Genomic DNA, 54,705 nt, shown 5'->3' with positions numbered 1-54,705 from the left:
GATGAACCATGTCACAAGCCAAGGCTTTGCCGATGCGAGCTTGTTGGATTTCCTCACTTGGGTGCCTGATGCGGATGCCTGCCTTGAAGCGCTGAACAGCCATTTTCCGAAGGCCGGTTAATTCAAAAAGACCCTCCCGCAAATGTGCGGGAGGGTCTGATATACCACGACGTTTAAGACTGTGTTCAGGATTGAGCCAGTTCTGCCTTCACCATCTTCTCAATCTCATCAAGGGGATGGTTTGTCAGCGTTTTAGGAATTTCACCAATCACCTTATCCGACACCTCCTTGTGAAGCTGGCTGCGCAACTCCCCTAACGTGTTTGGGTCTGCGACGATCACAATGCGCTCGAACTCACCTTTGTGTGCACGCTTGTACAGCATGTCTGCCAGATCAGCGGCAAACCTCTCTTTGGCAAGCTCATGCCAGTCCGTGTCATCCATGGCGCTTTTATGCCCCGATGAGCCATCGCTTTTGCGCCCCCGCTCGTTTGCGGCTTGGTCACGGGTTGGCGGATTGTCCTGCGTCTCTTTCTTTACCACCGTGAGATACGGATCCGTGCCATCTGTCTCGTTTTTCAAAAACAATGCTTTTTCACTATCTGTAACAAGCACCCATGTTCCCTTGGTCAATCTGGTCATCATGTTTCCTAGTAAAGAAACGCGCCGCGATGGAGGGAAGTTCCAACGCAAAAGCCCCGCAGCGGAAAACTGCGGGGCTTTGATAGATATGGCGTTAGACGCCCTTAGATCACATGCGGGATGCGACGTTTTCCCAGTTAACCAGATTGTTCAGGAAGTTTGACAGATAGTCAGGGCGCGCATTGCGGAAATCGATGTAATAGGAGTGCTCCCATACATCGCAACCCAACAGTGCGGTCTGACCAAAGCAAACGGGGTTCACGCCGTTTTCGGTTTTTGTCACTTTCAGGCTACCGTCAGTGTCTTTTACCAACCATGCCCAGCCGGAGCCGAATTGGCCTGCGCCTGCTGCTTTGAAATCGTCTTTGAATTTATCAACGGAACCAAAGCTCTCGATCAGCGCTTTTTCCAACTCACCGGGCATGACGGATGCGCCAGGGCCCATCATTTCCCAGAACTGGTTGTGGTTCCACAGTTGGGAGATGTTGTTAAAGATACCATTTTGCGCAACGGCTGTCGCGTCATAGGTGCCCTTGATGATCTCTTCGAGGGATTTGCCAGCCCACTCTGTGCCTTCAATCGCTTTGTTACCATTCACAACATAAGCATTGTGGTGCTTGTCGTGGTGGAATTCCAGCGTCTCTGCGCTCATGCCTTTGGCGGCCAAAGCGTCGTGTGCATACGGAAGATCAGGAAGTTCAAAAGCCATGGGGATACCCTTTTTGTTGCATCATTTGGTTGCCATATACCTGTTACGACCACGGCCTGCCGTCAAGGGTACAATACAAAAACCGTCGGATTTCCGCACATCAGGCGTTAAATTTCATATCCCTGAGGTGACGCTTTGATCGCATCAAAATGTCGTTCCATCATCCTACTTATGCGCTCTGGAAAGCACGGCGGCAGCTCCTCTAACCGATGAATACCAAATTCATCCTTCATGGGAGCGAGGTCTTGAATCTCACCGACGCGGAGCAGCAAGACAATACCTGACGCAGGTTTGGGCGCACCTTGGAAACGGTGCGCAGTTTTCAGCCCAACCCAATCGTCACTGTAATAGTCAACTTTACGCAGGCAGGTTGCCCCTAAAACATTGTTAAAAGTCACATTTGTATAATAAATGACCAGCTTGCCGCCCGCTTCATAGTAGCGTCCCAACAGCTCATTATAAACCGAGGTACCATCCGTGCGGGTAACTTGCGCATAACGGCGATACGACCCACCGATCTCCCTTTCGCACAGCTCTACACCTGCAATCAGAACCTGTTCCTTGCTTTCGGGCAGAGCAGCCACTTCCAAATATCCGCCTGCCTTCATGTAACGGGGTAGATGATCCACATGCCGTTCAAATAGTGTGTCCAGACGGGTGTCCTCTCCCGTTTCCATGAAGACCTTTTCGCCAACCAATTCACTGACACTTACGTTCAGGGCTTCTGCGATCCTGCACGCCACCCCAATGGAGGGCATGTTGCTACCATTCATGTATTTATTAAACTGCTGCCTGTTCACGCCCGCCCTGCGGCAGACTTCCGAAATTGAACTGCGCTGTTCTACCAAAGCAACAAGTGTGGAACGAAACCGCTCGGCGATCTCTCTCGGAGACAGTGCTTTTTCAGCCATAAAAACCCACACATCCTGTTAATCGGATGCAACCTTATAAACAAAATCAAAGTGAACCAACCATCCACGCGTTGGAGCAATTATTAAATCAATACGTACGAAAATACGAGAAATTTCGCTAAATCGCGCCGCTTGACGCAAATATGCGTCGCACGCAAACCAACCTGCGAATGGAGTGGTTGGCAAAAACCGTGTTTATACCACCAATGTCAGCAAGTTCTAAAGATACCCCCAACCAACCGAAGCAGGAGGCAAAACATGAAAACCACTATAAATACACCGCCCCATTACACATGTATGCCCGAAAGTGAATTTCGTGGGGCGATCAGTGTGTTAGAAAGCACAGTTTATGATCTTGCCGTCACCCTCGATATTGAAAGCACCACACAGTTACTCAACTGTATTGTCTACATCCAAGACAAGGTCAAAGAAGGCTACCGATTGCAAGATCGCCGAAAGCCAATTCTGCCTACCAAGATGGCGTCATGACCTGCTTCCAAAAATGGGATAACAGGAACGCACGCCTTGCCCGTAAACATCACCGTATCACAACACGCGGATAGCCCCTAACCTGCCCCTGTTTCAGCGTTGAAAAACGCCAACCTCAGAACCGGATTGCGCAGCAATGCTGAGCACATCAAAAACATATTGCGCCACCGAACGGAAGCAAACCACGTGGAACACATCCTCCTTGTGCAGCCAGAAAGCAGCGGGGACTTGGGCAATGCGCGTACGGCGGAACATGCCCGTCGTGAAGGCAGCAGGCGACAGATCGACTGGCGCGAGCTTGGCCAATACCCCACGCGCATGGGGACCCCGAATTTCAAACATGGCACGCGCGTCCGAGACATTGACCGCAAGCGCATGGTATTTAGCCAGCTTCTCTTGCAGATCAGCCAGCTTGGCGTGCGCGTCTTCATAGGCGCATAGGATCAACAACTCATCAGGTGACATCCACGCCATACCGCCCTGCCCTTGGGTCTGGCATTGGCGCGGGTCAGGCAGGTTCACACCCGCCGCAGCCACAGCCGCCTTTTGCAGTGGCTTGGCAGATAAATCACCGCGCAAGGTGATCATACCCACCGCACCCATCTCACGTATCTGCGCAATTCCAGTTTCAAAACTGGCGTTTTTCAAAGCGGATATGGCCTCAGACATTTTGCTTCTCCCCTTCTTTATCGTAAAACACCGGATCTACGATCCGCGCATTGTAGGTTTTGCCATCCGTTCCCGGGAACTCCAGCACCTCGCCCATACGCTCAGGCCCATGCAAGACCAGCCCCATGGCGATGCCTTTGCCCAGTGTCGGCGAATGATAGCTGGAAGTGACCCGCCCAATCATGTTGCGCTGGCCGTTGGCGTTATTCCCCTCACCCACAGCATAGGCGCCATCGGGCAACACGCTGCCGTCGGTTGTTTCCAGCCCGACCAGCTTCCAACGGTTTGGATCGGCCATATGACTGCGCAGATGGGCACGTTTTCCCAGATAGTCATCTTTCTTTTTGGACAGCGCCCAGTGCAGGTTTAAATCCTGCGGGATGACAGTGCCGTCGGTCTCGTCGCCGATCATGATAAAGCCCTTTTCGGCGCGCAGAATATGCAGACATTCGGTGCCATAAGGCATCACCCCCAATTCGACACCAACCACCATCAGCGCATCCCAAAAGGCCTGACCTTGCCCCGCATCGACGGCGATCTCATAAGACAATTCACCAGAGAAAGAGATGCGATAGACGCGGACCTTGAAGCCGCCGATCTCACCGTCAGCCCATTCCATAAAGCCAAGCGCCTCTTTGCTGACATCCATGCCGCCCAAACGCTCTAGTGCGGTGCGCGCATTGGGGCCGACCACAGCGATCTGGGTATATTGTTCGGTCACGTTGGCGACAAACACCTTCATGTCCCACCACTCGGTTTGCAGCCATTCTTCCATGTGAGCATGGATGCTTTCAGCCCCGCCCGTGGTAGTGTGGCACAGCCACGTGTCCTCATCGATGCGGGCAACAACACCGTCGTCGATCAAAAAGCCGTTGTCATTGCACATCAACCCATAGCGGCATTTGCCGATCTTCAGCGTGCTCATCATATTGGTATACAGCAGGTCAAGGAATTTGCCTGCATCAGGCCCTTTGACGATCAGCTTGCCCAGCGTCGAAGCATCCAGCAGCCCCAGCTTTTCGCGGGTGTTGGTGACTTCGCGCATCACTGCATCATGGGTGCTTTCGCCTCCGCGCACATAGGCATAGGGGCGTCGCCATTGGCCTACCGGTTCCCACTTGGCGCCATTGGCTTCATGCCATTCATGCAGTGCAGTCCGGCGCAGCGGCTGGAACGCAGCATCACGTGCCTCGCCGGCAATCGCACCCATTGAAATCGGGTGATACGGTGGGCGGAAGGTCGTTGTTCCGACTGATGGAATCTCCTCACCCAACGCATTAGCTAAGGTTGCAAGTCCGTTGATATTACTTAACTTACCCTGATCAGTGGCCATGCCCAAAGTGGTGTACCTCTTGGCATGTTCAACCGAGACAAATCCTTCTTGTGCGGCCAACCTCACGTCGGAAACCTTCACATCATTTTGATAATCCAGCCACGCTTTTTCACGCAACTTTACGCTTGCGCCCTGCGGCATCAGCCAGACAGGCGCCATCGGTGCTTCTTCACGCCGCTCGCCTTGTGACGCCGTAGCATCGCGGGGCAGTTTTTTGCCCAGACAACGCAGAGTGCCGTCAGCAGCAGCAAAAGCCTCATTCAGCAGATCATCCAGCGCGAACACGCCAGAGGCCGCGCCTGCGGTGGAAACAAACTGCATCCCATCCGCCCCCAAAGGCGCTCGGTCTGGATCAGGGCTAAAGCAAGCGTTGAGCGTGTCCCACTTGAGCTTGCCCCCGCAATGGGACCACAGGTGCACCACAGGCGACCAACCGCCCGACATCGCCACCGCATCGCAGCTGATTTCCTCCAGCACCGCACCTTCGCCCGCTTGCGAGCACACAGCGACCCCTGTCACCCGCTTGCCGCCCAGAACCGAGGAGACAGCGTGGCCCATCAACACACGGATACCCAAAGCTTTGGCCTGCGCCATCACTTCACTGTCTTGAGGCAGCACACGGGCATCCAGAATAGCAGGAACATCCAGCCCTGCATGCTTAAGCGCAATCGCCGTCAGATAGGCGTCATCGTTGTTGGTGACCACCACAGTGCGGTCTCCGACCGAAACGCCAAAATTCACAACATAGTCGCGCACGGCAGCGGCAAGCATGACACCGGGGATGTCATTTCCCGCAAAGCTCAAAGGGCGCTCAATCGCGCCAGTCGCAGTAATTACATGGCCAGCGCGGATACGCCACAGACGGTGACGCGGGCCAGATTTAGATGAGGTATGATCCGTAAGCTGCTCATACCCCAGAACATAACCGTGATCATAGACGCCAGACCCCATGGTGCGGGTACGCAGAGTCACATTCTCCATCGCCGCTAGCTCTGCAATGGTGGCATCAATCCACTCTTGCGCGGACATGTCGTTGATATCCCCCCCATCAACGGGAGTACGTCCGCCCCAATGGGCGGTTTGCTCCAGCACAATCACACGCGCCCCAGACAAAGCCGCTGTGCGCGCCGCCTCAAGCCCCGCAACACCGCCACCGACAACCAGTACGTCGCAAAAGGCGTAGAAGTGTTCATAGGTATCAACATCCCGCGTCTTGGGCGCGCGGCCAAGGCCAGCGGAATGGCGGATGATCGGTTCATACACATGCTTCCACAAAGGACGTGGATGGATGAACATTTTGTAATAAAATCCAGCAGGTAGGAAGCGACTTAAATGTTGATTGATTGCCCCTACATCGAATTCAAGACTGGGCCAGTGGTTCTGGCTCTGGGCCGTCAGCCCCTCAAACAACTCGGTTGTGGTGACGCGGGCGTTGGGTTCAAAACGCCCCTCTTCGCCAAGGTTCACAAGACCGTTTGGTTCCTCAGGACCCGCCGCCACAATGCCACGAGGACGGTGGTATTTAAACGAGCGGCCGACAAGCATCTGGTCATTTGCCAGTAAGGCAGACGCAAGCGTGTCGCCCTCATACCCGTCCATATGTTTACCGTTAAAACGGAAAGTCACGGTTTTGGATGTGTTGACCAGACGGCCACCTGTTGCGAGACGTGTGCTCATAATGTGGGCTCCATCGCAGGGTGTGAGAACGAGAAAGATTTAACGGCGAAATAAGCAATCAACATCACGCGCGGTCCCGCCATCCAGGGCGTTTTGCGTCAATTTCAGCCAATAGGTCTTCTGGCGGCGCAAGTGTTTGCGCACTGTAGGTGCCAAACACTTCGAGAGTGGCTGTATCACGTGCCATATGAAACCACTTGCCGCACCCATTCTGGTGCCGCCAGCGTTCAAAATGTACCCCTTTGGGGTTTTTACGCATGAAAAGATACGTTTCCATCTGCTCATCACTTGCGTCCATCGCATGGCGGGTGATGTGCGCTTCGCCATGGGCGTGGAATTCGGTTTCTTCTGCGGTGACACCACAGCAAGGGCAGGATACGATCAGCATGGGCGGACTCCGGTAGAAAGAAACGCAAAAGGGCCACCGTTGAATGCAACGGCGGCCTTTAGGCGAAATATTTGGGCTAATTTACTCTGAAACAGCGCCTTCAATCGCCTGCGCGGCATCGTCAGCAACCTCGCCACCACCTTCGATTGAAATATTGACGTCATTTGCACCTGCGTCGGGGTCTGTAAATTCACCAGCAAAGATGAAGTAAACGATGCCTGCGACCACAACAAGGAGGACTCCAACGATGATCCCCATACCCGCACCGCCGCCGCTGGTGTTGGTTGTATGCGTTGTGTGTTCGCGTTCTTTGATAGTTTCTGGGCGCTCTTCCATGATGTCATACCTTGTTCAATGTCTGTTAAAGATTGAACATTTACGGCACGTTGTTTGTTCCAGAAGAAATTCTCTTGCGTGCTGAACAGGCGGGAACCAGCTGAGGTGCTCTGCATCAATGCGCCACCCCTGCCGCGACGCTTTCATCAATGAAACGCCCTTCACTAAAGCGCTCCAACCCGAATGCATCTGTCAGAGGTGAATGGCCTTTTGCCATCAACTCGGCCATCCCCCAGCCAGAGCCCGGGATCGCTTTAAAGCCGCCTGTGCCCCATCCACTGTTGATAAAGATGCCTTCAACGGGTGTTTTAGACAATATCGGAGAACGGTCGCCTGTCATATCTACGATGCCGCCCCATTGGCGCAGCATCTTGAGGCGCGAGACCATAGGGAAGGTTTCGATCAGGGCGCGTACGGTTTCCTCGATGTGCTGGAAAGCGCCGCGTTGGGTGAAATTGTTATAGCCATCGGTGCCACCGCCAATGACCATTTCGCCTTTGTCCGACTGGCTCATATAGCCGTGCACCGTGTTGGCCATCACAACCACATCCATGCAGGGCTTGATCGGCTCAGAGACCAAGGCCTGAAGCGCAACGGATTCGAGCGGCAGACGAAAACCCGCCATTTCCGCCAATTGACCAGAATGACCTGCGACCACGATGCCCAGTTTATCACATGCGATATCGCCGCGACTGGTGCTGACCCCTGTGACCTTGCCGCCCTCCGAGCGGATGCCCGTCACCTCGCATTGCTGGATCACATCCATCCCCATATCCGAGCAGGCCCGCGCATAGCCCCACGCCACAGCATCATGGCGGGCCGTGCCGCCACGGGCTTGCCACAACCCACCCAGCACCGGATAACGCGGTCCATCCAGATTGATGATAGGAAGCAGCTCTTTGACGCGGGCGGGGCTAACGAATTCAGTTTTCACTCCTTGTAACATGTTCGCATGGGCTGTTCGCTTGTAACCACGCACTTCATGTTCGGTTTGTGCAAGCATGATCACACCACGCGGGGAAAACATCACATTATAGTTGATATCCTGAGACATGGTTTCATAGAGAGAACGGGATTTTTCAAAGATCGCAGCCGATGGATCCTGTAAATAGTTGGACCTGATGATGGTTGTGTTGCGGCCTGTGTTGCCGCCGCCCAGCCATCCCTTTTCCAAAATCGCCACATTGGTGATGCCAAAGTTCTTACCCAAGTAATATGCTGTCGCCAGCCCATGCCCACCTGCCCCGATGATGATCGCATCATATCGTTTCTTCGGCGCAGCATCGCGCCATGCACGGGTCCAGCCAGTGTGGTGGCGCATCGCTTCGCGGGCTACTGCAAATACTGAGTATTTTTTCATCGCGGGTATCCTTGATGTAGAAAGAGGAGGATTCGGGCAATGTAACCCGCCTTGGTTCTTCATGACGGAGCAGCCAAAAACATCGCTGCCCTGCACGGCATTCCATATCAAATTTACGACATGAGCCACAAGCAGTTGCTTTTTGCAGGCGTCTATTCGTCGCGGAGCGTCATTGTGCCCTTTTTTGTCGCTCTGCTACGTAATAGACGGGAAGTAGGTAGAGGGAGTTCCGGTAGATGCTTAGTTTCTGGATCGTCGCAGTTGTGATTTCGTTGACTGTGGCTGCTATTTTGATCCGTGCAGTAGTGCGCGGTAACAGCTTGGAAGCTGAATCGCGCGCAGCCTCTGATGTTGCCGTTTATCGTGCGCAACTGGCCGAGGTTGACCGAGATGTGGCGCGGGGCGTCATTGACAAGGCAGATGCAGAACGGGTGCATGCCGAAGTGGCCAGACGTTTGATTGCCGCTGACACAGCGCAGTCGGCGGAGAACCCCAAAAGCAACAAGGCCCCTACCGCAGTGGCCATCATCATCATCGTCTTTGCAGTGATCGTCAGCGGGTTAAGTTACTGGAAGCTCGGCGTACCGGGTTTTGGCGATATGGCGCTAAAAGACCGGATCGCCTTTGCCGAAGAAGTTCGTAAATCACGGCCAAATCAGGCGCGCGCCGAAGCCTCCCTGCCCACCTTTGTTGAACCGATTGAAATGGACCCGCGTTATAAAGAACTGCTGACCCAATTGCGCGGCACTGTTGCGCAGCGACCTGATGACATTCAGGGGCATATTCTATTGGTCCAACAAGAGCGGCGCATCGGCAATTATCTGGCTGCAAAAGACGCGCAGATACGCCTGATCAACCTCAAAGGTGATCCGGTGAGCGGACAGGATTTGGCTGATCTGGGTGAATTACAAGTGATGGCGGCGGGGGGCTATGTCTCTCCCGAGGCGGAAACCAGTTTGCGCGGCGCCCTGAACCTTGATCCGCAAAACGGTGCCGCGCGCTATTATCTGGGCCTTATGTTGGTACAAACTGGCAGGCCGGATCAGGCGTTTCGCATTTGGGACAGCTTGTTGCGCGCAGGCCCCGAGGATGCAGCATGGATACCGCCGATTTTGGAACAGATCGAGGGCTTGGCCCAATTGGCGGGTGTGCGCTATTCCATCCCTGAAATTGGCGGCGCAGGCATGCCCGGCCCTACCGCAGAAGATGTCGAGAATGCCCAAAGCATGAGCCCCGCCGAGCGCATGGAAATGATCGGCGGCATGGTTGCAGGCCTGTCAGAGCGTTTGGCCACGCGAGGCGGCCCCCCCAGTGATTGGGCGCGGTTGATATCCTCGCTAGGGGTGTTGGGCGAACAGCAACGTGCAATGGCCATACACGCAAACGCCATCGAAGTGTTCAGCGACAATAAAGACGCGCTGGACCTGATTAATGAGGCAGGCCGCAAAGCGGGAGTAATCGATTGATACATGAACGGATTGAAGATTTCGCAGCTGCCCTGCCCTCAATGCGGGCGCTGATTGGGCTGGACCTTGGGGAAAAGACCATTGGCGTGGCCGTGACGGATAGTTTTCAGTCTGTTGCAACGCCGCTGGAGACAGTTAAGCGCAAGAAATTCGGATTGGATGCTGCGCGCTTAGGCGAAATCATCGCAGGCCGTAACATCGGTGGTTTGATCCTTGGGCTGCCCTTTAACATGGATGGCTCGGAAGGGCCGCGCTGCCAGTCCACCCGTGCCTTTGCGCGCAATTTTGACAGGCTACACCCAGACCTACCCATTGGCTATTGGGATGAACGCCTGTCTACGGTCGCGGCAGAACGCGCCCTGCTAGAGGCCGATACATCACGCAAACGTCGGGCCGAAGTCATTGATCATGTCGCTGCCAGCTATATCTTGCAGGGTGTATTGGACAGGCTGCGGGTGATCCGCGCACAATAGGAGGCGCAGGCCATGAGTGACGAGATCTGGAAACGCGCCGAGCTGGAAAGCCCCTGCATAAAAATCTGTGTGATCCATCCCGAAAGCCGTTTATGTACGGGCTGCCTGCGGTCGATGGATGAAATTGGCGCGTGGTCGCGCATGGCGCCCGAAGCGCGCAAGGCGGTCATGGACGAGTTGCCCTCACGTGCGGGCGCACTCAGCAAACGCCGCGGCGGGCGTGCCGCAAGGTTGGCGCGCAAACCTTAGGCTTTAGTTTTCGCGCTGTGCCGAAGTCGTGCTGTACATCGCAACCGCTGCACGGCGGGTCATCTGGCGCGTCAGCACAATCACGTTGTGCGGTTGCGCTTCGTTTGCGGCAACCAGCATGTCGCCCCGCATGAAATCGCGACTCGGTATATTCAACGCGGGGTATTGCCCTGCGCCGCCTTGGCTTGTGTTGTGATAGGCCACAAGGCCCAATGGTCCTGTCATAACCTGTTTCATTTCCTACCCTTTTACTCAAAACTTACCCCTCTTGTGGGGGTATCTCACGAGCCTACATCCCATTTGGGTTTGGCAACAATGTGTCAACATAAAGAATATTGTGTTCAAAATTGAAACTGTTCCCCCAATGCCATAGGTCAGGCAGTGCCAGAGGGTTCAGCCCATCAACGCTTTGCGTAGCATATTAAGGGCAACCAGCACCAAAAACACCGCAAACACACGTTTAAGCGGCTTTGGGTCCATTGCGTGCGCCAGCTTTGCACCAATTGGGGCTGTGATTAATGTCATAGCAATAACCAATATAAATGCTGGTATATTCACCGCTCCGATCGTGAATGGCGGCCGCATAGCAGGGTCAAGCGCCACAAACAGGAATGCAATGACAGAAGGCACCGCAATCAGCAGGCCAAAACCAGCCGCCGTTGCAACAGCACGGTGGATTGGACGGCCATGTAGCGTCATCAGCGGCACGCCAAAGCTGCCACCGCCAATGCCCATCAGCACTGACAGAAAGCCCACCATCGGAGAAAATGCAGCACGCGCTATGCCAGTTGGCATCGCCTGCCCCAAGCGCCAATCCGCACGGCCAAACGCCATATAGAGGCCAATGGTCAAAGCCAGCACGCCGAAGATCGCCTGCAACGTCGTTGAACGCAATCCAGACACCACAAGCACACCAACCACAGCCCCGATCATGATGCCCGGAGCCCATGTCCGCAAGATATCCCAATCCACAGCGCCTTTTTTGTTGTGCGACATGACCGACCGGATGGATGTTACAATGATCGTCGCCAAAGAAGTCGCCAGACACATCTGCATCAGTTGATCGCCGTCATAACCCAACGTCTGGAACGCGTAGAAGAATCCCGGGACCAGCACAATACCACCGCCCACGCCCAGCAATCCCGCCAGAACACCAGCAAAGGCCCCGATCACAAGCAACAACACCGACATCTGGATTAGCAAAACTGTCTCGGGCATATTCATATTCCTGTGAGTCTGGTCTGTTTGCAGTTTTGCTACACTGTGCGGGGCTGGCTTGCCAGTATACTTTGCTCCACCGTCTGCTCCAACGCTTCGCGGACAAGCGCAGTCCCTGCCCCCGCACGATGTGCCCCATCAGACAGCACGCGCCGCCAAATCCGCGCCCCTGGACGACCTGCAAACAACCCCAACATATGCCGCGTAACAGAAGACAGTTTGCCGCCCTCCTCCAGATGCGCCTCAATATAGGGCATCATGGCTTCGACAACGGTCTGTGCGCTGGTGTCTGCGCCCGTCCCGAAAATCCGACGGTCGGCCTGACACAGGATCTCGGCAGGTTGGTGATAAGCCGCACGCCCGATCATCACACCATCCAGCCCACCTGCCAGCGCGGCCTCGGCGGCCTCCAGTGTCGTAATCCCCCCGTTCAGCGAGATGTGCAAATTCGGGAACAGCTCTTTCATGCGGTGCACCAGCGGGTAATCCAACGGTGGCACATCGCGGTTCTCTTTGGGGCTTAATCCATTCAACCAAGCTTTGCGCGCATGCACGGTCACGCGTTCAATACCTGCTCCGACAATGCGGCTGAGAAATTCGGGCAATACCTCTTCGGGGTTTTGATCATCCACACCGATACGACACTTCACCGTGACTTCTACATCCACCGCACGGCGCATCGCCGTCACACAGCGCGCCACCAAGGCGGCATCCTTCATCAGCACAGCACCAAAGGCACCGGATTGAACACGGTCAGACGGGCACCCCACATTGAGATTAATTTCATCATATCCCGCCTGCGCCCCCAACCGCGCCGCCTCGGCCAGTTCGGCAGGATCAGACCCACCCAACTGAAGAGCAACGGGATGCTCGGACGGATGATGATCCAGCAGATGCAAAGCCTGCCCGCGCACCAATGCAGGTGACGTCACCATTTCAGTATAAAGCAGCGTGTGCTGGCTCATCAACCGATGCAAGTAACGGCAATGGCGATCCGTCCAGTGCATCATAGGTGCAACGGATAGGCGAGACGCCCTGTAAACATCTGTTCTAGAACAACTATTCTTCATATCGCCGCCTTGCTCGTCTTGCCTATTCCTGCCCTTTTTCGCTTGTTTTTGCTCTTTTTCTATTGTCTGAACAATAGGTGTTGTTCAAATCGATGGAAAATGTTGTTCAGGTATGCCCCAAATTGTAGAACGAAAACGCAAAAGCGGATCTGTGGCTTATGTCGCACAAATAAACATCAGAAGAAATGGAAAATGGGCGCATCGCGAATCCCGAACATTTGACAGCCGCGCCTCAGCATCCGCGTGGTACAAAAAGCGGATGAAGGAAATCCGCGCAGCCGGGGAAGACCTCAGCGCGATCAAAAGCAAGGGAAGAACCCTGAGCACCGCCATAGATCGCTACATCACCGAAAGCGTCAAAGAGATCGGGCGCACCAAAGCACAAGTTCTCAGGTCGATTCGCGAATACGATATCGCGGCCATGAGCTGCAATGAAATCCAAAGCCATGATATAGTGCAATTTGCCAAAGACTTGAGCACCACCCGCACGCCATCAACTGTTGGGAATTACCTATCGCACTTGGCTGCCATTTTCGCGATCGCCAGACCCGCTTGGGGCATCCCCCTTGACCAACAAGCCATGAAAGATGCCTTTGTCGTCTGCAATCGTCTGGGCATCAGCGGAAAGTCACAGAAGCGTAATCGCCGCCCCACCCTGGGCGAACTCGACAAGCTCCTATCGCTGTTTGACGATAAGCACGCTCACCGCCCAAACAGCGTCCCGATGCACAAGGTTGTGGGGTTCGCGCTGTTCTCCACCCGACGCCAAGAGGAGATCACCAGAGTGGCATGGACAGGGCTAGACCAATTGCACAGCCGCGTTTTCATCAAGGACATGAAACACCCAGGGGATAAGGTAGGAAACGATGTATGGTGTGATCTACCAGAACCCGCAATGAGAATCGCGCTGGCAATGCCAAAAAAGAAGCCGCTCGTGTTCCCATTTCATAGCGACACGATCAGCACCGCGTTCACGCGTGCATGCAAAGTTCTGGAGATCGAGGACCTACGGTTTCACGACTTAAGGCACGAAGGCGTTACGCGTCTGTTTGAAATTGGCGACACCATTCCGCAGGTCGCAGCGGTCTCAGGCCATCGCGCCTGGTCATCACTGCAAAGGTACACGCACATCAAGCAGTCCGGCGACAAATACGAAAATTGGAAGTGGCTAGATCGGCTGAGCCGGTGATCACACCATCCCCGTCGAGCCAACATAGCGCACAATCGTCGCGGCACCCTTATGGCCACACAGCCCGCACCTTGACCTCGCACGGATCTGCTCGAGAGGGAAATCAGCACCGAACCTCTCTATCGCCTCAGCTCGAGTGAATCGCCTTGATCCTGGACAGCCAGCGGGCCTTGCGCAAAATAACTCCAGATCATGCTCTGGCTTTAGATCACCGACCTTCATTGAGCAACATAGGCCTCCGAGAATAGAAGATTGTAGAATCGCAAATTAAGTTTGAAGATCGCGCTTCGGATAGGAAGTGCAGTTATGAACCCTCTCAAATACAAGTATGTCCTCTATATTGATGAGGCTGGAGATGACGGGTTGAGAAGAGTTCAACCGGCCGACCCAAATGGCGCAACCGAATGGCTCGTAATCTCCGGATACCTTATCCGCGCAGAGAATGAACAGAATTGCAACACATGGATGGATCACCTTCTTAAAGACATAAACTGTCGATCTAGATCACTCCACTACAGAAAACTCAGTCCAAAAAAGCAGGAAAGAGCAGCTGAGTTGCTTGCCTCGCACAATGGAAGGGCTTTTATTGTCGCATCCAACAAAAAGAATATGAAAGGCTACAACAATGAACGCGCTGCACAAGCCGGTGGCCAGCAATGGTTTTACAACTGGTTGGTAAGACTGCTTTTAGAACGCGTCACTAACTTTTGCGCACACGACTGCTCTGGTCATCCGGGGCCAGGCGATAAAATACGTGTCGTTTTCAGTCAGCGCGGAGGGCATTCTTACTCACAGACCAAAGCGTATTTTGAAAAATTACGTTATCAGCACACACCAGTCTTAAACAAACGGACAATCGATTTCCGCTTTATAAGCTTTAGACTGACCGACTACGTGCCTCACTACACCGAAGCAGGCCTTCAGTTTGCAGACATTGTCGCCAGCGCAGCGTATCAAGCACTAAATCCCGTAGGTAACCGCTGGACCAACAGACCTGCGCTTTCCTTGAAACCCGCTGTTTGCAAGGATGAGGTTGGAGAAAGGCGCGATTTCGGTGTTGTACTTCAACCACCAAATTATAGTTCCATTGGATTGACGGAACCCCAAGTAGAATTTTTTGAACACTATGGATTTTCTAAAGGTGAGCTGGTGCAGGGTCGGGCCCGTTTTGACTGACAGCGGTAGCCCAATATCCTATGCGTCGAGCGTCCATCAGCCCGCCCCTCATCTAAAGTTCAGGGCAGCGGTCACCAAGCGACCCTGCTGGATCAACGTTAGCACATGAACCTATCTAATCAAGCACAATTAGAAACGGTTATCTAGCTCACCAGCAGCTGACCAGTTTTCAAACAGCCAGGGCGGATCAGCCATGATCATGCCATAGCGGAACATCGGTACTGTCTCTGGGCTAACATATACGGCCAACTGGCTGCTCCATTAATGGTTTGTTGAAAGTCCACGTCGCGCAATATCTCGCAACACGACAACGGGATTTAGCACTTCGCCGCAATCTTCACACTCGACCTGATCCAAAGTCTCATCAACGGCAACGGTCAGATGCTTGCATTGCGACTTGCGCCGCTCTTTCAGATGGATAATTTCACTCACCGGACGGCTCCATTGTCTCTGACGCAGTTCCCCCCAATATCTGAAGAGTGTAGCGCATCACGTTCCCATCAACATTAGTGGGGAAGATATCCCTGAGGGGATATCCACCGTACCGGGTCACTTTTTCGCCAAAGACGGTTCTATAAGTTATTTTAAAGTTGAGCCGAATTTTGGGGCGTTCATCGCTCGATGTGGCGGAAATCCATTTATCAATTACCCCAGGGCAAATATTAATTCCGCCTCGTTGCCGTACGGATGGGTCAAGCAAGCCAAATTTATGTTCGATCTGGTAGAATTTAATTTCTTGAACGACTTTTTGATCGACCTTCTCGCCTTCCAAAAACGTGTCTATAGAAACCACAACATCTAAGGCAGGAGTAACCCCAGAATTATATACACTGAACTCAATTACGTTATCTACGTTACCTTTATCTTCTCTCAACCATCCTTCCGACATGGAAATATAGGCTCTGGTTTGAGCAGCGCCAATTTGGTGAGCGTCTAAAGACATCACCTGGGTGGAGATGAGGGTTTCACGAGTGACCGTCAGAGTGTCCCACATGAAATAGAGAGCAAGGGTGGATACAGCTATGCCCCCGATGCTTACCCAAAGCAGCCAAAAGGCCCATTCGCTCATATCCTCCTGGGCGCTCAGATCATACTCACTTCGGCGATGGTCTTCGGAGGATGTTACTTTTTCCTGTACGCATTTGACGTGCGCAGGGCCAATTTTTCCGACGCAGGCGCGGGCTATGCGCTCGTCGGAACTTCCGGAATACTGCTCGGTATTATGATCGGCGCGAAGCTGGCGTTCAGAATATGAAACGCCTAAAGAATAGGCCAATGCGATAACAAGGATTATCATAACCGCAGCAAAAACGACGAATGTAATTGAATTCAAATAGCTATGTGAGTTACTTTGATCGCTGTTAGACATTGTATAAAATACGCCGTTGAAAATTTACCGCGACTCAGCTTATTGCGGACATTTGGTTCCTTGTCACCAATCAATTCGGAAAGCTAGGCATAGGTGACGCCCCATGCCTGACCTGTATTTGCCCTTGAAGAGCGTAAATTTTGACCGGAGTGCATCCCCTCGTCATTCGTTTCCTATAGACTCTGGTATGGGTGTCGTGAGATGAAATAATTATGCATAAAATCCTCGATAACCTCAAAAGCATTGAAGGTCTTTGGTCGCTCCTGTTGCTGATCAAGGAAAACCGTCTCATCCTTGGAAGTGTCCTTACAGTTTTGTACGGGCCTCTTCTACCCCTATGGAGTTATGTACAACTCGCTGCTGAAAATGTTGGTTGGTGGGTGTATCCGTTTGTTCTATTTTTGCTTATCTGTGCGTCCATAGGAGTATTTATCGGGGCCTTAGCTCTGCTTGGGAAGGTTCGCCTTGGCAGCCAACATCAATGGTATGAGCGTCGTGAGGTTGCGCAAAAAGCGCGGGACTTGTCACAAGGAATTGCGGAACTACATGCGGAGCTGGTGTCAGAAAAACAGCAGATTTGGGAGACGGTCACACAGTCAATGCGCTCTGGAGAAAGAGGGCCAGATCGGAGCTCAGAAGCAAAAACTCTAGATAGAATAGCCGCCAAGTTTGCTCAAAAATATCAGAGCAAACTTTTTGAAACTGTATCAGAGGCGCGCGTCTTTCTACCTTTGAACCAAAGTGAGCGATGGTCCATACAGCATGGCCTTATGTCCCCGCACATGCTGCCGGATATCATTCTGTTTTTGAATGAACTGGCTGTTAACCTATCAGATGATCGCGGCCAAATACCACTAAGGGACAGATAGGCCAAACCTTAAGCAAGCACGACAGACAAGAGTGAAAACTTCATAAAGAAGCACGAGGTCGACCTCCACAAACTGGACCGCAAAACGCAAAAGACCCGACCACTGCACGAAGGCAACGACGGGGCAAGTAGGTCTGAGCACGGCAAACGGTCTAGTGAATTTTGTGCTGGATAACGACCTTTCATTATTGAGTTGATCGCGGCTGAAAATCTCGCCGCCAGATATTGGGGCCTAGCCCCCAATTCGATTGAGCCGCTCCATCACGTACCGCTCAGCAATTTTGTCCATAACGCCCTGCCCCGGCACCAAAGCGCGGACAGCGTCTGGCACAGATTGACGGGCGTATCTCAACGCGCTGTTCTTTATGTTGTCGATCCCCGCTTCTGGCCCCTCTTTCAACGCGCTCTCGACACCTGTGATGATGGCCGAGTGCAATGCGCGCATATGCTTCTCCTCGATGCGGATGCCTGTTGCAGCCTGAAATGCACCGACTGCGCGGTTCAAGAAGAAGGTCAGCACAAGACTAAGTCCCGCTATAGCAGCATTCAGGAATGCCTCGTCTGTCAGGAGGTTTTTGATGATATCCATGATGTTTCCTTTCGGGATTATTTGCGCAGCAGCGCGATGATCACAGCCACAACGGCGACAATCAGGATTGCAAAGATCAGGAGAGAGACGCCGATGGGGTCACTCATTGGCTTCAAATTCAGCCACGATGCGGCGGATTTGAGCGAATGCCAGGGCACCGTCGTGTGACGCGGTGTCGGGCGCTGTTTCAGGGCCTGCCGATGGCGTTGCGGGCAACTGCTCCCCACCCATCAACTCAGCGATGTCATCCGCAGAGAGCGTTTTCAGCGCCGACCAGATCACACGCCCGCTGGCGCTCACATTCCAGACGGTACCGCGTGCATCCGGGTAGATACCGTCACGAAAAAGCGTCTGCTCCGCCGTTCGGCGCGGGATGATTTCAGAAGGGGAACGCCAGTTCATAATCTGGTCGGCAGCCAATGCACGGTTGCCGCCGTTTAGCGTTTTTACCCACGTTGCGGTCGCAATGCGGCCTGTGTTGTAGTGAAAGGAGACGGCCGCATCAAATTCGTGCTGCGCCACTGGCACCTTGATGGCCCTGCGCACAGCCTCAGAATAGGTTTCCAGATCATCGGTGAACACCTTGAACACCTCAGCCAAAGCCGCGTCCAGATCGGCAGGAACGCCACGAGGCAAGCTGGCGGGGTTTGGATATCCAGCGGCGGCCGTGTGGCCAACACCCCAAGTCCAAACCCCAACACTGTCGAGATACGGCGCCGGCACGATGCCTTCATGCGCAATCAATGCGGCAATGCCGCGTGGTGAAACGTCCATCGGATTATTCCTTATGTTTCGAGATTTTTATTACTTCTGACCTTTGGTAATTCGGCGAATGACGATGAGGATCAGGATTGCCGAAAGCAAAAATTTCGACCCAACCGCAGGCCAAGCGATCGGCATCCCGACATTCCGACCGACAAGGATAAACAGCGTGTTGAACCCCAGCAAAGACAGGCCCACTGAAATCAGACGCCCTGGGGGAGATGTTCGCGAATACTGATGCGCAAGCCACCAGCACGCGATGATTACGGCTGCTGATGTGAAGTTATTGGCAATCAAAAGCATGTTCATTTTGGTTGTTCCTTCAGGATCAATTTGCGAACGCCGCGAACCGCAGCTATTCCCCCCTCACCCATCACGAACCCCGCCGCCAAAAAGGCCCAGGTCCCCGCATCAGTTAGGGAGTGGATCAAGTGCCCGACCAACCCGCCCAGAAAGATCGCAGACAAAGCGCCAGCGAACCCTTCCGACATGCGCCGTCGCCAGCTGGCCTGTGGCGCAAACACCGCGCGCACATACGCCCCAGCAGCACCTGACAGGCACAATGCCGTGAGCTGCTCTGGGGCGGCGCCTATCACCTGCCGTATAGTTTCAAGTGTTGACATATAGCCCCTCCGATCAGGCATGATTTCAGGCCCGCCAAAGCGGTTGGGGCCGTGTGAATTGTGGGGGTGTCGTCAGACTATGTGGGCAAGTTGGGCAATGATAACTTCGGCAATCCGACCCGTTGCGCCACCAGAAATATCCGTGTTTGGATGTAGATCATCAGGCATCCAAATTTTTGTGAGTTCTTTGGGTGCCGCAACTGCGTTTGCTGTAGGATTCCAAACCCCACTTTCCCATTCGCCTTTTGTCAGCACTGTTTGCTGAGTCCAGCCTAGCCGCTCCCAGCAACGAATGATTGGAAAGTCCCAATAATCCGCAAGCAAGTCCTGTGCCTGCGAGATAGTTTCCTTACGCGCATTTTCATAATGCCCGATAAAGATGATCTTGGCCTTCGGGTTGTCATTCAGGATCAGGTCAATCAAGAAATTGATCGCCCCAAGATAGGTGAAGCGATTACGCGTATCAGCACCCGCCGTCACAATATCATCAACAGCTCTATCGTTGTGACCGTGATCGAAGAAATAAACGTCCCTCCGGTTTTCCCCAAGGTGGCGCTCAATCAGGCGCTTTTCATACGAATAGTCCTGCATTTCTGCAAGGTCGGAAGGCTCCAGCGTGACGGGCCTATCATCGCCCGTAAGCAGCTCCCGCACAGTGACCCAGTTGTCATATATGTACTGCATTTCGGCCAGAGTTGCAGCAAGAGAGCGAGTTACAGCCCGATGAAAAGACCCATCCCAACCGTAGGGGTCTGAAACAGTTTTCAAGCTATCAACGCCAGCACGCGCAGCGGAGCCACCCGCCGCCTCATTATGGATAGTCATGCCAAGAGCATCCGCCACCAATGCGGGGTAAGCATATGAGCCGCCGCCCGCAGGAATTGACGTTCCGAACCAAACACCCGTCTTTCCTGCCCATGTGCTGCCAGCCACCGTCAAATCAGCCACCGCTTGCTGCAACTCCGTAACTGTTTCAGCAAGGCCCGTATCAATCGAATTCGCGGAAACTGTATGAGCCACACCATCGTAAGGCGCTGCCCATGTGATGTAGCCGTAAAGCGCTTTGCTTGGCACAGGGGCTGGCTCATCAACCCAGACTGAATCGACGCCTGTCGTGTGGGCGTTGAGTGAGCTTATGAAAACATCGTCTGCATCTGTGAAAACGATCATCGCAGTTGCGGAGCCTGAAAACGTCCCGTTTACAAATACCGCATCCAAATCCGCCACATCGTAGCGGCGGTATTTATAACCAGCGAGTTCAACCTTTGAACCGCTGGTGCGACTGATATAATATCCATCAACGTCCACCGAATCTGGAATCACGTGCATTCTAGAAACCGCTTTGGATACCTCTGAAACGCTCGTCAGGCTGGCACGCTTAACAGTCGCTTCGCCCAAAGCGTTGGGCCAGCTTATACCAGCCATCGCTGCGCCCACAGGAACGATCACTGATTGATCTACAAGCTCGGTATTAACGCCACTGGTGTTTTGCTGGAAGTACCCAAGATACCCCCCAGCGGCAGTGAACCAGACAACAACAGCGGTTGAAGTGCCTGTGAAAGTACCAGATACTAGGATCTCCTCACCCGCTTCAACGCTGTGCATCTCATAGGTAAATGTCCCGACGGGTTGAACCTCGCCATCGGAATATCTTAGATATGCTCCTTCGACACGATCCGAAGGAGTAGACCGTTTATAATCAGCCAAAGCGCCTTTGATTTCAGAAACGTCACCGATCAACCGCAACTGGATTTCAGCGAGGTTTTGCTCAACAACGGCTACTGAAACAATTGGCTCACCATTCTCTTGAAGCCATGAGACCGTGCACGTCACCGCCCCCTCTGGCACGGCCACGCCATATCCGTCATAAAAGGCGTTCGTGTTCGTTTGGTGCTCAACATAGGAGTGAAAGGCACCGCCTGCCCCCCTGAACACGAGCAATGCAACCGCAGCGCCGTAGAATATCCCAGACACCTTGAGCACATCGCCCACGGTCACGGCAAACTCAGCGTATGCGTAGCCAGCGTTGGCCGTCACTACTCCAGTGTCGTATGTTATATAGCTCCCAAGCACAGGTGTCAGAACAATCGGGTTGTTATAAGATGCTGCTGCCGTGAGCGGGGTAATATCCGCAGCGACTTCATTCACCCTCAATCCGAGAGCGCCAAGCGCTGATTGATTGGCCGTGCGCAGCCAGACAACAGGATCGACCCCAACCGTTGAAACAACGCTACCTGTATAGAAGGTGGCCCCCAAGTTTGCCGTGCCGTCTGTTACAAAAACGGAAGCCCCGACAAACTCGCCAGCCGCGGCCATATCCGCTCGCCGCGTCCATGCGCCCGACGCCGTGGTGTATAGACCGTTCTGCGCGGGGTCGGTCTGCGCACGCACAAGCACATCGCTGGCGCTTGTCAGTGTGCCATCAATGGTTTGCTCGCCGGATAGCGTGACGTTCCCCATGGTGGCCAAGGCAACGGCGGCGCGGGGCAGTGAGCCCGTCGCGCCGATGCTTTCCAACGCAGCCGTGCGCGCTTCTACACTCGCTACGTTATCGGGCAACTCCTGAAGATTCGCGATGTTTCCATTCACATCCTCAGCCCAAGCAACAATGTCTTGAGGTTCGGGCTGGTGCGCATTGGATGGCGGATTGCCGCGCCAGATGGCGCGCGGTGTTTTAACTGGCATGACAGGCCTCTTTATTTTAGGTGATTTCGATGGTTTCGGGACCAGATAGTGGGCCCGGTATTCCGGAGCGGTTGATGGGCTCAGCCCAATAGACATGCACGCCAACGGGCACACTGCTGTCTATCCAGCCGTCAACATTTCCGGGCAGCCCGTATTCAATCCGCACGACTATCGCATCGGCGACATCCGGCGTTGCTACAAATCCTGTTGGATAATCCGCACGCAAGATACGCGTTGCAAAGTATCCCGCATCGTTCGGTGAGGTCAGGGCGATTTCGATATCGGCACCCACACGCGCCGCTGAAAACGTAGTCAGTTCTGGTGGAGGCGTGCTATCTACAATCGCAGTGATGCTGATCGGCGCGACGGGCAACCACCCGGAAACGCGGCCAGCCGATGTCCTGTTGCGCACCTGTGCTTCGTAGGTTGCGCCATCCAGCAGCCCTGTAGCTGCAAACGACGATTGACCAGTCGCGGCGATATAGGACTGCCAATCTGGCTGCCCTGCATCGATAGAGCGGAGGCGTATTTCTTGTGTCAGGCTTTGTTCCTGCGTGTTCCACTCATACCGAATACCACCGGCACCCATCACAGATCCGCTGAGACCGGCAACCTCTGCCACCGAATTATCTGAGGAGAGGTTTTCATACACAGGACGCGGAGGTGACTGGGTTGCAGCGTCAAACTGGTGATCTGACGCGACAGTGGATACCCCTTGGAATTCATAGGACATGCTATCCTCAACCCGGACCAGCTTGCCGATCTCCACTGTCATCGACAGGCCAAGCTCTTCATGCTCTATCCGAACGAAACGTTGGCCCATCAGGTATTTACCCGAAAGTTTCAATCGACCTGAAAGGCTAAACTGCGCACGCTCTACTGCGGCAGTCCGTACGGCGATCCGTATTGCCTGATCGTAACTGTCTACCGCAAGTGCAGGGATCTCGCGCGTTGTCTGACGCCCGTCCGGATCAGCGATATAGGCACCGGTAGGCGTCTTCCGATACAAGTTTGCGGGCTCTACATACTGCGCGACATAGCGACCGTTGACACCAATCTCCAAACCTTCAGTGACCTGCAGCGACAAGAAGTCTTCATCACGCAGGGTGACCGTCGGCTCCTGCCAGCGCCCCACATAAAAACCGACCTTCCCGTCTGTCCGCTCGAACATGAAGCCGTCACAGGCGGCCAGTAGGATTGTCTTGATCTCCTCCCAGTCCTGATCATCGCTAAAGAGCGCGTTGATCGTCCAGCGCCGCTGCGTTCCGCCATCAGCATTGGTGACCAGCTGGTCGCTAACATCGGCCTCAAATGCAACGTCTTCCCAGTCGACCTCGCCGCCGAGTGTAGTAACGATCTCATGTGCGATGACCAGCGCGGCGTTATTCGTATATTTGTAGGTTTCGTCCCGCGGATCCCAGATCCTGTCATTACCTTCAATCAAAGGCGCGTAATTCCAGATGTCACCACGGGAATAGACATCAGAGAATACCTCAGAGGATGTCCGCCTGGCATAGATGGCGGCATACGCCAATCCTGCCATGTCGTGCGCGGCGGTCCACTCGGGAATAGCATCTACCAGTATTGCATCTGCCGCCTGACCGGGCTGGCCGTTGTAGGTACGGATGCTGCCATAGTCGCCGTAAGGTTCCGTGATGACCAGACCATCCACATCGGTTTCGACCAGCACATCATCAAGGTAGTGATCGACAACACGCTTGATGCTGTGGCTGGCCAGAATTGCCGTGTAGTGGCGCCGGTCACCGCGAAACGAAGTGCAGCCCATCACACCGCCGTTTCGGACCCTGCCATAGACGCGCTCGAAATAGCTGATCGGCTTGGCGTAATTCACCAGACGGTCGCCCGGGTCAGTCGATTGCGCCTGCGGCTTCAAGGCTTCAGATACCAGCGCAAAGCCGACGGACAGCACCAAGGACCCGAGCGTCGTGGTGAAGAATGCTGCGGCACCCGCACCAGCCGCATAAGCGGCACCAGCACCGGCAGCAATCGTCAGTCCCGGAACTGCTGTTGTCAGAAAACCCGCCACAAACCCCACAACAGGTCCCGCCTGAACCGGCGACGGGGTCAGCATCGTTGTCGACAGAAACCCGGCAACCAAAAGACATCTAGGCGTCCTCATATCGCATGCTCCATACTGCAACAGTTTCCAGTATTGCGGCACCCGAGCGCACAGTCGCACCGCGTGGAGTACCTTTGATCAACCACCCCTTGCCCAGCCACAGCCCGCCACAGACCACCGTACGCTCCCCGTCAGGTGTCCGGATCAACCCGATATCCCCCTTGACCGGAGGCAAGGACGTGCGGAGCAGCGAGCCCCGGTCTTCTGCAATCCTGCGGGTGGCAGTCAGAGGGTCACGCAGGAAACCGGTTTCTTTCTGACAGCTTCCTGGGCTGTCGTAGGTAAACCGGATATCCGCTGCTGGATCAAAGCCGTGCACCCGCTCGAACCAGTCCGCCAGACACAGCATACAGTCGTGCTGTCCCCAGATCATCGGCAACGACAACCAGCGGTGCGCCTCGATGATTAGCGGCGAATGCCGCGCCACATCCCCGATCATCCCCATAGCTTTTCCTTGAAATTCACATCGCGCGGGATGAAATCCAGCGACGGGTTGGCCGAGCCGACAACGGCAGAGTGATCGGTAGAGTTATATACGCGACGGCGCGCATTCCGGCGGTCGGCAAAAGGCCCCTCGATCAGCAGCGCGATGGTGCGTTGCTGATCTCCCTCTGCAGCAATGCGGATGCTACGCATGCGACGGCGCAAGACCTCGGACGGCGCATAAACTGGCGCGTACATTTCAGCGTGATCCATGAAATACTGCTCGTAGAATGTGATCTCGCGCCCGGCCACATATTCCACGCCGAGCCTACGGACTTCATTCACCAGATCCGGCGCATCTGGGTCCTGAAAAAATGTCATGGACAACTCGCCCGAAGGCGCTGTGCCGTTGATCGCCATTTCCAAAGCAGACGCTGCAATAAGCTGCGATCCCCACCATGTCCGCCCGTTGATATCCACAAACCGCCCGTCAGCGCCCAGGACGAACCCGAAGGGCCCGTCCGGCGTGTCGATCGACACCAGATCAATCTTGAGAACAACGTCCGCACGCGGATCAAATCCTTCAGGAAAAACATTCATCGGTTGATCCACTCTACAAACGTCGCAGTTGGCGTGGCCTTCAGGTCCTTGCCGTATTCCGGATTTCCCATCGTATCGGTCTCAGCGACAAACAGCCCTTTTGCATCCAGATCAATCAGACCCAGCGCTGGAATGGCTTCGCGCAGGGGCGTTTCGATTGTGATGATTTTGGCCGGGCCATCTTTGGTTACAGACGTCACCACATAGGGCCAATCGTTGTGGCTGATATAAACACCCTGCCTGATTTCCAGCGGTGCGTCGGCATCGCTGATTTCAAGCGTGGTCGCACCAGCGACTGCGGCGGTCAGGTTCAGCACCACAGGCGTGTCGGCAAAGCCCTGCCCGGTTGCAAACCGCTGGCCAGTATTAAACGGGATACCGTTGGATGATCCGCCATAAAGATCCGGGGCATAGCTGAGGGCATCCACCATCGGCACACGAAACACGCCAACGCGCCCGCGGGCGGACATCATATGAGCACGCCATTGCAAGATAGCTTCCCCGCGCAGACGCATCTCTGGCGACCCGATCCACCGTGGAAATTTGTTATAGACGACCTGTTCGGTGCCATCATTGCCCGAACCGCCAGATTGCCCGCGCCAGTCGATCCACCAGTTCACTTTCGTCACCCGCATCAAGCTGCGCGGAATTGTGACAATCAGACGGCTCATGTGGTGCCACGCATGCGTAACTGCATGTTGCGGTCCTGCAGTGAACGGTTCTGGTTGCGCGTGTTGATCTGATCCAATGTGCTGGAGACGTCAGCCGCCTGCACACGCACAATCTGCGTGAAAAACGGGCTGGTCTCTGTGGTGACATGGACCTGCGCCTGACCCGGACGTGTGTACGGCCCTCCCCCCCCTGAGCCGCCCATCGGTCCGCCCGCCGAGAATGAAAGATCATCCTGTGGACGGGGCAGGCGCCGCTGACGCACGGCTTCCATGAAATCGGCACCGTAGTAGTCAACCGCACTAGCAGGCTGCATAAATTCCCCGACGGATGCCCAGATTGGGATATTGTCCTGACGTTTTCCACCACTGCCCCGTATACGGCCGCGCGGGCTGCCACCGGAAGCGAGACCCTCAATTTCGCCACCGTCGGCTTTCTTCTTGCCAAATAGCCCCCCGATGATCGTTCCGAACCATCCACCGCCGCCAGTCTTCGGGTTGAGGATACCGCTCAGACTGTCTGCCAACGTGTCCCACACGGGGTCAAACGCCATGTCCCAAAGCTTGTCTGACATGAACGAAAATATGTCAGCAAAGAACCCCTTGAACCCCTCGCCGCCGGACCTGAAATTATCAAACGCCGACTTCACTGCATTACGTGAATCTTCAAACGCATTGATCTCTTCTTGCGTGCGGATGGTGCCGATTTCCTGCTCCGCTGTTCGTTTGGCAATTGCGTCCGCCTGCGCGTTAATCACATCGATTAGCAGACGGCCATCACCGGTCATCTGGGTCTGGACATCAATGCCAGCGCGCTTTGCTTCGGTCAGGCGCTCATACAGGAACAACAGACGCGCCTGCTCTGCCGCGCCCTGCCCCGCCATCTGATTTTCCAGTGTCAGCTGGGCAAGGCGATCATCACCGGCCTCGACCAGTTTAGTCAGCGATTCCGAATCCCTTTTGCGAGCGTCAGCGCTTTCTTTCGCAGCGTCGGCATTCCGCGCCGCGACCTCGGTGTCAACGCGCGGCACGGCTTGCGCGCCCAGTGCAGTCTGGATGGTAGACCAGGGTGTCCCTGACTTTTTGAACCCCTCCCACTCGTTATAGAAACCTTCCTTGCCTTGGCCCATGCGGCCGCGAACAAGTTGCGTCGCAAGGCGATCCTGTAGGTCTGGCGTGAACATATCGTCAAGCGACAGGCCCAATTGCTTGATCAGACCACCACTGCCATCCTTGTTTATGCCCCCAAGCGTATTGCTGACGATCTGATACCGACCAACCGCCGAGGAATTGTATTTATTGTCTGGATGAGCCAGCATTTGACGTTGCAACGCCAAAACCTCGCGCAGCGTCATGTTGATCAAATTCACTGGCCCGTCAGTGTAGGCACCGTATCCCAGCGTTTCATTATAACCGCGCCCCTTATCCGTCCCCTCGACCTTGCCGATCAGGTTTAGAATACCGCTGTTGGCAACTTCGGCCTCCTCGCGCTGGTACGCGCCTCTGTCTGTCTGCCAGAACCCGCCAGCGCCTGCTTCGTTGTACCGCTTGTAGACGCCGTTCATCCGTTCAAGCGCCTTTGCAGCCTCATTGATCTTGTCAGTGGCAGTTTTTGCGTCATCAGCGGCATTGGTGAGGATTGTATCTGTCGGTGTGTCGGTCAAGAGGTCGCCCACAATGCTCAGATCTGCTTCGATATCAGCGACAGCCTTCTGAGTATCCGCCGCCGATTTGATCCACTCATAGAAAGTCTGAAGGGTGCCTGACCGCAACCGCTCACCAGCATCAGCTGCATCAGATAGGGCTATTTCCAGCTGCCGGTATGCCTCACGGGTTTCCGCACTTCCCCTTGCACTTTTAAGGTTGGCAATCTCTTTTTCAAAGCCGCCGATCTCCTTTGCATAAGCGACAACAGCATCACCTGCGCCTTCTGTGCCTTTTTTGATTTCAGCAAACGCGACCTCGACCTCATCACCTACGTTCACCAATCTCTGCATGCTGACTGACAGCTCAGATATCGTCGATTTGCCATCCCTGACCGATCTTATAAGTTCGGAAATCCGAAAGGCCTCTGGATTTGGCCTCTTATTGTAGGTCAGATTGACATCCGCCTTATTGAATTTATTGACATTCATGAGCCCCGCGCCCTGAAGTCCATCCATGGCCTCTCCCATTTTGGACCGGGCATTTGCGAGGGCGATCTGCAAGTCTGCCCGCGACTGTTCCAAAATCTTCTCTGTCGCCGCCGACACTGCACCACCAAGCTCTTTTTGCTCTTCTTTCGCCTGTTTTGTGGCTTCGCGGTATTTGTCCAACGCAGTGATGGCATTTTGCGTTGCAGTGTCCGCCGCATCCATAGCGTCAGAGGTTTTATCCAGATCCAAACCCAGCGCCAGAATAGAAGCGGCTGTAATCGCGAGGCCAAACGGCCCACCCATGGTTCCAGTTAAAACTTTCATCGCAACGCCCATTTTCTGCAACGGGCCCAATGCGCGCGTGGCCGATGATCCAACCCCAGTCACCGCACCCGCCAGCTCGATGTAGGTGGCGCGCATCGCTACAGCCCGTGCGACTGCGTAGGTAATGCCGCGCCCGACCAGATAGACGACAAGTGCTTGTGCGACCCGCTCGACCACCTCCTCTACCTCTTCGAAGTTCTCGCTCAGATAGCGCAGTGCTGCCGTCAACCGGTCAGCAGCCTTTTCGGCAATCTCCAACCCGCCATTTTCAGCTGCGGTCAACTGCACAGCCTCCCACGCCGCAGCAAGCTCTTTCAACGCACCATCCAGACCTTCAAGGCGCACCTGTGCCTGATCCTGCGCAGAGACCTCCTTCAACGCGCTCGCAAGGTCAGAGAACCCTTTTGCGCCCGTGTTGGCCAACAACAACGCAGTACGAATTGCATCAGTCCCGAAGATGGTTTTGAGCGCCTCGTTGCGCGCCTCTTCCGTCAGCCCTGCGATACCTTGCTGTAGCTCACCGGCTATCTCTTCCATGGACTTCATGCGGCCCTGCGCATCAAAGAATTCCAATCCAAGCGATTTCATTGCGTCGCGCGCCTTGTCGCTGTCTGGCGTTAAGCGCTGAAGGAATGTCTTGAAGCTGGTACCTGCGTCGGAACCCGAAGCGAAAGCAGGCGCGGTTGCGGCAAGGCTGGTCAGGAAGTCGTCGATATCCACACCGAACTGACCGGCCACGCCGCCCGCCTGACCAATGGCCAGCCGAAGATCATCAAACCCGAATTTCGACTTTAGCGCAGCGCCTGCAACGCGGTCGGCAATGTCCGGCAGATCAGAGGCTTTCAGATTGAACTGGGCCATCAAGTCAGTCGCAAGATCGGCGCTTTTTGCCAGATCGCCGCCAAGCGCTCCAGCCACCGCTAGAGTGGCATCCAGTGCACCGCCCAGAATTGTTTCGACATCCAGGCCGTTCTTTGCAAGCACCTCGATCGCATCTGCAGCCTGCATGGCAGTGAACGCAGTTGTGGCGCCCATTTCCCGTGCAGCATTTTGCAGGCGCTTCATGTCATCTTCGCTGGCCTGTGTAGCTGCCTCGACCCTCTTCATCGCTGCCTGAAACTGCTTTCCAACATCAAGTGATGACTTGCCGAATGACACGATCCCCCCGATCAATGCTGTGGTGCCCAGAAAGCGGCTGAGACGCATCATTGCGGGTAGCTGATCCGAAACACCCTTTAAGCCGCCCTTGAGGTCATTAGCCGCGCGGTTAGTGGCGTTCAAACCGGCACCTGCTGGCTTTGTAGCTGTTTGAATGCGCTTCAAGGCGCGTTCGCCCGCTACGCCAGCAGATTTAAGATCACGTTCCAGCTCACGCTGACCGGCAGCTGACAATCGGATGACGTAATTGCGTCTTGTGGTGCTCATGATCAGTCCTTTTCCCGACGCTGCTCTGCAGCCTCAATCAATCCGGCCTCCCAATACGGGAGAAACAGGGCAGCGATTTGTGGTGGAATGCCCCGCGCTGACAACAGCGCAAGGCAGGCTTCGGCATCCAGAGCTTCAAAGCCACCCATGCCTACACGCGCTTGACGGTAAATCACCCCTGCCGCTTCAACGAACGCGCGGCCTTCAATCGAACGGGGTAAATTGGTATCTTCGGGGCACGCGCCCTCACCGCCGAACCTTGCGCAGCTGTAGCCGGGTGCGTCCGCACAGCCTGCGCAATGGGTCAGCCCTCCGGTGTACCGGTATCTGGCAAGAGCGCGGAGCTTTTTCCCTCGGAGACAACCGCGATGTAGGGAGACAGCAGCGACTGCTGCAACAACAGAGCAGCGCCTGGATACATTGACAGAAACTGGTCAATCGCCTCACCATCAAAAGGCGCAGCGGTGCCGTCTTCCATCTCGACACCTTCCCATCCGACCCCGAAGCGGCGCAGCATCAAGCTCAGCTGCTTGCTTGCAAACAAGCCACGCGTGGTGTCTTCGATCTCAACCGGCATGTCCTCATCGTCCAGCGCCTCGACATCCATCGCCATAGCAGGTGGCAACGTTGCACGCGCCAGCCTCATTGCGGTGGATTCCACCTCCTTGTATTCCGCGAAGGTGAACGACCCGATCAGGAATGCGACCCCATATCCAACCTCGATCCGGCGATTTTCTCCGATCGAGCGTGACAAACGTAGCGCCATATCAGACAGGGTTCGCGTATGTGTCGACAGTGTTCTTGAGTGTCGCAGTGAACAACGAAGCGCCAGCGACGGGGCGATTTGCACGCAAGCTGAAACTGCTGCTGATGATACCGCGGCCTTCGACCGGAATGCCCGTGCGCTCGATGCGCACGCTGGGGCACCGCAGCTCCAGCGAATAATCAGCCGACACAGACCATGTCAGCGCAAGGTCGATGGCTTCACCATTCAGGGCACGGTCATACCAGACACGGTCCCGGAACCGCGCATCCAGAGAACCGGTAACGCTCCAGCGGCCCCAGTCAATCGCTGCGGCGGTCGGCAGTCCGTTCAGGGTTTCCTGATCCGCTTCATTGCCTGAATTCAGCGTGAGGCTTGCGCCAGTGATGGCCGCCGTTTCGGTTGTTCCGACAAGGCACTTGCCCGCAAAACCGACCGGCACGGGATCAACAGCATAGCTTACCGGCGTTGCATCAAGCGTAGCAGCAACCGGCACCTCGGCACGGCCAATCATATTCATGGTGGCGCGTGCCCGTTCGCTGTTTTTGCGGGCCTGCACTTCAAAGCTGGTGGCCACAAGGCTGTCCTGCACAAAGTGCTGGTCAACCCTGCGGTGCGAAAGGCACTGTGTCATGTACTGCAACCCCGGCAAAGCGCCTGCGGTAAATACATGCTGATGCTTTCCTGCGGTGATTTCAGTGGTGACCGGCGCTCCAAGGATGCTCCGCAGATGCCACCCGATGGAGTTGAGGCCCATCGGCACAACCATATTGCCGCTCAGGTTCTGGAGACCACCCACCGCATCGCCGGGAAATGCATCGCCATAGATGGCCTCATCCTCATTCAGCTCCTGACTGGGGGAGGTATTGCAACTGTAAAACGGCAGTGCGTAAAAATTGCCATCAGTTGCAACCTCCGCAGTTCCGAAAGCGGACTGGATACGGGAAAGAAGCTGCGCTTCGTCGCCTCGTGCGTTACTCATGTCTGTATCTCCATAGGATTGATTGAAGTTTCGTAAAAAAGCGTGATCACGATGACCGACCCGAGCAGACTTTCCGCCCCCTCCATAGGGACATCGCTGGATTGCTGCGGTGCGCTCATGTCGATGTAGTCGACCAGTCCATCCAGATTGCTGCCGGTCAGCAACGCGCCAACGACACCCGCCAACGCATCAATCGCAACTGTACGTTCGGCATTCGTCGCGCCCTGGACCACCATCTCGAGATCAACAGGCCGCTGCCACTCACGCCGCCCCGTGCCGAGGCGAAAGCCGGTTTCTACCGGGTCTTGCGGCACAATGTTCAGAATTCCGTCAGGTGGGCAGGTACGGGGCAGTTCGTCCTGACGCGACACCGGCACCGGATGCGCAGCAAGCGCCGTCATGAGACCCGCAATGACCGATTCATGTCTTCCCAGCATTATCGATGCCCTTTTTGATCTGAAAACCGAATTTCGCGGTCAATTGCAGCGACAAGTTCACGGCTTTTGCCATCTGCAATCTGTCTGACGCGCAGCCTCTTTTTCAGGCGCACTTGACGGACAAGAAAGAACATCGGGACCGTGACAGTGCCGTATCCGGTCTCGCGGGCCCTCTTGCTTCGGGCCTGCGCATACCCACCACGTTTACCCGTTGACTGCCTCAAGCCATCGACGACCAACAGCGACACCCCCGACGGCCGGTACACAAATCGCAACTTCCCAAAGCGGAATTCAGGGAAGTTGGAAGGGGTCAACGGCTTCCTGCCAGTCCCGAACTTCGGAGCAGATTCGGTCGGGATTGCCAGCCACAAACCATTTGAAGAGCGGATCGTGACACCATTTTCAAAGGCGTCGATAAGATGCGGAGCTTTTGTGGACACAGTCGCAGCTGCGCCCAATGAATGCCCGCTTCCCGGATAACGGTTCAGTCGCCACGAATTTGAAAGACGACGCCCAAGCCCAGCCTGAACAACATCCGCTCGTAATTCATTTTTAAGAGTCTCCGCAGCATTATGCATGCCTTTGGTGACCGCAACCTCCAGATCCGCAAGCTCTTCAGCCATGAAGCGTTCAAGGTTGCCTTCCAAAGCAGCATTCAGGCGGCTCATGGTGCGGCCACCTCGATTGTATCAAGTCGCGTCTTAAGACGTCTACGGTCCGCAACACGGTGCGACTGCACTTTCCGCAGAACCCCGGATAGGTTGAGCAAAGTGCCGTTCCCGTAGCCTGTAAAGTCGGCAATCCGTATTTCGAAAACGCCGGTCTCATCGAGGATCTGCATCGACCCCATACGCACCATTTCATCCGGCTGGCTCGGAAGGACAAGAACGTCCAGTGCCGCACCGTCTGGATCGAGGACGGCGCTGATACCCAGTCTTTTGAACTGGGTATCGACCGCGCGCCTGAAAGCGGGCATCGCTTAGGTGTCCACCTGCTTCGCGGCACCACCGGCTTCTGCGTTTGCAGCCGGTTCCCCCACTGTCTTTGTGTTAGTATCAGCCTTGGCCTTTGCGGCTGGTCCAGCCATAGCCTCTGCGGCTGCTGCAGCTTTTTCGGCGGCATCCGCAGCTTCTTTGTCCGCCTGCTCGCGCAAATCAGATGCAGCCTCACCGGATGTGTCGGTTTTTCCACAACCCTCTGCCTCCAACCGGCGGGCAACATCCGCTGGCACGCTGCCCTTCCAACCGGCAGGCAAAGTCCGCTGGCGGATGTCATCCATCTTATATGTGAACTCTTTCGTCACTTTGACCAAACGGTCTTTCTTCTGGGCCATCTCATTTCCTCTGTCTATTTTGAAAACAAAAGCGGCGCCCGAATGGGCGCCGCTGCTATACCGCCAAACAAGCAGCCTTAGTTCGAGGTGCGTCCCTCGACCAAAACAGCGGGGCGCATGCAGATCGGCATGGTCTGCATCATGACTTCAACGTCGACAAAGCGGTCCTCCTGACGGTCCGGATGGACCTTGGAGTAGAATTCCTGACCCGGCATGTTGGTCATACCCATATAGTCAGGCGAGCCATTGAACTGACGGAAGGTCTGGCGCGTACCCATCGGATAGAATTGGGCTTTCGCTGATGGGATGAAGCTGCGCGTGATCACGGTGCCGTCTTCCTGCGGCACGCCCGCTTCAGCGAGGTATTCTTTCCACCAGATGCCTTTGAACAGGAACCCCTTCGACGTCGAGTCGCGCAGCGGGTCCCCGCCGTTTTCGTTCTGGTAGTATTTGTACCGTTCCTTGAAATCAGGATGTGATTCCAGCTTGTCAGCAAATTCAGGGTGCATCAAACAACCGACGCCGTTCGAAACATCGCCGCGCAGATTGAGTTTAATGTGGCGCTCGACCTCTTTTGCTTTTGCGCCAATATCGGTCGCATCGGTGCCAAAAACAAAGTCGACAGATTTGCGGGTAATGCTGAATTCGTCATGCAGGTCCAAAAGTTCGCTGCCGTCCGCATCCAACACCATGCCTTGCAAAGCGCCGGCACGCAGATATTCGCGTGTCACATCGGTACTGCCACGCAGTTCTTCCTGACGGTCAGCCACTTCACCTGCGACCTGTTTCAGCTCAGTCTCGGAACCAAAGGCGCGAATGCCGTCAATGTCATCCGCTGTGATCTTGGATTTAAGCGCAAAACGTGCCGTGCTGAATTTCCGCAGTTTGCGCTTGCCGCGCGGCTGTCCTGGAACAGGCGTGCCGCGCATCGACGACTGCACCAGCTGAAGGTGACCGTTCTGAAGCTCGATGGAAAAATCCACGCCGCGAATGGGCTTGGGAACAAAAATCCCCATTTCGCCGATTTCGCCCCACATGTTTGGGACGTCACGAACCGCTTCCGAAAGCTCGATGGCCCGGAATGCGTCGTTTCTGAAGATATCGATATGGGCCATGAAACGGCTCCTCTCTGGTAGATTGGTTGCTGGTGCGCGACCTGTGCGCGCGGTTGTGGCTTAGATGGCGACGATGCCAACAGCCTTCAGTTCATCCACAGCGCCGTCGCGCTGGAGTTCTGTTGTGAATGCCGCATCGAACGACAGCCCGCCGCGACGCACTTGCGCCTGACGCGCGATAACGACCGCACCAGTGACATCAGCCAAAGCTGCCGGCGCGGGTTTATAGAGCACAGCACTGGCAACTTCGGACCCGTCCGTTGCTGTGTGATCGCAGGCCACATACTTGCCGGATACGGTAATCTTTCCCAAGACCGTGCCCGGTTCGAGATCCGCACCAGCGGCAATGATCGCCTCTTCGCGGCTGTAAAAACTGTCCTCTTCGAACAGCATGAAGTCACCGGGCGTTTTGCCCTCTGTCAATGATGGCATGTCTCAGTCTCCTTAAAAAATGGGTGATTGGCAGCGAACGTTCGCGCCAGAGGTCAGCTGGCGCGGCGGGACCGCTGCGCGTCCTTGACAGGGTTCGAGGATGTGTTGGCTTCTTCCGCTGGCATATCGAGGTCAGCCTCCCCTGCGTTGGCGTCCATAGATGCGGACAGGGTCTGCGCAGCAGCTGCCTTTGGCGCAGCGCCCAGATGTTTCTTTGCGGTTTCGGCGTCCATATCGCTGTCAAAAGCAAAGCTCTTTGCCAGATCTTCGCGACCTTTCGCCTCTTCGCAGTTCAAAATGGCGCCGATCCGGGCGCGCTCTTCGGATGCCGATGGTTGTGCTGGTGCAGTTTGCGCAACGGGCGCAGGTGCCGGAGCTTCCGCTGGTGCAGTAGCAACCGGTGTAACGATTTCAGGTTCCGCCACTTTCGGCGCTGTGGTCTTGTCTGTCATGGGATTGCCCCCTCCTTGGTTTGATGAAAAAGCGGACGGACTGTCTATCCGGCCATTGATTTGAGCGACAAAACGCTCGAACGCATCGCGCGGGTTGGCGACTTCATCAACCAGCCCCGCGTCAAATGCCTGTTGTCCGATAAAGCAGCGCGCCTCTGTCTCCAGTGCGGCTTGCGCGGTCAGTGCCCCCCCCCGACCGTTCCCAACAGTGTCCGCAAATATCTGGCGCAGATACTGGCATTGTGCCTCCATATCCGCGCGAACGGACTCCGGTAATGGCGCGAATGGATTTTCATCGGCCTTATGGGCTCCAGCCGAGATCACCGAGACCTTAACGCCGCTGCCTTCCAGGCGGGCGCTGTGATCCTGATGCAGACAGATGACCCCAATCGATCCCGCCCCGCCCGTTCTGGACATGATGATACGCGAAGCCTGTGACGCGATAGCGTAGGCTGCTGAATAGGCGTGATCACAGACAAAGGCGTGAACAGGTTTATCCTGACGCACTTCACGGATCAAATCCGCCAGATCGAAACACCCGGATACCTGACCGCCGTAGCTGTCGATCTCCAATGCAATTCCGCGAACCTGTCGGGACTCCGCCGCGGCTTCGATTTGCGCGGCCAGTCCCTCATAGGAAGTCTCACCTGAATAGCTGCCAACCCACGAGCCGCGATGGATCAATGTGCCGGTGACAGCGATCACAGCAACTCCATCGATCAACCGAAACGGCTCCGCGCGGCCATTCCGGATTTGTTCGCCCACCCGGTCATCCAGAAGCGAAATTTGCGGACCGCGCGTTGGCGGCACCTCCAAATGCCCCTCAACTCCTTCGATCACAACATCATGGCCAAGGATGCGCGGGCCAAGCCCCTGCACAAACGATATAGCTTTCGATGGCGCAGCAAGAAGCGGCGTGTGAAACACACGCGAGGCAATGTTGGGATAGTTCATGATGTCAGTCCTCGGAGCGCGTTTGGTTGTCGCTGGTATTCCCGAGCAATTTGGCGAACTTTTCTGCCATCGGATGCAAGGTTCCTTCCGGCATGTCGTTCATTTCCGATTTGATCTGCTCGATATTGTCTGACCAGTCGGAGCCGGTCAGCTCGGCGGCTTCTTCTTCCAGCGTCGATAGCCCGAGGCTGACGCGCAGTGCCGCTGCCTGTGCTTCCTTGACGGGATCCACAAAACCTTTGCCGGGGCCGATCCATTTGGCGCGGGCATAGGCAGGCCAGTGGGAATAGAATTCCGGCGCGCCATTGGGAATCTTGATATGACCATCCATGATCATCTCCTCCAGCCACGCCATAAAGAACGGCTGGCAGAAACCTTGCGCAAACGCCGTGCGCTTGGCTGTCCATCCCCGCCAAATCTCGATCATCGCGGCGCGCGCGCTTGAATAGTTGGTCTTGCTCCAGTCGCTGGCCAGCTGCTCGTAAGACATGCCGATGCCGGATGCGATTTGGCGCAAAATGGCTCCCTCGAAATCCGCAAACTGGGCAGAAGGCCGCGCCGTTGGGACCATGCCAATCTCATCGTTTGGATAAAGCATCGACAGGCGCGCGCCGCCGATCTTGATGCCGCCATTGTCACCGTAGAATTTTTGCCGATCGACATTCATGTCCAGAACGGCACTGCCGTCACCTTCACCGAACATTTCGTCGATCATGTCCGGCCCCATGGGCGAGCGGATAAATGCTGCAAGGACAGCATTGATCACAGCCGCTTGCAGCTCGACTTTCGAATACTGCTGCTCCATGCGCAGTGTTTCGACAATCGGTGCCATGCGCGAGATACCCCGCGTCTGCCCATCGCGCAGCTTGTCATAGAAGTGGATGACTTGTGGACGCCCGTTTTGACCCTCGCGACCGATCCGCTTCCACGTCATCCCGCCAACGTCAGCCCACGCCGAACCGGGGTGCCCCTGCCGGAAGTGATAAGCTTGCGCCACACCATCACGGCTTAGATCAATACCACCACGCTGGTGCTTTTGATCTGCTGCATCCATGGGATTGCACAACAAATCCGGATCAACAATGCGCAACGTTGTTTTGGTTGGACGCATGCGTCGCCAGTTGACCAGCGCGATAGCCTCCCCTTCCACCACATAGCTGCGATAGGCAGTGCCAAACATCTGCGACATGGATTGGCTGCGCGTTGTGTCGCCAAACTTGCGGGGGTCATCCGCATAATTCCCCCAGCGGCCTTCTACCTCTTCCTTGAAATCTTTGGCCCATTCAGAGGATAATCCCAGCAACCGCCAGTCCGGCTTCAAGAACGGGCGGAAATTACCGCCGATGATGCTGTCACATTCTTTGGTAATGGCACCGGCAGCCCAGCCGTTGTTTCGCGACAAATCACGGGTGCGGGCAGAAACCTTGTCTCTTCCATTCAGGACTTCGGAATCAGCCGCGGAGTTTGAAGGGTTGAAGCTCTGCATCGTCTCAACATGGCTGTCGCCTGCAACATATGGCGCCGAACCAAACAATCCCATACCGCGCGCCGCAGCGGCGGCTTCTTGCGATTTGAATTTGACCGAACCTTCCCGCACACGCGGGTATGAATGTTTGCTCAAAACAGGACCCTCCGGGACCGGGCCTTTTTCACCACCAACCCTAAATCAATTTTCAACTCTTGGATGTAGGCTCGCAGCCGATGTTCCGTTGTGCGGGTGTATTCCTGCATGTCGCCGTCATACTCCACGCGCACAACCTGTTCGCCAGTAAGTAAATCGTGCAAGGCCTGTTCGGCTTGATCGAGGCGCGCTTGCTTTTTTTCGGTTTCAGTCGGCATTGGTATTTAAGACCTCTGACAGGCTGCGCCGTTTGGGGGCTGCCTTCTTTTTGGATTGAGAAGATACAGTTTGATTGTCGAACAGATCGGCCTGACTATCTGCGGCTGGGGCCCCGCGTTCAGCTTCCAGAGCATCCCATTGATCATCTGTCATTGAGGCCCAGCCATGACGCCGCGCCGCTGCTTCAGCATAGAGTTCACAGTCGAGCGCTTCGTTGCGGCGTCCCGGCTCGGCCAGTTCCCATTTGGCTGTGGTGGTGCCGGTGCGCGAGCGTATGAGGATCTTCACCTCTGATGTGATCATCCGGTAGAATTCATCCCCAAGACCACGCGCAAAGTGGCAAAAACCCCGCTCACTCGGGTCGGTTTGCCTCAGCCAGGCATAGAAGTTACCTTTCATCATCGAGACGTTGAGAATGAAGCCCCGCTTCTGAAATCGCTTTGCTTTGCCGTCTTTACGTCTTTCGAACTTCATGGGAACCATGAATGGGCCGTTCTGCGAAGAGGAACCTTTAACGCACAGAACCCGCGTTGACGGGTACCGCTTGGCCCAGTTCCAAACATCGTCAGTATACGCGCCGGTATCGATGGCCAGACAATCGATTTTATAGGCCAGGCCAAGCTCAGTTCGCCAGAACTTTGCCATGATCGCATCAAGCGCATCCCTGCCCTGCTCGGTCGAGATGTGGTGTGGAATGACGATGTAATCCACTGTCCAGCGTTGGCGTGTGCGGCCAAAGGCCTTCACATGCACCTCAATCCGGTCATCCTGACAATCGACCCCTGCAGTGACAAGCACGCCAAGAGAAGGCAGGACGCCACGATCAAGAATGGCAAGACCGTTCTCCTGTTCTTGCGCCTTCTCTGTCCTGTCGCGCAGCGCTTCCCAGTCAGGCGCATCGGAGGCCGTCTCATACGGAAGGCCCAGAACGTCGTTCCAGAAGGTCTGCTCGGTCTCTGCTTCCGCGCTTTTCGTGCCGCCTTCGATATTGCCATCAATTCGGGTCCAGCCTTTGAGCCGTGCATACTCGACCGCGATAGACGCCCAATCCCTCTGGGGTGCGTAGGCCCGCCAAATGTGAAAACCCGGATGATCCCCGCGGGGGTTCTGTGCAACCCATCGGCCATGCGCGATCATCTGCTCTTTGTGGCCGTGTGTGATAATGCATCCGTTCGCATCACAGGAAAAGCAAGCCGCTCCGAGGCGTTCAGGATCAATGTTGGCTTCAAAGTTCTCCCAGGTCAGCGGCGCAAAATTTCCACAATGCGGACACGGCAAGTGGAACAGCCGCTGATCGCTGCGCGCATAGGCTGCACTGATCCGACAAGTGCCTTTGATAAGCGCAGTCGAGATACGCAGGATCTTGGCGTCTTCAAATCCAGACGCACGGCTTTCTGCCAGGGCCTCTGGATCGCCTTTGTCCGTCATGTCGAATTTGGCGACGTCATCCATGATAACCAGACGGCGGCTTGTGCCGGTCAGATCTGCTGGAGACCCCGCCGAAGCAACCTTAAGCGACCCGTTGCGAGACAGTGTTTCCTGATTGAATGTGTTGTCACGCTGATCGCCGCCCAATCCCTCGCCAAAGGTTTCCTTGAGGCTTGTGGCCTGCCGACGCATCGGCTTCCATTTATTGTTGACCCACTCTGTCGCCGCCGAGGTGGTCGGATGCACCACGAGACTGTCCAGCGGCGTGTATGCGTGCCAAGCACCCAGGGTCGGATTGATCAGGGACACCGTTTTGCCGATCTGAGCCGAGCCGCGCACCGTCACTTCGCGACATGGATGTTCCGGCGACAGGGCGCTGTGGATGTTGCGCAGAAACGCAAAGCGGGTTGCATCGAACGGCCCCGGCATCGGGCTACGCTCGTCAAACTCGATGTTCTCCTCACACCAGCGCGTGATATCTGGAGGTGGCGGCGGCATCATGGCAGTGGCCATAGCAGAGGTGATGACAGTATGTGCGGAAGTCAGATAGCCCATCAGATATTTGCCTCCCTTTCTGCTTCGGTCATCTCGATCACTTCGCTTTGCTCCGTCAGCAATTGAGCCCGCTTGCTGCGATGCTCGCGCCACGTTGCCACCAACAAGGCGCGGACCTCTTTGAAGTCCACGCCCAACTCATCTGCAATTTTGCGCGCTGCCTGACGCATCACGTTTTCGAACTGGGCAACTTCTTTGGAGAGCAGCTGCTGCATCACCAATGTTGTTTCAGACGCCAGGACAAAGGTGCCCTCATCCATCGCGTTCCGACGACGAAGTGCCCGGGCCTCTTCCTGCGCCTTTTGCGTGCGCGCCATGTGATAGGCGTCATCATCGCCATCCGGCAGCTTAGTCGCACCGCCGCCCCGTTTCTTTGGGGCACCTTCACTGGACTGCGCCGCCAGCACAGTCGCAGTTTGCGCGCCATTGCCCATCATCTGCCCGGGATCCAGCCTCTTTCCCAATGCCTTTGCTACTTTTTGGAGATCGAACCGCCGTTGACGCCCTTCGCCCGAGTAGCATCCATCAAGTTTACCTTCACTCACATATTGACTGATGCGCCCGCGCGAAAGCTTCAGCTCTGTCGCCAGCGCTGATGCAGACATTGTGGACATACCTAAATTAACTCCCTGTAAGCTGTTGTTTAGCAATTAGTTTAGGCTTTGCCAGAGGTTTAGCGGGTCAAAACACATGCGCTATGCCGCCCCGTATAACGTGCTTCCCCCAGAAGGGACCCGTGATTTTCTGGCGGGTCATTCCAATCCACTGCGAGGCAGCACCAGCCCAATACCACCGCCCCGGCTTCCAGCCCTGATCCGCCAACAGGCGTGCGCGTCTCGCTGCTCTGGTTTATTTTGTAGCCTGCCCGCACAGTCAAACTGCGCAGGCTTTAATCAGGCAGGGCCGTCCACCTTGCCTCTCTGGGCGATCTCAGCAACGCAAAGCGCCCGCCGAGGGTTAACCTTGGCGGGCGCTTTTATGGCACTGTTTTCTGTCTAGTGGGCTAGAATTTATTCGTCAAACACTATTTTGCCATGGCGCAATCGGTGGCAGTGTAGACGACAAGGTCCAGCGTGAAAGATTGTTATAACTTACAAAGGTTTGACGCAAATCCAAGAGCGCCAAACGCCACTGCAAATAGTTCCGGCGCGCGCGCGCTATACCCGGATGCTGCACCGAATAGCGCACTGGACAGATTTCAACAGTCCACCGCTTGACCTTGCGGCCATCAATGTACGGCTCGACACCCAGCGCAACCTTCACAGCCCTCGCCCCATGCCGATTACGGTGAATGTCCGCCGGACTACAGCCCACGATGCCAGACAATCGAGCGGGATCAAGATCGCCCATCTGCACCACAGCACCGTCCAGCAGATCTGGCACTTTGCGCGCCCGCGCCAATTCAGCGATCTGCACCGCCATGCCGCGACCACCACAGCCCTCAGGCAACACAGCAACCGCAGCCGCAACCAGATCAGCATCAGCATCGGGATAGGAGCGGCCACCGCCATCGATCCTGCACCCCAACGCGCCGCGCTCTGCCATGCGGTAGGCATTGCCGATGTAGCCATACCCAGCCGCCAACGTGCCAGCATCCTCGAAATCGACCTGTGCGCACTCACTCGCGAACGCCCACTCTAACAAACGCTGGATGCTGATCTCTTGCCGAACGCGCCCCATGTCATCCCGCATAGCCTTCTCCGCAATCAAACTTCCATCCCGAACGCCAGCTTGAACCGCCGCACCAAACATCGCCCGCGCATTCATGCCGCTTCCCCATCCGCACACGCCGCAGCCCGCTTGTTCTGGCCAGCATTGACGATCTCACGCACCAGTCGCTGATCACGCAGATATGCCTCAAGCCATGCGCGATCTTCTGGCGTGGCGTTGCCGCGATCAATCCGACCACGCACAAGCTCAATACGGCGCGCACTTTCAGCCGCCTCATCCCGAACCTCACGCATCCGAAACCCAGTGGGCGGCACAGGCGTGCGCTGCAACAAGCGGAACAGCTCAACCTCAAATCCACCTGCAACGGCTTGCGGCCCCTCGACAGAAGCAAGCCAGCTGGTGACAATCGGCTGTTGTGTAATCGGCGGCTTGCGCAGCCCATGAGCATAGGCACGGATAGTCGCCTCAGGTGGCCATTCGTGCTTGAACGCGCCGCCGCCAATGTTGATCACGTAATCCGCCAATGCCACCAGACTGTCAGCGCAGAGGTAGGCCAGATGCACACACAACCGTTTACGCATTTCTTCGAAATCAGATGTGGTCGTTTTCTTGGGCCGCACCATGCCCGCATCATCAACCCGCTTGATCAACAACTCTGCAACCCGCGCCTTTGGGTCGTGTGTTTCAATTTCCATCGCCATTCCCCTTTTCTCAGTTTGCACCGCTTCGGTTATCCACAGGCCCTAATGTCCGGGCTCCGCAATCTGTCTTGTATTGTCGTGTCTTGTCTTGTGGTTGCAGACACATAAAAGTTTTGTGTCTGCGGTATGTCTGGTTTTGTGTCCGACTATGTCCGCATGTGTCTGACGGACATAAAATGCCGCTCTAGTCTTTTTTTGATTTCCGGAAATGGCCTGCGCTGGCCTTGACCAAGCAGGCCTGAATTGCATCATGCAGCTGCGCATCAGATCGCCGCTTATTGCCCTCTAACTCCATCGCATTTTGAATATGCGCATCGACAAAGTAGATTTGCGCGGCCTCTGATGCGATAGTCGGGGCGAGCGCGCCCAACGTGACCCCAAGTCGGTTCAAGCGCCTCGATCTGGAAGCCCCATCCGTCCGGGCACCGTTCAGCTCCTTGCGCGTCAATGCCTCTAGCACAACGCGTGTGACCGTTGGATGCATCAACCTGATTGAGCCGTCATCACACTCGCATTCATGCCATCCATGCAGAATTCCGAAAGGGCGATCGGCAAGCGAAGCGAAGGCCAAAGGATCAACGGCCGGCACGACCATTCGCGCCAGACGCGTGCGATCAGCAGGGAGCGTGCCAACCGGCGTTTGCTCATGAGCCAACTGCACCAACTCGAACCACAATCCCTTGACCTCATGACTGGCATTCCAACGCAGATCACTGTTCAGATAACGTCTGAATTCCCATGCCATGAAGCCGTGGCTATCAAGCCTTACAGCCGACGAAATCGGATATTCGGGCAACGGTTCAGATGAGACGGACCTCAAGTTAAGTGAACTCACACCTCACCCTCCCCATCACCCACCGCCACCTTTTCAATCAACGGCCACTGCGCCCGAAACTCAGCCTCATACGGCTTCCAGCGCAAAAGCTGCCCATCCCATGGCAGCCCAAACATGCGATCCAAATGGACCTGCAGCGCCGCAAAGCTGGCGAAACCTTCTGCCTGCGCCATCAATTCCATGCGGTGGCCCTGCGTATCCACCGCACCATCACGCAGCATGCCGCCCTCAGTAATCTTGACAGGGAGCGAAAGAGAGCACGGCACAACCATCAGGCGGTGATAGTGTTCAGAGCGCCCGTAATCAGGCGGCAGGTTTCCACAGCAGATATGCAGCGGGTCACCCGCAGCGGCATGCTTACGTTTTCCATGCGGCTTGAGGACCGATGCCTTGGTTCCGAAAATGACTGCACGGGCCAGACTTGCTGCGACGTTGTAAGTGACCATCAGTGCACCGCCCCCAGCCCCTCGGCTGCCAGCTTTTCTTTGCTGAAACGGTGGAAGTCATCCACGACAGCGTCGACGTCCGATGTGCTCAAGATGCCGTGGTCAGCAACGGTGGCGAGGTAATAGGTCAAGACCATCATCAAGGCATGCAAGGCAACACCATGCGACGGCGCAGAGGTGACAGCTTCCATCACAGAGTTCGCAATGTCCTTGGATGCCTGCACGTCCGCATCGCTCTTAACAAAACTCATGCCACGGCCCTCCACTGAATCGGCTTGCCTGCAAGGCCGTGCGGAATATCCAATCCCAGCAGATCGCGGCGATATCGGACCGACCGAGAACTACATCCCGCCTCAGCAGCGATCTGGGGCACGGTACGCACCCCATCCACCAATGCCACGATCTTCGCAGTCAGCATCTCAGCAGTTGTAAACTCACGTGGCACAGGTGTGACCCGCAGCCCCGACCGCGCTACTGCAGCGTAGATCGAGTGACGCGACAGCTCATATTTCACCATCAACTGCGGATAGGTCATTCCAGCCCGCGCATCCGCACAAATTCGTGCATTTCTATCCGCGACACGCGACCGCGCCGCACGGCCCGCAGCTTGAGAACCGCGGCTCCGCGCCGCTACCAAGCCGCGCCAGCCATTTGTGATGCCGACGTAGCGCAAGGCCCCACCGTCCCACTTGATTTCAGGAAGTCCGGTTGCACCCATAGGCACACGGCGGTCCTCAATCGGGGTGGCAGCCAGTGCAGCCTCAATCAATGTGCGTTCTTCTCTGGTAACAACATCAGGCATTGGCGCGTTCCTTGAGGATGGCCACCAATCGTTTCTGATGCTGGAGATCACCCACATTCGAATTCAGCAAACGCCACCGATCTTGAGCCGCCGCAAAACCGATCTGCAGTTCCGTGGCAACCACAGCCAAATTGCTGCCCCGGCAGATTTCTTCAACCAGCTCCAAATCGCGCTCGGCGTTCCAATCGCCAGCATACCCGACGGCATCCAAGTGAGAGATGATCACCCGTTCGGCATAGGGCCGCTCTGCTAAAGTTGCCGCCACAGGTGCTTTGACTTCAGCAGCGATGCGCGCGGGCAGCTGCTTGGCGGCAGGCCGATCAGTCACCTCAACCGGAGCTTTTATCGAAGCCGCTGCGACGGACGATTTAACAACAGGTTTAGGAGCCACTGGTCTATCCCCTGCAACCAGCTCCCGCAGCTCCTTCAGCATAAAGTTACAAGCGCCGGCATGACGTCCTAGCTTCTTGGCGATTTCTCCGTTGGAAAACCCATCGACAATCATCTTCCGCGCGAGGTCACGATCCCCCTCAGACCAAGGGCCAGTGATAAACGCCTTCTTGGCAGACTTCGCCTTCATCGGCTTCGCCTTGGCAGGCTTTTCCGGCCCTGCAGCCTTTTCCGGTTCGGTTGGCTGGACTGGCTGCTCAACCACAACTGCGGGAGCGACAACACCTTGGGCAGCCGCCCGCGATTTAAACTGCGGCATCACTGCCGCCTGCACACGCTCATCACCAAACCCGCCAATCACAACGCTAATTTCAATCCGATCTGCATTGATCGGCAGCACCTCGAAAGCGATACCCAACTCAGACAACCGCTCTCCGAACTGCCCAATCTCTGACAGTGCCGCAGCTTCACAACTGGCCCGAGCCAATCGCGCCGCAGCATCAACCTGCATTTGCGCCAAGTTATTCATCACAATCTCCTTTATTTGAATGAGAGCAGAAAAAGGGCCCGAACGCTCAAGCAGCACCGCGCATGTGGCATGCAGATTCAGGGCCTTAAATTGAGAAGATACATGCTGGAACTGCTCTGCCTGAGCGGCACTTCCAGCAAACTTATGGCTCAAATTGAGGGCACTCATAGCGCTAACGCTCTCATGCCAGAATCACCGCTAACGATTCTGGAACCCGAAGGCCCTATAGGCTTGCCCCCCTGAAACACGCGGAAACACAAGAGGATTTCAAACGAGATTTTCGAAGCCAAATTTACTAAATATTCGAGAAAAGACTTCCGAAGTTCGCAAAAACTCACATGGAATTTCTTAAAAGAGACAACCACGAATCCAAACATTTCAGCGGCTTCCAGAGTCAATACATTTTTGACTGCAAAAACGCGTGCTGAATATGCTGGTAAAACAATGCGGATGATGTGGTAGAAAGGGGTGCCGGATCGAGAAGGCTTAAGGAACCCCGATCCGGCTATTGAACCCGCACCTCTGTAGAGGGCGACCAACTGGACCAGCAACCGTGTCAAGCAACTGCTGATCCCATCACCACCGGAAAGGAAATTTCCATGGCAATTACGAAACACGCCATCACCGGCGTGCCTTTGAATGATATCACATATAAGCGCAAGCGTCTCAACCAAGACGAGGCTGTAACGGTGCATATTTTGGCGAAGGAGGGAAACTCTTTTACGGATATCGTCCAACGTCTGGGCACCAACGCCAACCGTGTCGGCGAAGTTCGGCGCGGTGAAGTGTACCCGGAATCGGCCAAGATCGCCCTCAATCTGCTGATGAAGTGAAAGAAGGCTGGCGGGAAAGATGATGCCATACCGCGTATGAGCATCCGCCACCCCCACAGAAAAAGGGCCGCATGCGCGAGCAGGCACACGCGGCCAAGGCCCAACAGGAAGACGCTGCCCGATACGTGCTGCCACGCGCATCGGGCGGGTATTTCCACGGCCATTGGATCGGGAAGAACATTTGCCGTGGAAATCTGACTGGGGGGCGGCAGGCGAATAGGACAACACCACACCACCCCTCGCGCACCGCTGGCGATCCCCACCATCCAGCAGTGCGCAACACATCGGGCGGTATCTGCTCAGAGGGACATCTAAGCAGTCCTTGGGCTGTGCGGTAACTAAAGCAGAATAACCCGCTGCCCCTTCCCGATGTTGCATTTGAATATTCATGCGGCCACCGCCTGTGCCGGCACATCGGCCAACAAAAACGCAGGGGCGCTTTCGGGATGCAGGCGCAACGCAATCGCGACGAACGCACCACGCGGCCCTGCCCCATCCCACCACCGACGCGCTGCACGCTCGGTCACACCGAACGCCAGCGCAGCATCGTTGATGCAATCAAAATGGGCATGCAAATACGCCTGCCACTGGCCAGCGAAATCACGCAACACGCGATACGGCTCCAACTGGACCACTTGTTCGGACAAAGCTTCAGTGGACCGAGGGGCACCGCGTGAGGCAACATGACGGAAGACGATAACGTTGCTCACGACACCCACCCCGCCACGATCCCGCCAAGAGACCAAACCGCCCGCAGACCGAAGACAGCAACCGACAGGACAAAAAGGAGGCCCAGCGATGTTCCGGATAGAGATTGCAGGAGCGCGATCATGCTGCGTCACCTGAGGATTGACGCGGAATCACACACTTGAAGTCAAAAAGGCAAGGGGAAGGAGCCATCAAATCCTTCTCTCTGGCGAGGTCACAAAAGGCTACATACCAACGCGGCGGCAATCGCTTCGCCGAAGCGTGTGAATGCATTGTTTTGGCGCTCACGCCAACGCGTTCAGCCACCTCTCGATAGCCGCCCAATTCTTCTAAAAATGATTTCGGAGTTCTACTCATGAAACCATCATTAGTCTGATATTTTCATACCGTCAATAATCCGACTGAAAATTATTCCAAATCAACCGGCGTAGAGCGATAACGCAGCATGACCCATGAAGAACTTGAGAAGCTTTTTAGACAAGGCGACACGTCCAATGACGCAATCAGCATTCGCTTGATCGCGGCTAGAAAATCAACAGGTATGCAACAACAAGCCGTAGCATCGGCAGTTGGAATACCCAAGCAAACCTACTACTCCCAAGAAGTGCGCGGAGCCCCATCCATACCGATAGGCCGTTATTTTTATAGAGCTCACGGGATAGACTTCAATTATCTGTACTATGGCGACTTCATCCACCTCGACGTTCCCGTGCGCGAGCGCCTGATTTCAGCACTGACCGGCGAATCCGAGTAACAGGGTCAAACAGCAAGTTAAGGTCCAACCCGACCAGACGGGCCATCTGTGCAATACGCCTGATCATAAAACTACACCCCTCCCGTGTTCCCCTTTCATTCTACATTTCGCACAAATTCGTTCAACTGCAATTATGTCGTTCGTCTGATTTTTTCATACAAAGTTATTGACTGGTCTGATTTTATCATACTATTGTATCTTCAGAAAAGGAGACAATTATGAATACGATCCCCACAACCAATCACATACAAACCGCCCGCAACATCATCCAGAACCCGGACACGTTCGGTTGCGACCCGATCCTTCGCGCCGCTGCATGGGCTGCGGCAAAACAAGGGCGTGGCCACACCGTCGATCTGGACAGCATGGCATTCATTCTGCTGGATACGCACCGCGCAACCATTACAGCCGAGACCATCACGCAGACCCGCCAAAAGATCGAAACCGCGCTGGATGACACCACCACACACAGCCCTATCCAAATGGCGCGCGTCGCGCAGAAGGTCCGAGGCCTCAAAGCAAAGCTCGGCCTAACGCGCCGCCCCTACGGCGGAGATGCCGCGTGACTAACTTCATACTCTTAATCGTTTTCGCGGGAGCGATGTCTACTTTTGGGTCAACGCAAGTGCACAAGGACCTCACCAAAGAGCAATGCGAGGCCATGCTGACTTGGGCAGCGAATGGAATAGGCCGCTCAGCTGACGCCATGTGCGAAGGCCCAAACGGTGATAAAATCACCATCAAACGCAAGTAGAGGTCATGAGCATGACGCAGCTTCGCCACGCCAGCATTGCCCACAAAGCCGCAACAGTAGCGCGCAACGCCATTCTGATCATCGCTATCCTTTGCGTCACATGGGCTGGCCACTCAACCGCCAACGACATGGCCGACGCGTCCGACCTTCCGAAGGGTCATTGACCAATGAATACAGCGTTCCTACTCATGGCCCAGTACAGCGGCCAAGCGATCATCCCAGCGGACAAAGTGCGAGAGGATTACTTTTCGCACCTAACATTGCCGAAGTTTATACGGAAGATCAGCGAAGGCCACTTGGCCCTGCCACTTGTCCGCATGGAAGCCAGTCAGAAATCTGCTAAAGGCGTCCACCTGCAGGATTTGGCGGACTATCTTGATGCCAGAAGAGCCGAAGGTCAGCGCGAATTCAGGCAGATGTATGGTTAGGCATTGGCAATTTATGCTTTAAGAAGAGAGTTTCTCCACAGAAATCGGCGAAAACTGGGCCTTAGCTGCATCTGCAAAAGTTATGTGCCAGAATTGCAAAAAGCGGCGATTCAAGCCCTAGCACACCGAAGCCCTCATGCTTCGCTGCACGCCAAGGTCGGCTGTGCGCAGATAGCGACACGCGAACGGCCCATAGCTGCCGCTCGTGCGAAAACCGTCTAATGACCGCTCCCAGCCCAAAGCGGACTCGTACATCCAACCCCTAGGGCGGGAAGCGGAAGCTCGCTGCGGGGGGCTTTCTAAAGTGTCACGGCCTTAAAGCAGTCCTTCAGAATGCTGTCCGGCGATTTTTTGGATCCATGCGGCGGCTCATTGATTAACTGCCTCTATCAAAAAGATCGAGTTCCAACTTGTGTAACAGCCAACCAAACGGGAAATGCTGCACGGTTTCACATGCCCGGCATTCCAGAGTTTCCCCGATGAACAGCCTAGGAGCTTCTGCCTTTCGTAGGTTTATGGAGCTACCGCACGTTGGACACTCAAGGAACTCTTTGAAGTTCTGGTTCACGAACCGAACCATTGATGACCTACCCGAGGAAAACAAGGTTTGGAAAGTCGCAGTTGCAGTGAAAAGTAACCAGTTTTCATGCTGGCGGTTAGGCTCATGCATCCGAGAGTATAATTCGATTTGCATCAAGTTTAAAAATAGAAGGACGGTTGCAATCTGCTGATAGGTCGAACCAGTGTAAATGTCGTCGTCAGTTGGGTCCTTGAAAATGAAGTTAATGTTGTAGTTTTCGGTTCTGAGCTGAGGTGCGCCGGTAGCAAGGTGAAGCGCTTTGTCGAATAAGTTCGCGAGTCCATCTGAATTGTCACGGTCAAATACCAAACTGTTGATCGTTTCCGGATTAATACACTCAGTGCCCCTACAGGCACCAACAGCACTTTCAATCAGGCGTTGGATACCGTCAGTTCCGAAACGTTTTTTTTTGGTCAAGTTAGCTGCATTCGTCTTTAGATTGTCGAAGAAATCAGCTTCGTTCGCGCATGCTTGGCACACTACCAACAAACCTTCAGTGAGAGGTTTTCGTAGAAGCGCGAATGCAACAGTAAATTTCCGTTTTTCTAGCGCGCGCAGTGCCTCGTAAATGAAGTGAAGCATGTCAGCGTAAAGGGCATTTGTTACATGATTGACCACAGCCCTTCGCTCAAGTTCGCTGCGCCCTGTTTGCGACAAGAAATCAAGTGGATGAATTCCACTTTGTAACAGACGGGCCTCCTCTTCCGATGCAAGGTTGAAGCTGATGTCGCCGGCGCGCTTACGTTCCATCTGAACAAGAATGCGTCCCATCGTATCGTGTAGATGGAAACAGAACTCATGAGCTGCGTGAGTGTCTCGAGGAATCAGTTTAAGGCGATCTGGTTCGATAATTCCAATTGGTTTCAAGGCAACGGCTCCACTTCAATTTTTGAATACGGCAGTAACGCTTCGGTTCACTCGGGCGGCTCAAAGGTTAGAACGAACTCAGGATCACCAATGAGGCTTACAAGATCATCCACATCTGCAACATAGCGGAAACCCCATGGGCTAAGAGTCAATAAGCCTTCATTCTTCGTGTCGGCTTCTCGGTGGTCCCACAAGCACCTCGCTTCGATGTCATTCAACAGCTCGGCAAACTGGTCTTGAGAAAGATCAATTTCGGATGGTTCAAAGCCGTGTTCAAAAAAGTCTACGCTCGACAAATCGTCGCATCCCTCAGGTCTGAACACGGCCATGACGTGACCACCAAGGTATTCGTTGATCGCTTCTTGCGCCAAGTACTCTGATGATGTCACAGAGCCGGGCGACGAACCACTGATTGAAAACGCTCCTGTCTCGGTGTCATAACCAACTGTCCAGGGCATAGGAGGGTTTTCACTAAATCGCCCGATGATATCTCGTGGGGGATCGAAAGACTGTACCGCAGATGTACGTAGTGCCTGTAGAGCTTGGAAAAACGCCAAACCGATGCCAACTAAATCAAATACTTCTGTGTACTCAAGGCGAGTCACATTCCCACCATTCCGACGGCGCAGTCGTAGTCCATCGTTCCAGAGGATGTAGTCCGAGTGGTACATTCCGTTGCGTACATCGTCACGGAACACGTTCTCGAATACTGACGCCAGCCCTGTCATGCCAATCTTTCGGGCGTGGATCGCCAAGTTGCGGAATGTTGCATTTGCGTTTGGCCCAATAACGCGATTGGGGTTTTCCCTGACCCGAACCAAGTCTCGAAATGGCCAAAGACTGTAGGGAGCATTCTCAACGATGCCCATCATGTTCTTTGGGCTCTCATACACGCCCCCAGCCTCTGAAAGCTGGCTGTATAGAAGCAAGATTATTCGCATGTCGGCGAAAGATTCCACCGGGCCTGCCGCCAGCCGTTCGTTCAACTCTTCGAACACTTGGTCTGCGGTAATCGTGGTGGACCAACCCGCATCTTGCATCCCCCTAAATTCTCCACTCAGTGACCCTGCAAAATCTAACTCGCTCATTTGGCGGGCAAATTTAAAGAGAAGTCCAAGTTGCTTGGCTGTCTCGTTGGCGAAGGTTGTTGGGGAATTCAAAGGGCTAAGCCACCTGTTTTTGTCTTAGAGTACAGGATAGCAGCCATATCACGCCACCCGCAACGTTTATCTCTTTCGTGGCCGGAGCTGATACTTGTCGAATGTCTTAAAAAAAACTGCCTAGGTTTAGTTGTGTGGCCAAATTCCGCCACGGCTAATGTCTGCAATGCAGGCTGCAAGCGCAGCGATTTAGTGGAGCAAAGAGTGACCGCTATGGGCCGCCCACGTGACTTTGCAAAGTACACTTTCTGCACATAGCTGCCGTTGGTGCGGAGCGCTGCGAATGTCGGCATCCGCCCTTCAGGCCGACATCAGACGAATGACACGAACGGCCCAAAGCTGCCGCTCGTGCGAAAACCGTCTAATGACCGCTCTCAGCCCTTCCACGACATTGATACCAAGCGCAGCATTATGCGGAGCATCGTCACGGAGGGCGGGAAGCGGACCTTCGGTGCATCCCGTGCCAAGGTCTGCTATGTTGAACAAAACGGTTATTGGAACCATCGAAAAGAACGGCCGTTCAAAAGTGTATGTAGGTGAAAAGCCGTCCGGCTGACACGCTGACCTTGGTCGAAATTGAAATTCAAATTTCCATTCTGTCTTCCGGAGGATTGAACGCAGCCATCCAGCTTGGTGACGTGAGATGGTTTGTGGCAGAATAAAATCTATCTTCGGTCGCCTGTGATGAACCCCTTACGTGATGGTGGATAGCTCCGCGCAGACCATCCGTCAGCTTCTTCCCGTGAGTATGCTCGAACGCCACAGGTACAAGGCCGTTTGCGGGGATGAAATTACCGATCGGTGGGCTGGCATTGGGCATTCCGCAAGCTGCCCACTCGGGTTTCGTGCGTTTCCGTGGTACATCATAGAGAGAAGACAAAATCTGCTGACGTGCAGTCCGGGCGGCATTGACGAGGTCATCACGTTTCAATGCAGTTACTTCCAAAATAGTAGTATTAATTACTTCAAGATCGATTTCGTCAAAGACTTGGTTTAGATGACTTGACTGTGCGAAAGAGTGCTCCACGTCGTTCAAAGGGGTAAACACTTCGCTGACACGAGACACGCCGTTTCGCTGACGTTCAGCCGCCGCTGTGGCGATTTCAAATTGCATTTCCGAATCCGTCCTAAAGTCTCGGTCCCGGTGGATAATTATTTGCACATCGGGCCGAATGTCGGCAATCATGTTCGCGAGGAGTCTGGCCGCTGGGAGATTTCCACACCCGTTATATGAAAGCACTGCCAAGTTGGCAGGCGCGCCGTTGGCAATTGCCAGCGCAGTAACCGGACGGGTCAACTTGTCCTCAGTCATCAGGATAACTGGACGTGCAGGATCAAAGGCATCGGCACCAGCTGATAACGCCCCAAGGGTCATGAGAATAGGGATTGCGGGACGCTGGGCGTCGTCAACGGGAACCTTTTCTCCCTCACTCATCCACGCAAGAGCGGCGTCTGCGTCAAACATTAGACGCTGTATTAGCTGGGGTGAATGACTGGCAAACAAAATACGTGTGTGTGTTTCGGCAGCTACTCCTCTCAGCGCTTCGTAGAGGCGCGACTGGCTGTCCGCGTGTAGGTGAGCGTCAGGTTCATCAAGAAGCAGTAGAGGGGGGGCGTAGAAGCAAGCGTAAGCGACAATTTGAATGACCTGCAGCATCCCAGTCGACGCCATGTCGATAGTAACCCTTGAATCTGGGCTTTCAACATCGACATTAACGTAACGATCATTTTGCTGGTCGTGACTAACAATCACGCGAGCCCCCGGATAACACACGTCAAGAAGCGAAGAAAAAGTCTTCCATCCACTCTCAGGTAGAACCTCGATCTCACGTCCTTGACGCCACGCCTCCTTTGCCGCTTCATCTAAATCGCGTGCAAATAAATGGTCAAGCACGGTGCGAAGGTAGAGGTTTGCATCACCATGCATAATAGCTGCATCCATTGCTCCCTTGGTTCGCCACTCTTCGCGCATTGGAATGCCCGATAGTCCCGGTGTCAAAATGGAGAATGGTTTATCGCCGTTTGCGAGAGTCGCAGCAAAACTGTCGTCTCCGATGCGTGTTATCGCGATATTTGCATTCTTCCCGCGTCGGATGTTGACCCTCACCTCCCGCGCTTCTTCGGCGTCGAGGTCGAAGCCAGAGTATGTAATTGAAAAACCTTCGTTCTGAGTTGCCACACCGCCACGTCGAAGGCTAAGTAGATGCTCTGTGGGGCGAAAGAGCACTGCATCGTTGGAAACGGTACCCGCAAAGTCGGGGGTCCCGTTTTTACGGAACCCCCGAAAAGCTGCTTGTAGGATTGATACGCCAAGTTGCGCGGCCTGCAATGCGCTGCTCTTTCCGCTGGTGTTGCCTCCAACAAGTGCGGTTAACGGCTTCAAATCGATTGTAAGTGTTTCGATACGTTTGAAATCTGTAATAATAATTCTATCAAGTCGAATTCGCATGCTTTCCCCCGTTTGTGCTGACCTTACGGGTATGAAAGATACGAGCGCAACTTCAAACGCTATTTCCTCTCTTGTGCCATAGGTTTCTCTGCACGTTGCCCAAATGGCTGGTTAGACAACTTCGCTGCGGTGACAAATAACACCTCCAATGTCGTCAGAGGACCGAGATTTAATGGACATTTTTGGATCCCTAAAACCGGACCTTCGCTGCGCACCGCACGAACGGCGGCTCAGGGCCGATCACGTCGAGAAAGAAGACTGCGGTTCCAGACTTTGCAAAGGTTACTATCTGCGCATAGCTGCCCTTGGTGCGGATCGCAGCGAATGTCGGCAATCCGCCCTTGGTGTCAGCCGCAGCGAACGGCCCAAAGTGGACATTCGTTATCGGTTGAGTTGCTGCGGCGCAGCTTTACCATTTTAGTAATTTCAGCTTAGAGCCTTAAAGAGTGTAAGCGGTGCGCCCACCCCACCTTCCTTGTGAGCCCCTGATCTGAGATTCAGCCCTGACAGATGGATTATAAGGGAGTTTCTCCATGGAGCGC

The 54,705-nt window shown here is 55.0% G+C and carries 64 protein-coding genes (1 of these 64 only partly in view); 14 read left to right on the top strand and 50 right to left on the bottom strand.

From position 1 onward, the window contains the following. Positions 1–121, top strand: the 3' portion of a protein-coding gene (locus GGR95_RS14705; RefSeq protein WP_184567171.1) for an LOG family protein. The gene continues 452 nt to the left of window position 1, outside the view; only the last 121 of its 573 coding nucleotides appear in the window; its start codon lies beyond the left edge, outside the window; its stop codon occupies positions 119–121. A 64-nt stretch (positions 122–185) separates the two neighbouring features. Here GGR95_RS14705 and GGR95_RS14700 read toward each other — a convergent pair whose 3' ends face one another. From GGR95_RS14700 to GGR95_RS14690, 3 genes are all read right to left on the bottom strand, one after another. Then, positions 186–641 carry a host attachment family protein gene (locus GGR95_RS14700; protein ID WP_184567169.1) on the bottom strand — a complete coding sequence of 152 codons (456 nt, stop codon included), beginning with the start codon at positions 639–641 and terminating at the stop codon, positions 186–188. A gap of 109 nt (positions 642–750) precedes the next feature. Continuing rightward, on the bottom strand, positions 751–1,350 hold the full coding sequence (locus GGR95_RS14695) for a superoxide dismutase (protein WP_184567167.1): 600 nt from the start codon (positions 1,348–1,350) through the stop codon (positions 751–753). A 107-nt stretch (positions 1,351–1,457) separates the two neighbouring features. Continuing rightward, positions 1,458–2,261 carry a helix-turn-helix domain-containing protein gene (locus GGR95_RS14690; protein WP_184567165.1) on the bottom strand — a complete coding sequence of 268 codons (804 nt, stop codon included), beginning with the start codon at positions 2,259–2,261 and terminating at the stop codon, positions 1,458–1,460. A 258-nt stretch (positions 2,262–2,519) separates the two neighbouring features. Here GGR95_RS14690 and GGR95_RS14685 point away from each other — a divergent pair, with 258 nt between their 5' ends. Continuing rightward, positions 2,520–2,750, top strand: coding sequence for a hypothetical protein (locus GGR95_RS14685; RefSeq protein WP_184567163.1), 231 nt, complete (start codon positions 2,520–2,522; stop codon positions 2,748–2,750). A gap of 93 nt (positions 2,751–2,843) precedes the next feature. Here GGR95_RS14685 and GGR95_RS14680 read toward each other — a convergent pair whose 3' ends face one another. The 5 genes from GGR95_RS14680 to GGR95_RS14660 form a co-directional block, all read right to left on the bottom strand. Beyond that, positions 2,844–3,419 carry a sarcosine oxidase subunit gamma gene (locus GGR95_RS14680; RefSeq protein WP_184567161.1) on the bottom strand — a complete coding sequence of 192 codons (576 nt, stop codon included), beginning with the start codon at positions 3,417–3,419 and terminating at the stop codon, positions 2,844–2,846. Then, a complete protein-coding gene (locus GGR95_RS14675; RefSeq protein ID WP_184567159.1) occupies positions 3,412–6,429 on the bottom strand; it encodes a sarcosine oxidase subunit alpha family protein in 3,018 nt (1,005 codons plus the stop codon). The genes GGR95_RS14680 and GGR95_RS14675 overlap by 8 nt, the downstream gene beginning before the upstream one ends. A gap of 64 nt (positions 6,430–6,493) precedes the next feature. Beyond that, on the bottom strand, positions 6,494–6,817 hold the full coding sequence (locus GGR95_RS14670) for a sarcosine oxidase subunit delta (protein ID WP_184567157.1): 324 nt from the start codon (positions 6,815–6,817) through the stop codon (positions 6,494–6,496). 81 nt (positions 6,818–6,898) lie between these two features. Next, on the bottom strand, positions 6,899–7,153 hold the full coding sequence (locus tag GGR95_RS14665) for a hypothetical protein (protein WP_221384930.1): 255 nt from the start codon (positions 7,151–7,153) through the stop codon (positions 6,899–6,901). Positions 7,154–7,268: 115 nt separating this feature from the next. Then, a complete protein-coding gene (locus GGR95_RS14660) occupies positions 7,269–8,513 on the bottom strand; it encodes a sarcosine oxidase subunit beta family protein (RefSeq protein ID WP_184567155.1) in 1,245 nt (414 codons plus the stop codon). A 236-nt stretch (positions 8,514–8,749) separates the two neighbouring features. Here GGR95_RS14660 and ccmI point away from each other — a divergent pair, with 236 nt between their 5' ends. Genes ccmI through GGR95_RS14645 form a run of 3 tightly spaced genes read left to right on the top strand, consistent with a single transcriptional unit; the run spans position 8,750 to position 10,701 of the window. Then, positions 8,750–9,979, top strand: coding sequence for a c-type cytochrome biogenesis protein CcmI (gene ccmI / locus GGR95_RS14655; protein ID WP_184567153.1), 1,230 nt, complete (start codon positions 8,750–8,752; stop codon positions 9,977–9,979). Then, a complete protein-coding gene (gene ruvX, locus GGR95_RS14650; protein WP_184567151.1) occupies positions 9,976–10,452 on the top strand; it encodes a Holliday junction resolvase RuvX in 477 nt (158 codons plus the stop codon). The genes ccmI and ruvX overlap by 4 nt, the downstream gene beginning before the upstream one ends. Before the next feature lie 12 nt (positions 10,453–10,464). Next, a complete protein-coding gene (locus tag GGR95_RS14645) occupies positions 10,465–10,701 on the top strand; it encodes a DUF1289 domain-containing protein (protein WP_184567149.1) in 237 nt (78 codons plus the stop codon). 3 nt (positions 10,702–10,704) lie between these two features. Here GGR95_RS14645 and GGR95_RS14640 read toward each other — a convergent pair whose 3' ends face one another. The 3 genes from GGR95_RS14640 to dusA form a co-directional block, all read right to left on the bottom strand. Beyond that, a complete protein-coding gene (locus tag GGR95_RS14640; protein WP_184567147.1) occupies positions 10,705–10,938 on the bottom strand; it encodes a hypothetical protein in 234 nt (77 codons plus the stop codon). Between the two features lie 156 nt (positions 10,939–11,094). After that, entirely contained in the window at positions 11,095–11,919 is an 825-nt protein-coding gene (locus GGR95_RS14635; RefSeq protein ID WP_184567145.1) for a sulfite exporter TauE/SafE family protein, read from the bottom strand. A 38-nt stretch (positions 11,920–11,957) separates the two neighbouring features. After that, positions 11,958–12,989, bottom strand: coding sequence for a tRNA dihydrouridine(20/20a) synthase DusA (dusA, locus tag GGR95_RS14630; RefSeq protein ID WP_184567143.1), 1,032 nt, complete (start codon positions 12,987–12,989; stop codon positions 11,958–11,960). Positions 12,990–13,101: 112 nt separating this feature from the next. Here dusA and GGR95_RS14625 point away from each other — a divergent pair, with 112 nt between their 5' ends. Together GGR95_RS14625 and GGR95_RS14620 are read left to right on the top strand one after the other, a co-directional pair. Next, positions 13,102–14,178 (top strand): tyrosine-type recombinase/integrase, encoded by a 1,077-nt coding sequence (locus GGR95_RS14625; RefSeq protein ID WP_184567141.1) that lies wholly within the window; start codon positions 13,102–13,104, stop codon positions 14,176–14,178. 306 nt (positions 14,179–14,484) lie between these two features. Then, complete coding sequence (locus tag GGR95_RS14620) at positions 14,485–15,354, top strand: DUF3800 domain-containing protein (RefSeq protein ID WP_184567139.1); 870 nt, start codon at positions 14,485–14,487, stop codon at positions 15,352–15,354. A gap of 261 nt (positions 15,355–15,615) precedes the next feature. On the opposite strand, the gene GGR95_RS14615 is transcribed toward GGR95_RS14620, so the two are convergent. Genes GGR95_RS14615 through GGR95_RS18940 form a run of 3 tightly spaced genes read right to left on the bottom strand, consistent with a single transcriptional unit; the run spans position 15,616 to position 16,797 of the window. After that, positions 15,616–15,786, bottom strand: a complete 171-nt coding sequence (locus GGR95_RS14615; RefSeq protein ID WP_184567137.1) for a hypothetical protein — start codon at positions 15,784–15,786, stop codon at positions 15,616–15,618. Beyond that, positions 15,779–16,723 (bottom strand): hypothetical protein, encoded by a 945-nt coding sequence (locus tag GGR95_RS14610; protein WP_184567135.1) that lies wholly within the window; start codon positions 16,721–16,723, stop codon positions 15,779–15,781. The genes GGR95_RS14615 and GGR95_RS14610 overlap by 8 nt, the downstream gene beginning before the upstream one ends. Next, positions 16,684–16,797, bottom strand: a complete 114-nt coding sequence (locus GGR95_RS18940) for a DUF6471 domain-containing protein (RefSeq protein WP_246423405.1) — start codon at positions 16,795–16,797, stop codon at positions 16,684–16,686. Before GGR95_RS18940 ends, GGR95_RS14610 begins: the two co-directional genes overlap by 40 nt. 138 nt (positions 16,798–16,935) lie before the next feature. Between GGR95_RS18940 and GGR95_RS14605 the strand changes: the two genes are divergently transcribed. Continuing rightward, a complete protein-coding gene (locus GGR95_RS14605; protein ID WP_184567134.1) occupies positions 16,936–17,592 on the top strand; it encodes a hypothetical protein in 657 nt (218 codons plus the stop codon). A gap of 231 nt (positions 17,593–17,823) precedes the next feature. Here the strand turns inward: GGR95_RS14605 and GGR95_RS18935 are convergent, their stop codons facing one another. The 31 genes from GGR95_RS18935 to GGR95_RS14450 form a co-directional block, all read right to left on the bottom strand. Continuing rightward, positions 17,824–18,180, bottom strand: a complete 357-nt coding sequence (locus GGR95_RS18935) for a hypothetical protein (protein ID WP_246423404.1) — start codon at positions 18,178–18,180, stop codon at positions 17,824–17,826. 99 nt (positions 18,181–18,279) lie between these two features. Further along, positions 18,280–18,954, bottom strand: a complete 675-nt coding sequence (locus GGR95_RS14595) for a lysozyme (protein ID WP_184567132.1) — start codon at positions 18,952–18,954, stop codon at positions 18,280–18,282. Between the two features lie 30 nt (positions 18,955–18,984). Next, positions 18,985–19,251 carry a hypothetical protein gene (locus GGR95_RS14590; protein ID WP_184567130.1) on the bottom strand — a complete coding sequence of 89 codons (267 nt, stop codon included), beginning with the start codon at positions 19,249–19,251 and terminating at the stop codon, positions 18,985–18,987. After that, positions 19,248–19,565 carry a hypothetical protein gene (locus GGR95_RS14585; RefSeq protein ID WP_184567128.1) on the bottom strand — a complete coding sequence of 106 codons (318 nt, stop codon included), beginning with the start codon at positions 19,563–19,565 and terminating at the stop codon, positions 19,248–19,250. Before GGR95_RS14585 ends, GGR95_RS14590 begins: the two co-directional genes overlap by 4 nt. Positions 19,566–19,637: 72 nt before the next feature. Beyond that, complete coding sequence (locus tag GGR95_RS14580; RefSeq protein ID WP_184567126.1) at positions 19,638–22,250, bottom strand: hypothetical protein; 2,613 nt, start codon at positions 22,248–22,250, stop codon at positions 19,638–19,640. Between the two features lie 16 nt (positions 22,251–22,266). Continuing rightward, a complete protein-coding gene (locus GGR95_RS14575; protein ID WP_184567124.1) occupies positions 22,267–24,390 on the bottom strand; it encodes a phage tail protein in 2,124 nt (707 codons plus the stop codon). Beyond that, positions 24,377–24,835: a DUF6950 family protein gene (locus GGR95_RS14570; RefSeq protein ID WP_246423403.1), complete on the bottom strand. Its 459-nt coding sequence runs from the start codon at positions 24,833–24,835 to the stop codon at positions 24,377–24,379. The genes GGR95_RS14575 and GGR95_RS14570 overlap by 14 nt, the downstream gene beginning before the upstream one ends. Beyond that, positions 24,826–25,413, bottom strand: a complete 588-nt coding sequence (locus tag GGR95_RS14565; RefSeq protein WP_184567122.1) for a hypothetical protein — start codon at positions 25,411–25,413, stop codon at positions 24,826–24,828. The genes GGR95_RS14570 and GGR95_RS14565 overlap by 10 nt, the downstream gene beginning before the upstream one ends. Continuing rightward, on the bottom strand, positions 25,410–26,084 hold the full coding sequence (locus GGR95_RS14560) for a hypothetical protein (protein WP_184567120.1): 675 nt from the start codon (positions 26,082–26,084) through the stop codon (positions 25,410–25,412). The genes GGR95_RS14565 and GGR95_RS14560 overlap by 4 nt, the downstream gene beginning before the upstream one ends. Further along, positions 26,081–29,965 (bottom strand): phage tail tape measure protein, encoded by a 3,885-nt coding sequence (locus GGR95_RS14555; protein ID WP_184567118.1) that lies wholly within the window; start codon positions 29,963–29,965, stop codon positions 26,081–26,083. The genes GGR95_RS14560 and GGR95_RS14555 overlap by 4 nt, the downstream gene beginning before the upstream one ends. A gap of 2 nt (positions 29,966–29,967) precedes the next feature. Continuing rightward, positions 29,968–30,141 carry a DUF7697 family protein gene (locus GGR95_RS14550; RefSeq protein WP_184567116.1) on the bottom strand — a complete coding sequence of 58 codons (174 nt, stop codon included), beginning with the start codon at positions 30,139–30,141 and terminating at the stop codon, positions 29,968–29,970. A 128-nt stretch (positions 30,142–30,269) separates the two neighbouring features. After that, positions 30,270–30,731, bottom strand: coding sequence for a hypothetical protein (locus GGR95_RS14545; protein WP_184567114.1), 462 nt, complete (start codon positions 30,729–30,731; stop codon positions 30,270–30,272). 1 nt (position 30,732) lies between these two features. Then, positions 30,733–31,710 carry a phage tail tube protein gene (locus GGR95_RS14540; RefSeq protein ID WP_184567111.1) on the bottom strand — a complete coding sequence of 326 codons (978 nt, stop codon included), beginning with the start codon at positions 31,708–31,710 and terminating at the stop codon, positions 30,733–30,735. Continuing rightward, positions 31,707–32,147 carry a hypothetical protein gene (locus GGR95_RS14535; RefSeq protein ID WP_184567109.1) on the bottom strand — a complete coding sequence of 147 codons (441 nt, stop codon included), beginning with the start codon at positions 32,145–32,147 and terminating at the stop codon, positions 31,707–31,709. Before GGR95_RS14535 ends, GGR95_RS14540 begins: the two co-directional genes overlap by 4 nt. Continuing rightward, a complete protein-coding gene (locus GGR95_RS14530) occupies positions 32,147–32,815 on the bottom strand; it encodes a DUF6441 family protein (RefSeq protein WP_184567107.1) in 669 nt (222 codons plus the stop codon). Before GGR95_RS14530 ends, GGR95_RS14535 begins: the two co-directional genes overlap by 1 nt. After that, a complete protein-coding gene (locus GGR95_RS14525) occupies positions 32,812–33,123 on the bottom strand; it encodes a head-tail joining protein (protein WP_184567105.1) in 312 nt (103 codons plus the stop codon). The genes GGR95_RS14530 and GGR95_RS14525 overlap by 4 nt, the downstream gene beginning before the upstream one ends. Before the next feature lie 3 nt (positions 33,124–33,126). Then, positions 33,127–33,480, bottom strand: coding sequence for a hypothetical protein (locus GGR95_RS14520; RefSeq protein WP_184567103.1), 354 nt, complete (start codon positions 33,478–33,480; stop codon positions 33,127–33,129). 77 nt (positions 33,481–33,557) lie between these two features. Next, positions 33,558–34,595, bottom strand: coding sequence for a major capsid protein (locus GGR95_RS14515; RefSeq protein WP_184567101.1), 1,038 nt, complete (start codon positions 34,593–34,595; stop codon positions 33,558–33,560). Positions 34,596–34,655: 60 nt separating this feature from the next. After that, positions 34,656–35,027 (bottom strand): head decoration protein, encoded by a 372-nt coding sequence (locus GGR95_RS14510; protein ID WP_184567099.1) that lies wholly within the window; start codon positions 35,025–35,027, stop codon positions 34,656–34,658. Between the two features lie 53 nt (positions 35,028–35,080). Next, positions 35,081–36,433 (bottom strand): S49 family peptidase, encoded by a 1,353-nt coding sequence (locus tag GGR95_RS14505; RefSeq protein ID WP_184567097.1) that lies wholly within the window; start codon positions 36,431–36,433, stop codon positions 35,081–35,083. Positions 36,434–36,437: 4 nt separating this feature from the next. Next, positions 36,438–38,054, bottom strand: coding sequence for a phage portal protein (locus GGR95_RS14500; protein WP_246423402.1), 1,617 nt, complete (start codon positions 38,052–38,054; stop codon positions 36,438–36,440). After that, positions 38,051–38,272: a gpW family head-tail joining protein gene (gene gpW / locus GGR95_RS14495; protein ID WP_184567095.1), complete on the bottom strand. Its 222-nt coding sequence runs from the start codon at positions 38,270–38,272 to the stop codon at positions 38,051–38,053. The genes GGR95_RS14500 and gpW overlap by 4 nt, the downstream gene beginning before the upstream one ends. Continuing rightward, positions 38,262–40,256, bottom strand: coding sequence for a phage terminase large subunit family protein (locus GGR95_RS14490; RefSeq protein WP_184567093.1), 1,995 nt, complete (start codon positions 40,254–40,256; stop codon positions 38,262–38,264). The genes gpW and GGR95_RS14490 overlap by 11 nt, the downstream gene beginning before the upstream one ends. Beyond that, positions 40,256–40,870 (bottom strand): hypothetical protein, encoded by a 615-nt coding sequence (locus GGR95_RS14485; RefSeq protein ID WP_184567091.1) that lies wholly within the window; start codon positions 40,868–40,870, stop codon positions 40,256–40,258. Before GGR95_RS14485 ends, GGR95_RS14490 begins: the two co-directional genes overlap by 1 nt. Before the next feature lie 403 nt (positions 40,871–41,273). Next, positions 41,274–42,023 (bottom strand): hypothetical protein, encoded by a 750-nt coding sequence (locus tag GGR95_RS14480; protein WP_246423401.1) that lies wholly within the window; start codon positions 42,021–42,023, stop codon positions 41,274–41,276. Further along, complete coding sequence (locus GGR95_RS14475) at positions 42,020–42,622, bottom strand: hypothetical protein (RefSeq protein WP_184567089.1); 603 nt, start codon at positions 42,620–42,622, stop codon at positions 42,020–42,022. Before GGR95_RS14475 ends, GGR95_RS14480 begins: the two co-directional genes overlap by 4 nt. A gap of 190 nt (positions 42,623–42,812) precedes the next feature. Then, positions 42,813–43,463: a hypothetical protein gene (locus GGR95_RS14470; protein ID WP_184567087.1), complete on the bottom strand. Its 651-nt coding sequence runs from the start codon at positions 43,461–43,463 to the stop codon at positions 42,813–42,815. Beyond that, positions 43,460–43,909 carry a hypothetical protein gene (locus GGR95_RS14465; protein ID WP_184567085.1) on the bottom strand — a complete coding sequence of 150 codons (450 nt, stop codon included), beginning with the start codon at positions 43,907–43,909 and terminating at the stop codon, positions 43,460–43,462. Before GGR95_RS14465 ends, GGR95_RS14470 begins: the two co-directional genes overlap by 4 nt. After that, on the bottom strand, positions 43,909–44,160 hold the full coding sequence (locus GGR95_RS14460; protein WP_184567083.1) for a hypothetical protein: 252 nt from the start codon (positions 44,158–44,160) through the stop codon (positions 43,909–43,911). Before GGR95_RS14460 ends, GGR95_RS14465 begins: the two co-directional genes overlap by 1 nt. Next, the gene (locus GGR95_RS14455) at positions 44,157–44,711 is read right to left on the bottom strand and encodes a hypothetical protein (protein ID WP_184567081.1); all 555 of its coding nucleotides are present in this window, start codon (positions 44,709–44,711) and stop codon (positions 44,157–44,159) included. Before GGR95_RS14455 ends, GGR95_RS14460 begins: the two co-directional genes overlap by 4 nt. Beyond that, on the bottom strand, positions 44,704–45,630 hold the full coding sequence (locus tag GGR95_RS14450; RefSeq protein WP_184567079.1) for a hypothetical protein: 927 nt from the start codon (positions 45,628–45,630) through the stop codon (positions 44,704–44,706). Before GGR95_RS14450 ends, GGR95_RS14455 begins: the two co-directional genes overlap by 8 nt. A 599-nt stretch (positions 45,631–46,229) precedes the next feature. On the opposite strand from GGR95_RS14450, the gene GGR95_RS14445 reads away from it, so the two are divergent. After that, positions 46,230–46,463 carry a hypothetical protein gene (locus GGR95_RS14445; protein WP_246423400.1) on the top strand — a complete coding sequence of 78 codons (234 nt, stop codon included), beginning with the start codon at positions 46,230–46,232 and terminating at the stop codon, positions 46,461–46,463. 71 nt (positions 46,464–46,534) lie between these two features. After that, positions 46,535–46,801, top strand: a complete 267-nt coding sequence (locus GGR95_RS14440) for a hypothetical protein (protein WP_184567077.1) — start codon at positions 46,535–46,537, stop codon at positions 46,799–46,801. Between the two features lie 48 nt (positions 46,802–46,849). Here the strand turns inward: GGR95_RS14440 and GGR95_RS14435 are convergent, their stop codons facing one another. Together GGR95_RS14435 and GGR95_RS19050 are read right to left on the bottom strand one after the other, a co-directional pair. Further along, positions 46,850–47,173: a hypothetical protein gene (locus GGR95_RS14435; protein WP_184567075.1), complete on the bottom strand. Its 324-nt coding sequence runs from the start codon at positions 47,171–47,173 to the stop codon at positions 46,850–46,852. Then, on the bottom strand, positions 47,170–47,295 hold the full coding sequence (locus GGR95_RS19050) for a hypothetical protein (RefSeq protein ID WP_281395958.1): 126 nt from the start codon (positions 47,293–47,295) through the stop codon (positions 47,170–47,172). The genes GGR95_RS14435 and GGR95_RS19050 overlap by 4 nt, the downstream gene beginning before the upstream one ends. A gap of 321 nt (positions 47,296–47,616) precedes the next feature. Between GGR95_RS19050 and GGR95_RS14430 the strand changes: the two genes are divergently transcribed. From GGR95_RS14430 to GGR95_RS14415, 4 genes are all read left to right on the top strand, one after another. Next, positions 47,617–47,925: an XRE family transcriptional regulator gene (locus tag GGR95_RS14430; RefSeq protein WP_184567073.1), complete on the top strand. Its 309-nt coding sequence runs from the start codon at positions 47,617–47,619 to the stop codon at positions 47,923–47,925. 218 nt (positions 47,926–48,143) lie between these two features. After that, positions 48,144–48,491, top strand: a complete 348-nt coding sequence (locus GGR95_RS14425) for a hypothetical protein (RefSeq protein WP_184567071.1) — start codon at positions 48,144–48,146, stop codon at positions 48,489–48,491. Between the two features lie 199 nt (positions 48,492–48,690). Further along, positions 48,691–48,843: a hypothetical protein gene (locus GGR95_RS14420; RefSeq protein WP_184567069.1), complete on the top strand. Its 153-nt coding sequence runs from the start codon at positions 48,691–48,693 to the stop codon at positions 48,841–48,843. A gap of 3 nt (positions 48,844–48,846) precedes the next feature. Then, the gene (locus tag GGR95_RS14415) at positions 48,847–49,107 is read left to right on the top strand and encodes a pyocin activator PrtN family protein (protein WP_184567067.1); all 261 of its coding nucleotides are present in this window, start codon (positions 48,847–48,849) and stop codon (positions 49,105–49,107) included. A gap of 376 nt (positions 49,108–49,483) precedes the next feature. On the opposite strand, the gene GGR95_RS14410 is transcribed toward GGR95_RS14415, so the two are convergent. The 3 genes from GGR95_RS14410 to GGR95_RS14400 all read right to left on the bottom strand — a co-directional run bounded on the left by GGR95_RS14410 (position 49,484) and on the right by GGR95_RS14400 (position 54,163). Further along, complete coding sequence (locus tag GGR95_RS14410) at positions 49,484–50,554, bottom strand: hypothetical protein (RefSeq protein WP_184567065.1); 1,071 nt, start codon at positions 50,552–50,554, stop codon at positions 49,484–49,486. A gap of 47 nt (positions 50,555–50,601) precedes the next feature. Then, a complete protein-coding gene (locus tag GGR95_RS14405) occupies positions 50,602–51,642 on the bottom strand; it encodes a hypothetical protein (protein ID WP_184567063.1) in 1,041 nt (346 codons plus the stop codon). A gap of 655 nt (positions 51,643–52,297) precedes the next feature. Further along, on the bottom strand, positions 52,298–54,163 hold the full coding sequence (locus tag GGR95_RS14400; RefSeq protein ID WP_184567061.1) for an AAA family ATPase: 1,866 nt from the start codon (positions 54,161–54,163) through the stop codon (positions 52,298–52,300). Between the last annotated feature and the right edge of the window lie 542 nt (positions 54,164–54,705).

Origin of the sequence: Sulfitobacter undariae (assembly GCF_014196805.1) — a bacterium.
Lineage (GTDB): Bacteria > Pseudomonadota > Alphaproteobacteria > Rhodobacterales > Rhodobacteraceae > Sulfitobacter > Sulfitobacter undariae.
Note: the sequence above shows the minus strand (reverse complement) of the source record. Positions and strands in the feature narration are given on the sequence as shown.

What these genes read in the sequence shown, in the direction of transcription:
- GGR95_RS14700 (WP_184567169.1), bottom strand. Translation starts at nt 641, where the DNA reads ATGACCAGATTGACCAAGGGAACATGGGTGCTTGTTACAGATAGTGAA.
- GGR95_RS14695 (WP_184567167.1), bottom strand. Translation starts at nt 1,350, where the DNA reads ATGGCTTTTGAACTTCCTGATCTTCCGTATGCACACGACGCTTTGGCC.
- GGR95_RS14690 (WP_184567165.1), bottom strand. Translation starts at nt 2,261, where the DNA reads ATGGCTGAAAAAGCACTGTCTCCGAGAGAGATCGCCGAGCGGTTTCGT.
- GGR95_RS14685 (WP_184567163.1), top strand. Translation starts at nt 2,520, where the DNA reads ATGAAAACCACTATAAATACACCGCCCCATTACACATGTATGCCCGAA.
- GGR95_RS14680 (WP_184567161.1), bottom strand. Translation starts at nt 3,419, where the DNA reads ATGTCTGAGGCCATATCCGCTTTGAAAAACGCCAGTTTTGAAACTGGA.
- GGR95_RS14675 (WP_184567159.1), bottom strand. Translation starts at nt 6,429, where the DNA reads ATGAGCACACGTCTCGCAACAGGTGGCCGTCTGGTCAACACATCCAAA.
- GGR95_RS14670 (WP_184567157.1), bottom strand. Translation starts at nt 6,817, where the DNA reads ATGCTGATCGTATCCTGCCCTTGCTGTGGTGTCACCGCAGAAGAAACC.
- GGR95_RS14665 (WP_221384930.1), bottom strand. Translation starts at nt 7,153, where the DNA reads ATGGAAGAGCGCCCAGAAACTATCAAAGAACGCGAACACACAACGCAT.
- GGR95_RS14660 (WP_184567155.1), bottom strand. Translation starts at nt 8,513, where the DNA reads ATGAAAAAATACTCAGTATTTGCAGTAGCCCGCGAAGCGATGCGCCAC.
- ccmI (WP_184567153.1), top strand. Translation starts at nt 8,750, where the DNA reads ATGCTTAGTTTCTGGATCGTCGCAGTTGTGATTTCGTTGACTGTGGCT.
- GGR95_RS14645 (WP_184567149.1), top strand. Translation starts at nt 10,465, where the DNA reads ATGAGTGACGAGATCTGGAAACGCGCCGAGCTGGAAAGCCCCTGCATA.
- GGR95_RS14640 (WP_184567147.1), bottom strand. Translation starts at nt 10,938, where the DNA reads ATGAAACAGGTTATGACAGGACCATTGGGCCTTGTGGCCTATCACAAC.
- GGR95_RS14635 (WP_184567145.1), bottom strand. Translation starts at nt 11,919, where the DNA reads ATGCCCGAGACAGTTTTGCTAATCCAGATGTCGGTGTTGTTGCTTGTG.
- dusA (WP_184567143.1), bottom strand. Translation starts at nt 12,989, where the DNA reads ATGAAGAATAGTTGTTCTAGAACAGATGTTTACAGGGCGTCTCGCCTA.
- GGR95_RS14625 (WP_184567141.1), top strand. Translation starts at nt 13,102, where the DNA reads ATGCCCCAAATTGTAGAACGAAAACGCAAAAGCGGATCTGTGGCTTAT.
- GGR95_RS14620 (WP_184567139.1), top strand. Translation starts at nt 14,485, where the DNA reads ATGAACCCTCTCAAATACAAGTATGTCCTCTATATTGATGAGGCTGGA.
- GGR95_RS14610 (WP_184567135.1), bottom strand. Translation starts at nt 16,723, where the DNA reads ATGTCTAACAGCGATCAAAGTAACTCACATAGCTATTTGAATTCAATT.
- GGR95_RS14605 (WP_184567134.1), top strand. Translation starts at nt 16,936, where the DNA reads ATGCATAAAATCCTCGATAACCTCAAAAGCATTGAAGGTCTTTGGTCG.
- GGR95_RS18935 (WP_246423404.1), bottom strand. Translation starts at nt 18,180, where the DNA reads ATGGATATCATCAAAAACCTCCTGACAGACGAGGCATTCCTGAATGCT.
- GGR95_RS14595 (WP_184567132.1), bottom strand. Translation starts at nt 18,954, where the DNA reads ATGGACGTTTCACCACGCGGCATTGCCGCATTGATTGCGCATGAAGGC.
- GGR95_RS14590 (WP_184567130.1), bottom strand. Translation starts at nt 19,251, where the DNA reads ATGAACATGCTTTTGATTGCCAATAACTTCACATCAGCAGCCGTAATC.
- GGR95_RS14585 (WP_184567128.1), bottom strand. Translation starts at nt 19,565, where the DNA reads ATGTCAACACTTGAAACTATACGGCAGGTGATAGGCGCCGCCCCAGAG.
- GGR95_RS14580 (WP_184567126.1), bottom strand. Translation starts at nt 22,250, where the DNA reads ATGCCAGTTAAAACACCGCGCGCCATCTGGCGCGGCAATCCGCCATCC.
- GGR95_RS14575 (WP_184567124.1), bottom strand. Translation starts at nt 24,390, where the DNA reads ATGAGGACGCCTAGATGTCTTTTGGTTGCCGGGTTTCTGTCGACAACG.
- GGR95_RS14570 (WP_246423403.1), bottom strand. Translation starts at nt 24,835, where the DNA reads ATGGGGATGATCGGGGATGTGGCGCGGCATTCGCCGCTAATCATCGAG.
- GGR95_RS14565 (WP_184567122.1), bottom strand. Translation starts at nt 25,413, where the DNA reads ATGAATGTTTTTCCTGAAGGATTTGATCCGCGTGCGGACGTTGTTCTC.
- GGR95_RS14560 (WP_184567120.1), bottom strand. Translation starts at nt 26,084, where the DNA reads ATGAGCCGTCTGATTGTCACAATTCCGCGCAGCTTGATGCGGGTGACG.
- GGR95_RS14555 (WP_184567118.1), bottom strand. Translation starts at nt 29,965, where the DNA reads ATGAGCACCACAAGACGCAATTACGTCATCCGATTGTCAGCTGCCGGT.
- GGR95_RS14545 (WP_184567114.1), bottom strand. Translation starts at nt 30,731, where the DNA reads ATGGCGCTACGTTTGTCACGCTCGATCGGAGAAAATCGCCGGATCGAG.
- GGR95_RS14540 (WP_184567111.1), bottom strand. Translation starts at nt 31,710, where the DNA reads ATGAGTAACGCACGAGGCGACGAAGCGCAGCTTCTTTCCCGTATCCAG.
- GGR95_RS14535 (WP_184567109.1), bottom strand. Translation starts at nt 32,147, where the DNA reads ATGCTGGGAAGACATGAATCGGTCATTGCGGGTCTCATGACGGCGCTT.
- GGR95_RS14530 (WP_184567107.1), bottom strand. Translation starts at nt 32,815, where the DNA reads ATGAGCCGCCTGAATGCTGCTTTGGAAGGCAACCTTGAACGCTTCATG.
- GGR95_RS14525 (WP_184567105.1), bottom strand. Translation starts at nt 33,123, where the DNA reads ATGCCCGCTTTCAGGCGCGCGGTCGATACCCAGTTCAAAAGACTGGGT.
- GGR95_RS14520 (WP_184567103.1), bottom strand. Translation starts at nt 33,480, where the DNA reads ATGGCCCAGAAGAAAGACCGTTTGGTCAAAGTGACGAAAGAGTTCACA.
- GGR95_RS14515 (WP_184567101.1), bottom strand. Translation starts at nt 34,595, where the DNA reads ATGGCCCATATCGATATCTTCAGAAACGACGCATTCCGGGCCATCGAG.
- GGR95_RS14510 (WP_184567099.1), bottom strand. Translation starts at nt 35,027, where the DNA reads ATGCCATCATTGACAGAGGGCAAAACGCCCGGTGACTTCATGCTGTTC.
- GGR95_RS14505 (WP_184567097.1), bottom strand. Translation starts at nt 36,433, where the DNA reads ATGAACTATCCCAACATTGCCTCGCGTGTGTTTCACACGCCGCTTCTT.
- gpW (WP_184567095.1), bottom strand. Translation starts at nt 38,272, where the DNA reads ATGCCGACTGAAACCGAAAAAAAGCAAGCGCGCCTCGATCAAGCCGAA.
- GGR95_RS14490 (WP_184567093.1), bottom strand. Translation starts at nt 40,256, where the DNA reads ATGGGCTATCTGACTTCCGCACATACTGTCATCACCTCTGCTATGGCC.
- GGR95_RS14485 (WP_184567091.1), bottom strand. Translation starts at nt 40,870, where the DNA reads ATGTCCACAATGTCTGCATCAGCGCTGGCGACAGAGCTGAAGCTTTCG.
- GGR95_RS14480 (WP_246423401.1), bottom strand. Translation starts at nt 42,023, where the DNA reads ATGAATGCGCGGGCGATGTTTGGTGCGGCGGTTCAAGCTGGCGTTCGG.
- GGR95_RS14475 (WP_184567089.1), bottom strand. Translation starts at nt 42,622, where the DNA reads ATGGAAATTGAAACACACGACCCAAAGGCGCGGGTTGCAGAGTTGTTG.
- GGR95_RS14465 (WP_184567085.1), bottom strand. Translation starts at nt 43,909, where the DNA reads ATGGTCACTTACAACGTCGCAGCAAGTCTGGCCCGTGCAGTCATTTTC.
- GGR95_RS14460 (WP_184567083.1), bottom strand. Translation starts at nt 44,160, where the DNA reads ATGAGTTTTGTTAAGAGCGATGCGGACGTGCAGGCATCCAAGGACATT.
- GGR95_RS14455 (WP_184567081.1), bottom strand. Translation starts at nt 44,711, where the DNA reads ATGCCTGATGTTGTTACCAGAGAAGAACGCACATTGATTGAGGCTGCA.
- GGR95_RS14450 (WP_184567079.1), bottom strand. Translation starts at nt 45,630, where the DNA reads ATGAATAACTTGGCGCAAATGCAGGTTGATGCTGCGGCGCGATTGGCT.
- GGR95_RS14445 (WP_246423400.1), top strand. Translation starts at nt 46,230, where the DNA reads ATGGCAATTACGAAACACGCCATCACCGGCGTGCCTTTGAATGATATC.
- GGR95_RS14440 (WP_184567077.1), top strand. Translation starts at nt 46,535, where the DNA reads ATGCGCGAGCAGGCACACGCGGCCAAGGCCCAACAGGAAGACGCTGCC.
- GGR95_RS19050 (WP_281395958.1), bottom strand. Translation starts at nt 47,295, where the DNA reads ATGATCGCGCTCCTGCAATCTCTATCCGGAACATCGCTGGGCCTCCTT.
- GGR95_RS14430 (WP_184567073.1), top strand. Translation starts at nt 47,617, where the DNA reads ATGACCCATGAAGAACTTGAGAAGCTTTTTAGACAAGGCGACACGTCC.
- GGR95_RS14425 (WP_184567071.1), top strand. Translation starts at nt 48,144, where the DNA reads ATGAATACGATCCCCACAACCAATCACATACAAACCGCCCGCAACATC.
- GGR95_RS14420 (WP_184567069.1), top strand. Translation starts at nt 48,691, where the DNA reads ATGACGCAGCTTCGCCACGCCAGCATTGCCCACAAAGCCGCAACAGTA.
- GGR95_RS14415 (WP_184567067.1), top strand. Translation starts at nt 48,847, where the DNA reads ATGAATACAGCGTTCCTACTCATGGCCCAGTACAGCGGCCAAGCGATC.
- GGR95_RS14405 (WP_184567063.1), bottom strand. Translation starts at nt 51,642, where the DNA reads ATGAGCGAGTTAGATTTTGCAGGGTCACTGAGTGGAGAATTTAGGGGG.
- GGR95_RS14400 (WP_184567061.1), bottom strand. Translation starts at nt 54,163, where the DNA reads ATGCGAATTCGACTTGATAGAATTATTATTACAGATTTCAAACGTATC.